This is a genomic window from Rhizobium sp. UGM030330-04 (genome assembly GCF_003208455.1).
Taxonomy (GTDB): Bacteria; Pseudomonadota; Alphaproteobacteria; order Rhizobiales; family Rhizobiaceae; genus Agrobacterium; species Agrobacterium rhizogenes_A.
On sequence record NZ_QKML01000013.1, the window covers coordinates 114961 to 171847 of the forward strand.

Annotated in this window: 55 protein-coding genes (2 of these 55 running past the window's edge); 16 read left to right on the forward strand and 39 right to left on the reverse strand. The window is 61.3% G+C overall.

Translation table 11 applies throughout. The features are described 5' to 3' along the window. Window positions 1-939: the 3' portion of a 2-hydroxyacid dehydrogenase gene (locus N434_RS19635; protein WP_110760020.1), read on the forward strand. Its footprint begins 24 nt before the window's first position; only the last 939 of its 963 coding nucleotides appear in the window; the start codon falls outside the window, past its left edge; it ends in the stop codon at window positions 937-939. 231 nt (window positions 940-1170) lie between these two features. On the opposite strand, the gene N434_RS19640 is transcribed toward N434_RS19635, so the two are convergent. From N434_RS19640 to N434_RS19695, 11 genes are all read right to left on the reverse strand, one after another. After that, on the reverse strand, window positions 1171-2298 hold the full coding sequence (locus N434_RS19640) for a Gfo/Idh/MocA family protein (protein ID WP_110759962.1): 1128 nt from the start codon (window positions 2296-2298) through the stop codon (window positions 1171-1173). A 216-nt stretch (window positions 2299-2514) separates the two neighbouring features. Next, window positions 2515-3327, reverse strand: coding sequence for a 5-deoxy-glucuronate isomerase (gene iolB, locus N434_RS19645; RefSeq protein WP_110759963.1), 813 nt, complete (start codon window positions 3325-3327; stop codon window positions 2515-2517). A gap of 191 nt (window positions 3328-3518) precedes the next feature. Further along, window positions 3519-4427: a myo-inosose-2 dehydratase gene (gene iolE, locus N434_RS19650; protein WP_110759964.1), complete on the reverse strand. Its 909-nt coding sequence runs from the start codon at window positions 4425-4427 to the stop codon at window positions 3519-3521. 1 nt (window position 4428) lies between these two features. Continuing rightward, window positions 4429-6255 (reverse strand): 3D-(3,5/4)-trihydroxycyclohexane-1,2-dione acylhydrolase (decyclizing), encoded by a 1827-nt coding sequence (iolD, locus tag N434_RS19655; protein WP_110759965.1) that lies wholly within the window; start codon window positions 6253-6255, stop codon window positions 4429-4431. After that, complete coding sequence (locus N434_RS19660; RefSeq protein ID WP_110759966.1) at window positions 6252-8168, reverse strand: bifunctional 5-dehydro-2-deoxygluconokinase/5-dehydro-2-deoxyphosphogluconate aldolase; 1917 nt, start codon at window positions 8166-8168, stop codon at window positions 6252-6254. The genes iolD and N434_RS19660 overlap by 4 nt, the downstream gene beginning before the upstream one ends. 206 nt (window positions 8169-8374) lie before the next feature. Next, window positions 8375-9190: a MurR/RpiR family transcriptional regulator gene (locus N434_RS19665; RefSeq protein WP_065116991.1), complete on the reverse strand. Its 816-nt coding sequence runs from the start codon at window positions 9188-9190 to the stop codon at window positions 8375-8377. A 273-nt stretch (window positions 9191-9463) separates the two neighbouring features. Beyond that, window positions 9464-10180, reverse strand: a complete 717-nt coding sequence (locus N434_RS19675) for an ABC transporter ATP-binding protein (RefSeq protein WP_110759967.1) — start codon at window positions 10178-10180, stop codon at window positions 9464-9466. Further along, window positions 10161-10925 (reverse strand): ABC transporter ATP-binding protein, encoded by a 765-nt coding sequence (locus N434_RS19680; protein WP_110759968.1) that lies wholly within the window; start codon window positions 10923-10925, stop codon window positions 10161-10163. The genes N434_RS19675 and N434_RS19680 overlap by 20 nt, the downstream gene beginning before the upstream one ends. Next, window positions 10922-11929 carry a branched-chain amino acid ABC transporter permease gene (locus N434_RS19685; protein WP_110759969.1) on the reverse strand — a complete coding sequence of 336 codons (1008 nt, stop codon included), beginning with the start codon at window positions 11927-11929 and terminating at the stop codon, window positions 10922-10924. Before N434_RS19685 ends, N434_RS19680 begins: the two co-directional genes overlap by 4 nt. 1 nt (window position 11930) lies before the next feature. Then, the gene (locus N434_RS19690; protein WP_065117122.1) at window positions 11931-12794 is read right to left on the reverse strand and encodes a branched-chain amino acid ABC transporter permease; all 864 of its coding nucleotides are present in this window, start codon (window positions 12792-12794) and stop codon (window positions 11931-11933) included. 118 nt (window positions 12795-12912) lie between these two features. Further along, window positions 12913-14085: an ABC transporter substrate-binding protein gene (locus tag N434_RS19695; protein WP_065117121.1), complete on the reverse strand. Its 1173-nt coding sequence runs from the start codon at window positions 14083-14085 to the stop codon at window positions 12913-12915. Between the two features lie 343 nt (window positions 14086-14428). Between N434_RS19695 and N434_RS19700 the strand changes: the two genes are divergently transcribed. Further along, window positions 14429-14803, forward strand: a complete 375-nt coding sequence (locus tag N434_RS19700; RefSeq protein WP_065116987.1) for a hypothetical protein — start codon at window positions 14429-14431, stop codon at window positions 14801-14803. Window positions 14804-14882: 79 nt separating this feature from the next. Here N434_RS19700 and N434_RS19705 read toward each other — a convergent pair whose 3' ends face one another. From N434_RS19705 to N434_RS25830, 7 genes are all read right to left on the reverse strand, one after another. Continuing rightward, window positions 14883-15707, reverse strand: coding sequence for an AraC family transcriptional regulator (locus tag N434_RS19705; RefSeq protein ID WP_110759970.1), 825 nt, complete (start codon window positions 15705-15707; stop codon window positions 14883-14885). A 204-nt stretch (window positions 15708-15911) separates the two neighbouring features. Beyond that, entirely contained in the window at window positions 15912-17645 is a 1734-nt protein-coding gene (locus tag N434_RS19710) for a M14 family metallopeptidase (protein WP_110759971.1), read from the reverse strand. A gap of 5 nt (window positions 17646-17650) precedes the next feature. Next, on the reverse strand, window positions 17651-18499 hold the full coding sequence (locus tag N434_RS19715; protein WP_020811984.1) for an ABC transporter permease: 849 nt from the start codon (window positions 18497-18499) through the stop codon (window positions 17651-17653). Window positions 18500-18505: 6 nt separating this feature from the next. Further along, window positions 18506-19429: an ABC transporter permease gene (locus N434_RS19720; RefSeq protein ID WP_037092271.1), complete on the reverse strand. Its 924-nt coding sequence runs from the start codon at window positions 19427-19429 to the stop codon at window positions 18506-18508. Window positions 19430-19505: 76 nt separating this feature from the next. Next, window positions 19506-21041 (reverse strand): ABC transporter substrate-binding protein, encoded by a 1536-nt coding sequence (locus N434_RS19725; protein ID WP_110759972.1) that lies wholly within the window; start codon window positions 21039-21041, stop codon window positions 19506-19508. Between the two features lie 41 nt (window positions 21042-21082). Beyond that, the gene (locus tag N434_RS19730) at window positions 21083-22903 is read right to left on the reverse strand and encodes an ABC transporter ATP-binding protein (protein ID WP_110759973.1); all 1821 of its coding nucleotides are present in this window, start codon (window positions 22901-22903) and stop codon (window positions 21083-21085) included. A 139-nt stretch (window positions 22904-23042) separates the two neighbouring features. Continuing rightward, window positions 23043-23180 (reverse strand): hypothetical protein, encoded by a 138-nt coding sequence (locus N434_RS25830; protein ID WP_181424025.1) that lies wholly within the window; start codon window positions 23178-23180, stop codon window positions 23043-23045. A gap of 403 nt (window positions 23181-23583) precedes the next feature. Here N434_RS25830 and N434_RS19735 point away from each other — a divergent pair, with 403 nt between their 5' ends. Beyond that, a complete protein-coding gene (locus N434_RS19735; protein ID WP_110759974.1) occupies window positions 23584-23877 on the forward strand; it encodes a putative quinol monooxygenase in 294 nt (97 codons plus the stop codon). 60 nt (window positions 23878-23937) lie between these two features. On the opposite strand, the gene N434_RS19740 is transcribed toward N434_RS19735, so the two are convergent. After that, on the reverse strand, window positions 23938-25839 hold the full coding sequence (locus tag N434_RS19740; protein ID WP_110759975.1) for a bifunctional sugar phosphate isomerase/epimerase/4-hydroxyphenylpyruvate dioxygenase family protein: 1902 nt from the start codon (window positions 25837-25839) through the stop codon (window positions 23938-23940). Window positions 25840-25961: 122 nt separating this feature from the next. On the opposite strand from N434_RS19740, the gene N434_RS19745 reads away from it, so the two are divergent. Further along, on the forward strand, window positions 25962-26654 hold the full coding sequence (locus N434_RS19745) for a TetR/AcrR family transcriptional regulator (protein WP_065117118.1): 693 nt from the start codon (window positions 25962-25964) through the stop codon (window positions 26652-26654). Here N434_RS19745 and aroQ read toward each other — a convergent pair. The 12 genes from aroQ to pcaD form a co-directional block, all read right to left on the reverse strand. After that, window positions 26629-27072, reverse strand: a complete 444-nt coding sequence (gene aroQ / locus N434_RS19750) for a type II 3-dehydroquinate dehydratase (RefSeq protein ID WP_065116982.1) — start codon at window positions 27070-27072, stop codon at window positions 26629-26631. The genes N434_RS19745 and aroQ overlap by 26 nt on opposite strands. Then, on the reverse strand, window positions 27069-27938 hold the full coding sequence (locus tag N434_RS19755) for a shikimate dehydrogenase (protein WP_110759976.1): 870 nt from the start codon (window positions 27936-27938) through the stop codon (window positions 27069-27071). The genes aroQ and N434_RS19755 overlap by 4 nt, the downstream gene beginning before the upstream one ends. Before the next feature lie 70 nt (window positions 27939-28008). Further along, window positions 28009-28767, reverse strand: coding sequence for an amino acid ABC transporter ATP-binding protein (locus N434_RS19760; protein WP_065117116.1), 759 nt, complete (start codon window positions 28765-28767; stop codon window positions 28009-28011). Between the two features lie 29 nt (window positions 28768-28796). After that, window positions 28797-29633 carry a transporter substrate-binding domain-containing protein gene (locus N434_RS19765; RefSeq protein ID WP_110759977.1) on the reverse strand — a complete coding sequence of 279 codons (837 nt, stop codon included), beginning with the start codon at window positions 29631-29633 and terminating at the stop codon, window positions 28797-28799. Between the two features lie 35 nt (window positions 29634-29668). Further along, complete coding sequence (locus N434_RS19770) at window positions 29669-30508, reverse strand: transporter substrate-binding domain-containing protein (RefSeq protein ID WP_065116980.1); 840 nt, start codon at window positions 30506-30508, stop codon at window positions 29669-29671. A 39-nt stretch (window positions 30509-30547) separates the two neighbouring features. After that, on the reverse strand, window positions 30548-31198 hold the full coding sequence (locus tag N434_RS19775; protein ID WP_065116979.1) for an amino acid ABC transporter permease: 651 nt from the start codon (window positions 31196-31198) through the stop codon (window positions 30548-30550). 10 nt (window positions 31199-31208) lie between these two features. Further along, window positions 31209-31877, reverse strand: coding sequence for an amino acid ABC transporter permease (locus tag N434_RS19780; protein WP_110759978.1), 669 nt, complete (start codon window positions 31875-31877; stop codon window positions 31209-31211). 370 nt (window positions 31878-32247) lie between these two features. Further along, entirely contained in the window at window positions 32248-33309 is a 1062-nt protein-coding gene (locus N434_RS19785; RefSeq protein WP_110759979.1) for a 3-carboxy-cis,cis-muconate cycloisomerase, read from the reverse strand. 13 nt (window positions 33310-33322) lie between these two features. Then, window positions 33323-33943, reverse strand: coding sequence for a protocatechuate 3,4-dioxygenase subunit alpha (gene pcaG, locus N434_RS19790; protein ID WP_110759980.1), 621 nt, complete (start codon window positions 33941-33943; stop codon window positions 33323-33325). 2 nt (window positions 33944-33945) lie between these two features. Beyond that, the gene (gene pcaH / locus N434_RS19795) at window positions 33946-34686 is read right to left on the reverse strand and encodes a protocatechuate 3,4-dioxygenase subunit beta (RefSeq protein ID WP_077984025.1); all 741 of its coding nucleotides are present in this window, start codon (window positions 34684-34686) and stop codon (window positions 33946-33948) included. Further along, entirely contained in the window at window positions 34683-35117 is a 435-nt protein-coding gene (gene pcaC, locus N434_RS19800; RefSeq protein WP_065116975.1) for a 4-carboxymuconolactone decarboxylase, read from the reverse strand. The genes pcaH and pcaC overlap by 4 nt, the downstream gene beginning before the upstream one ends. 3 nt (window positions 35118-35120) lie before the next feature. After that, window positions 35121-35918, reverse strand: coding sequence for a 3-oxoadipate enol-lactonase (gene pcaD, locus N434_RS19805; protein ID WP_110759981.1), 798 nt, complete (start codon window positions 35916-35918; stop codon window positions 35121-35123). Window positions 35919-36012: 94 nt separating this feature from the next. Here pcaD and pcaQ point away from each other — a divergent pair, with 94 nt between their 5' ends. Further along, window positions 36013-36954, forward strand: a complete 942-nt coding sequence (gene pcaQ / locus N434_RS19810) for a pca operon transcription factor PcaQ (RefSeq protein ID WP_065116973.1) — start codon at window positions 36013-36015, stop codon at window positions 36952-36954. Between the two features lie 214 nt (window positions 36955-37168). On the opposite strand, the gene pobA is transcribed toward pcaQ, so the two are convergent. Continuing rightward, window positions 37169-38341, reverse strand: coding sequence for a 4-hydroxybenzoate 3-monooxygenase (gene pobA / locus N434_RS19815; protein WP_110759982.1), 1173 nt, complete (start codon window positions 38339-38341; stop codon window positions 37169-37171). Between the two features lie 117 nt (window positions 38342-38458). On the opposite strand from pobA, the gene N434_RS19820 reads away from it, so the two are divergent. After that, window positions 38459-39388 (forward strand): helix-turn-helix domain-containing protein, encoded by a 930-nt coding sequence (locus tag N434_RS19820; protein WP_110759983.1) that lies wholly within the window; start codon window positions 38459-38461, stop codon window positions 39386-39388. Here N434_RS19820 and N434_RS19825 read toward each other — a convergent pair. Then, entirely contained in the window at window positions 39358-40119 is a 762-nt protein-coding gene (locus tag N434_RS19825) for an IclR family transcriptional regulator (RefSeq protein WP_110759984.1), read from the reverse strand. The genes N434_RS19820 and N434_RS19825 overlap by 31 nt on opposite strands. A gap of 139 nt (window positions 40120-40258) precedes the next feature. Here N434_RS19825 and N434_RS19830 point away from each other — a divergent pair, with 139 nt between their 5' ends. From N434_RS19830 to N434_RS19880, 10 genes are all read left to right on the forward strand, one after another. Further along, a complete protein-coding gene (locus N434_RS19830) occupies window positions 40259-40966 on the forward strand; it encodes a 3-oxoacid CoA-transferase subunit A (protein ID WP_110759985.1) in 708 nt (235 codons plus the stop codon). Continuing rightward, complete coding sequence (locus N434_RS19835; protein WP_065116968.1) at window positions 40963-41658, forward strand: CoA transferase subunit B; 696 nt, start codon at window positions 40963-40965, stop codon at window positions 41656-41658. The genes N434_RS19830 and N434_RS19835 overlap by 4 nt, the downstream gene beginning before the upstream one ends. A 127-nt stretch (window positions 41659-41785) precedes the next feature. Continuing rightward, window positions 41786-42991: a 3-oxoadipyl-CoA thiolase gene (gene pcaF, locus N434_RS19840; RefSeq protein ID WP_110759986.1), complete on the forward strand. Its 1206-nt coding sequence runs from the start codon at window positions 41786-41788 to the stop codon at window positions 42989-42991. A 501-nt stretch (window positions 42992-43492) separates the two neighbouring features. Continuing rightward, a complete protein-coding gene (locus N434_RS19850; protein WP_110760022.1) occupies window positions 43493-44521 on the forward strand; it encodes a LacI family DNA-binding transcriptional regulator in 1029 nt (342 codons plus the stop codon). 282 nt (window positions 44522-44803) lie between these two features. Beyond that, complete coding sequence (locus tag N434_RS19855; RefSeq protein WP_110760023.1) at window positions 44804-45745, forward strand: sugar ABC transporter substrate-binding protein; 942 nt, start codon at window positions 44804-44806, stop codon at window positions 45743-45745. A gap of 137 nt (window positions 45746-45882) precedes the next feature. Continuing rightward, complete coding sequence (locus tag N434_RS19860; RefSeq protein WP_110759988.1) at window positions 45883-46806, forward strand: substrate-binding domain-containing protein; 924 nt, start codon at window positions 45883-45885, stop codon at window positions 46804-46806. 46 nt (window positions 46807-46852) lie between these two features. Beyond that, on the forward strand, window positions 46853-47749 hold the full coding sequence (locus N434_RS19865) for a sugar phosphate isomerase/epimerase family protein (RefSeq protein ID WP_110759989.1): 897 nt from the start codon (window positions 46853-46855) through the stop codon (window positions 47747-47749). Window positions 47750-47759: 10 nt separating this feature from the next. Next, window positions 47760-48770 (forward strand): Gfo/Idh/MocA family protein, encoded by a 1011-nt coding sequence (locus tag N434_RS19870; RefSeq protein ID WP_110759990.1) that lies wholly within the window; start codon window positions 47760-47762, stop codon window positions 48768-48770. Window positions 48771-48778: 8 nt separating this feature from the next. Next, on the forward strand, window positions 48779-49564 hold the full coding sequence (locus N434_RS19875) for a TIM barrel protein (RefSeq protein WP_110759991.1): 786 nt from the start codon (window positions 48779-48781) through the stop codon (window positions 49562-49564). A gap of 206 nt (window positions 49565-49770) precedes the next feature. After that, entirely contained in the window at window positions 49771-50817 is a 1047-nt protein-coding gene (locus tag N434_RS19880) for a LacI family DNA-binding transcriptional regulator (protein WP_174029815.1), read from the forward strand. Between the two features lie 249 nt (window positions 50818-51066). Here the strand turns inward: N434_RS19880 and N434_RS19885 are convergent, their stop codons facing one another. The 6 genes in view from N434_RS19885 to N434_RS19910 are tightly spaced (at most 13 nt apart) and all read right to left on the reverse strand, a layout consistent with a single transcriptional unit that may run on beyond the window. After that, a complete protein-coding gene (locus N434_RS19885) occupies window positions 51067-52116 on the reverse strand; it encodes a carbohydrate ABC transporter permease (protein ID WP_110759992.1) in 1050 nt (349 codons plus the stop codon). A gap of 2 nt (window positions 52117-52118) precedes the next feature. Further along, the gene (locus tag N434_RS19890) at window positions 52119-53114 is read right to left on the reverse strand and encodes a carbohydrate ABC transporter permease (protein ID WP_110759993.1); all 996 of its coding nucleotides are present in this window, start codon (window positions 53112-53114) and stop codon (window positions 52119-52121) included. Window position 53115: 1 nt separating this feature from the next. Further along, the gene (locus N434_RS19895; protein WP_110759994.1) at window positions 53116-54231 is read right to left on the reverse strand and encodes an ABC transporter ATP-binding protein; all 1116 of its coding nucleotides are present in this window, start codon (window positions 54229-54231) and stop codon (window positions 53116-53118) included. Further along, complete coding sequence (pglB, locus tag N434_RS19900; protein WP_110759995.1) at window positions 54231-55583, reverse strand: polygalacturonase PglB; 1353 nt, start codon at window positions 55581-55583, stop codon at window positions 54231-54233. Before pglB ends, N434_RS19895 begins: the two co-directional genes overlap by 1 nt. Beyond that, complete coding sequence (bglB, locus tag N434_RS19905) at window positions 55580-56674, reverse strand: beta-galactosidase BglB (RefSeq protein WP_110759996.1); 1095 nt, start codon at window positions 56672-56674, stop codon at window positions 55580-55582. The genes pglB and bglB overlap by 4 nt, the downstream gene beginning before the upstream one ends. Window positions 56675-56687: 13 nt before the next feature. Next, on the reverse strand, window positions 56688-56887 hold the final stretch of the coding sequence (locus N434_RS19910) for a hypothetical protein (RefSeq protein ID WP_110759997.1). It continues 2323 nt past the right edge of the window; 200 of the gene's 2523 nt are visible here — the last part of the coding sequence; the start codon falls outside the window, past its right edge; it ends in the stop codon at window positions 56688-56690.

Consider the following 56887-nt stretch of genomic DNA (forward strand, 5'->3'; position numbering starts at 1 on the left):
CTCGTTCCCGGCAAGATAAACCCGCGCGTTCTCGAACGCCTCGAAGGCAAGGTCGAGATCGTGGCCGTGCCTGCCGGTGCCGAGCCGGTTCTGCCTGATGGTGCGGCGGAGCGCGTCAATGCCATCGCCGTTTCCGGCGTCGTCAACGCAAAGTGGATCGATGCGCTGCCGAAGCTTGAGATCATCGCCAATTTCGGCGTGGGTTATGATGGCGTCGATGCCAAACATGCCGCCACGCGCAACATCGTGGTGACGAATACGCCCGATGTGCTGAACGACGAGGTGGCGGATACGACGATTGCGCTTTTGATCAACACCGTGCGCCGTCTTTATCAGGCCGAGACCTGGCTGCGTGACGGAAAATGGGTTGGCGAAGGCCCGTTCGCGCTCTCGCCGTTTTCGCTGCGCGGCCGCAAGGTGGGTCTCTTCGGCATGGGCCGAATCGGCCAGGAAATCGCCAAGCGGCTGGAGCCTTTCAAGGTGGAAATCGGATACCACACCCGCAGCAAGCGGGATGGCCTCTCCTACACCTATTACGGCTCGCTGAAGGAGATGGCGGAAGCGGTCGATGTCCTGATCTGCATCGTGCCCGGCACGCCGGAAACGCATAAGGCGATCAATGCCGAAATCCTGACGGCGCTTGGACCTGACGGCGTGTTCATCAATGTCGGGCGCGGTTCCAGCGTCGATGAGGATGCGCTGCTTGAGACGCTCAAGAGCGGCGCCCTGGGTGCTGCCGGTCTGGATGTGTTCTATGCCGAGCCGAAGGTGCCGGAAGCCTTCCTGTCGCTGCCGAACGTCTCCCTGCTGCCGCATGTCGCCTCCGCCTCGGTTCCGACGCGCAACGCCATGGCCGATCTGGTGGCCGACAATATTCTCGGCTGGTTCAGGGACGGCAAGGTGCTGACGCCGGTGCCGGAAACGCCGGTCAAGGGGTAGGGCTAGGAGATACTCTGCGGGGGGCCGTGAAGGCAGCCTTTCGAGATATCTAAAAAGGCTCTGACCTCTCCTCCGTCATCCTCGGGCTTGGCCCGAGGATCCACAAGCAGTTGCAGTCGATGGATCCTCGGGGCAAGCCCGAGGATGACGTCGAGTGCGAAGGCTCGGTTGTCATGCCCGAGAACGGAGAGACGGCTTAGCACCAGTTATGGTGCTTTCGCGTTCAACCTTTTATTCCGCAATCTCCGAGCTTCCCACCCAACGCCCTTCGGCGAACGACCGGGCCATGGCGTGGATGCTGCGCTCGATCTTCAGGCCTTCCTCGAAATCGATGATATGCGCCTTTTTCCCCTCGATTGCCGCGATCAGTTCGCGGCATTCGATCACCTTCAGGTCGTTGAAGCCGAGGCCGTGGCCCGGGGCGGGGATGAAGCGGTCATAGGGCTTGTGGTGAGGGGCGGTGAGGACTGTTCTGAAACCCTGTTCTTCCGGGCGTCCATCCGTGGTGTAGAGCTGGAATTCGTTCATCCGCTCCTGATCGAAGAGGATCGAGCCCGTGGAGCCATAAATCTGGATGGCGATGCGGCCCTTGCGGCCCCAGGCGGAACGGTTGGCGATGAGCACGGCGGAAATGCCGCCTTCGAGTTTCAGGAGAACGCTGGCAAGATCGTGCGTCTCGACGGCGCGCTCGCCGCCGCCAGCAAGCGGGCGGGTTTCGTAAGGTTTCACCATGTCGGTGATGGCGCTTTCGGCATGACCGAACAGGGCAAAGAGCAGCGACAGCGGATGCACGGCGAAATCATCCAGCGCGCCGTAACCGGAAGACGCCTCGCTCTTCCAGTAGAAGGGCTGGGTGGCATCGGCCATGAAGTCCTCGTCCATTTCGGCGCGGACGTGATAGACCCTGCCGATCGCGCCTTCGTCGATCAGGCGGCGGATATGGCGGATGACGGGGTTCTGGATGTAATTATACCCCATCGCCGCGGCCTTGCCGGACCGGCGGGCGGCATCGCGCATCTTCACCGCGTCAGTAAAGGCGGGCGCCATCGGCTTTTCACACCAGACATGTTTGCCGGCCTCAAGGGCGGCAATCGCCATTTCCGGGTGGAAGGCGTTGGGCGTGGTGACCGAGATGACGTCAATCTCGGGATCGGAAAGCAGGTCGCGCCAGTTGCCCGTCGAGCGGGCAAAACCGAACTCGGCGGCTTTCTTCGCGGCAAGCTCGGGATTGACTTCCGCGAGCGTCACGAGGCGGGGGCGTTCCACATCGCCGAAGACGCTGGTGACGTTGTTCCACGCCAGCGCGTGGCATTTGCCCATGTAACCGGTGCCGATAAGGCCCACGCCAAGAGCGGCCATGCTATTCTCCTCCCGAGAGTTTTAGAATGAAATCAACGTATTGAGCGTTTATTGAAATGTGGCAGGCGAAACAAAGCCCCCTCTGTCCTCATCCCTGTGCTTGTCACAGGGATCCAGCCAGCCCAAGTCCTTGGGCTGGGAAGACTCTCCCCGTCGCGCAGACGCGCGCCGGCTGGATTCCTGTGACAAGCACAGGAATGAGGGACGTCGTGCGTCTCAGGGATTATCCCGCTTGAAAATCCAGTCATGATCGGGATGGTTCTTGAAGCGCCATTTGCGCATCGGCCCGGCCATCACGTTCAGATAGTACATCTCATAACCATAGGGCGCGCCGCAGGGGTGGTGGCCCTTGGGAACCAGCACGACATCGCCGTCCGACACCGCCATGGTCTCATCCAGCGATCCGTCTTCGGTAAAGACGCGCTGGAAACCGAAACCCTGTGCCGGGTTGAGACGATGATAATAGGTCTCTTCCAGATAGGTCATGTCGGGGTAGTTATCCTCGTCATGCCGGTGTGGCGGATAGGACGACCAGTTGCCCGACGGCGTGAAGACTTCCGTCACCAGCAGGCTGTCGGCCACGTCGCGCTCTTCCATGGCGATGGGGAAGATATAACGCGTATTGGCGCCCTTGCCGCGTTCGGTCAGCTGTACGCCATTGGGGCCTATCTGCTGCGCCTCGCGGCTGCCTTTTTCGCCGGGCGCGGTGCAGACACCAACGGTGCAATCGGTCGTGGCGGTCAGCGACCATTCGGAACCTGCGGGGACATAGACGCAATGCGGCGGCTTGCGTTCGAACACATTCATGCGGTCGCCGAGTTCACCGAAGTCCTTATTCCCTGCGGAGATCGTCGCCTTGCCTTCGACCAGCACGAGGATGACTTCCGTATCGCCGGTGTTTTCCGCCGCCGTCTCGCCGGGCTTCAGGCGGTAGAGGCCGAAACCGACATAACCCCAATCCGCGCTTTGGGGCGTGATATCGTGCACCTTGCCGCTGGTCGCGACCGGCTTGCGCAGAAGTGAGGTCATGGTGGTGTTCCTTTTTGTGAGCAGTTCGATAATTCATGCCATCTCGTCATTCCGGCCTTGAGCCGGAATCCAGCCGACGCGCGTCCGCGCGGCGGGAAGACTCTTTTCAGCCCAAAGACTTGGGCTGGCTGGATTCCGGCTCAAGGCCGGAATGACGGATGGGGTAGGCCGCCCGCCTTCCTTTGCTCAGCTCAAGCAGCCTCGGCCTTATCCAGCCCCGCCTCGCGCGCAAAAGCCTTCAGCGATTTCAGCCCGAGGCTCTGATATTCGAACGGGTTGCGCACGTCAGGGTCCTGTTCGGCCTCGATCACCAGCCAGCCGCTGTAGCCATGCTCGGCCGCCACCTTCAGCACCGGCGGAAAGTTCACGCCGCCTTCGCTGTCGCCGGGAACAGTGAATACGCCACGGCGAACGCCTTCGAGGAAGGAGAGCCGCTCACCGCGAACCTGATCGGCAATGGCAGGGCGCACGTTCTTGGCATGGATATGGCCGACGCGGCCCATATATTTCTGCGCGACGCGCACGGGATCGCCGCCGCCGAACAGGCAATGGCCGGTATCGAGCAGCAGATGCGTCTTCGGACCGGTGTGCTTCATCAGGAGATCGATCTCGTCTTCGCTCTCGACCACCGTTCCCATGTGGTGGTGATAAACGAGGGTGATGCCCTGTTCTGCGGCAAAGGCGGCCAGCGCCTCGACGCCCGCGCCGAATTTGGCCCAGTCCTCGGCTGCAAGGCGCGGACGGTCGACCAGCGCCTTGTTGTCATCGCCATGGATGGCGTTGGAGGTCTCGCAGACGATGATGACCTTCGAGCCCATGGCCTTCAGGAGATCAAGCGCCGGCTGCATCGCCTTCTTTTCGGATTCGATGTCGTCGGTCAGAAGGTTCAGCGAATGCCAGCCGGAGACGAAGGAGAGGCCGCGCGGCGAAAGCACGCCCTTCAGGCCTTCCGGCTCCGTCGGGAACTTGTGGCCTTTTTCGATGCCGTCGAAACCGATCTTCGCGGTCTCATCAAGGCATTGTTCGAGGCTGATATGCGCGCCCAGCGTGCGGTCGTCGTCGTTGGACCAGGCAATCGGGTTGGTACCGTAACGGATCATCTTACTGTCTTTCCTTGACATGGTTTTCATAACGGGCGCGGGCCGGGCCGATTTCGGCGCGGTCGGAAACTTCAGGCACCGCGACATCCCACCAGTGACCGCCGGCCTGCGGCGTCGGGTAAGGGTCGGTATCGATGACGATGACAGTCGTGTGGCTGGAGGCGCGGGCCGCGGCAAGCGCCTCTTCCAGCTCGGTTATAGTGGAAACCTTGCGGGCATCCGCACCCATCGACCCGGCATGAGCCACGAAATCGATGGCAATCGGGTTGACGTTGGTGTGGGCGTAGAGGTTGTTGAACTCCGCGCCGCCGGTTTCCATCTGCAGGCGGTTGATGCAGCCGTAACCCCTGTTGTCGGTGATGACGAGCGTGATCTTCACGCCCATGGCAACCGAGGTCGCAAGCTCGGAATTCATCATCATGTAGGAGCCGTCGCCGACCATGACGATTACGTCCCGGTCCGGTTCCGCCATCTTGATGCCGAGGCCGCCGGCCACTTCATAGCCCATGCAGGAGAAGCCGTATTCCATGTGATAGGAGAGCGGCAGCCTGGATTTCCACAGCTGGTGAAGCTCGCCCGGCATGGTGCCTGCGGCACACATGACGACGGTATTGTCACGCGACTGGCGCTGCACCGCGCCGATGACCTGCATGTCGGTGGGCAGGCTGTTGGCGTTGTCCTCGCCCGGCGCCGCCGTATCGGCATCGGCTTTCTTAAACCATGCAGCCTTGAGACCGGCATCCGGGGCCGCAAAACGGTGGCTGCCAAGCGCTGCGGAGAGCTTTTCAAGCCCGATCTTCGCATCCGCCGTCAGGCTGATCGCATCGTGCTTGGCGCTGTCATAGGGCTGAACGTTGAGCGCCAGAATTTTGCGGTTCGGGTTCTTGAACAATGCCCATGAACCTGTCGTGAAATCCTGAAAACGTGTGCCGACGCCGAAGACCAGATCGGCCTTCTCGCTGATGATATTGGCGCTTTCCGCACCGGTGACGCCGACGGGGCCGAAATTCAGATCATGATCCCAGGCGAGCGCCGATTTGCCGGCCTGCGTTTCGACGACGGGAATGGAGTGGGTTTCGGCAAAGCGCTTCAGCGTCTCGGTTGCGCCGGCAAAATGCACGCCGCCGCCGGCAACGATGATCGGGTGCTTCGCCGCTTTAAGTGCGGCGACCGCTTCTTCGAACTCCACGACATCCGGCTCAGGACGACGCTGACGCCAGACACGCTTTTCGAAGAAGCTGACAGGGTAATCATAGGCTTCCGCCTGCACATCCTGGCAGAAGGCGAGCGTGACGGGGCCGCAATCGGCGGGGTCCGTCATGGTGCGCATGGCACGGGGAAGGGCTGTCAGCAATTGTTCCGGCCGCATGATGCGGTCGAAATAACGGCTGACAGGGCGGAAGCAGTCATTGACCGTCATGGTGCCGTCGCCGAAATCTTCGAGCTGCTGCAGCACCGGGTCCGGGCCGCGATTGGCGAACACATCGCCGGGGATCAGCAGAACCGGCAGGCGGTTGACATGCGCCAGCGCTGCCGCCGTCACCATGTTTGCCGCACCCGGGCCGATGGAGGAGGTGACCGCCATCGCGCGTCTGCGGCGCAGCTGCTTCGAATAGGCAATAGCCGCATGGGCCATGGATTGCTCGTTCTGGCCGCGATAGGTCGGCAGTTCGTCGCGGATGCCGTAAAGCGCCTCGCCGATGCCGGCGACATTGCCATGGCCGAAAATGGCCCACATGCCGGCAATATAGGTTTCGCCGTGTTCATTCATCTGCGCTGCCAGGTAACGAACCATGGCCTGCGCAGCCGTCATTCTGATTGTCTTCACGCTGCCTCTCCCTTTTTGGCGCGCGCCTCATCCCAAATGCGGCACAGGCTGGTATAACGCTGCGCCATATCCTTTATCGCTTCCTCATCGGTCATCCTGCCACCGAGCCAGTTGCGGGCGGCATCCGCGAAAATCGTGCGGCCAACGGCGAAACCTTTGACCAGATCGAAACCGGCGGCAAGGCGGAAGCTCTCTTCCAGTTCGCTTTGCGGCGCGTCGAGACCGAGAACGACGATGCCGCGCACATAAGGATCGTTGCGATGCACCGCGTCGCAGGCGTTTTTCCACGCGGCACGGGTCTTCATCGGCTCCAGCTTCCACCAGTCGGGATAGACCCCGATCTCGTAAAAACGTTCGACGATGCGGGCGGCGGTCAAATCGTCGGTCGGGCCGACCTTGGAGGGAATGACCTCCAGCAGCATTTCCAGCCGGTTGCGGCGTGTCGCCTGGAACAGACGCATGACCGTCTCTTCCTGCGTAGCACGCATCTCATCCGTATCGTCGGGATGATAAAAACACAGAACCTTGACGACATTTTCAAGCGGCCATTCGGAAAGTCCGCCAAAATCCTTGCCGAGATCGGGTTCCAGCGTCAGCGGGCGCGAACCCGGCCATTCCACCGGGCGGCCGATCCACAGGCCCGAGCCGCTGGCGGCAAACAGGGCGTCACGGCCAAGGCGGCCGTCGCAGAGAATGCCGTAACCCGGCCTGTCACCGGCAACCTCCTGCGCGGCCTGAAGGCAGAGTTTCTTGAAAGCGCCGATCTGCTCGTGCTTGACGCCAAGCTCGTCGGCGATGGCCTCCAGCTGCATGCGATGATCGAAGGCGAAAACGCGCATCGTGTCCCAGTCGCCCTTGCGGTTGGTGGACCAATGCACCTGCTCCAGCGCCTCGTCCTTGCGCAGCGCCCTGTTGCGAATGCCGGCCTTGAAGAAATATTGCAGCTCTTCCCAGCTCGGATAGGCCGGTGTGCAGCCATGGCGGGAGACGGCGAAAGCACCGCAGGCATTAGCGTATTTCAGCGTCGTCGGCCAGTCTTCGCCGCGCAGCCAGCCGCGGAACAGCCCGGCCATGAAGCCATCGCCGGCACCCAGAACGTTGAAGACCTCGATCGGAAAACCTTCGCCCGTCTCGCCATCGTCGAGGCTGGCAGGAATATCGCCGGCGAAAACCGAAGCACCCATCGGCCCGCGCTTGCACACCAGCGTCGCGTTCGAAACCTTGCGCACGGCCTTCAACGCGGTCAGCGTATCGGTGGAGCCACCGGCAATGTGGAATTCCTCTTCCGTGCCGACGATCAGGTCGAACAGATGCAGGGTGGATTGCAGCTTGGCGGTGACCTTCTGCGATTCGACAAAACGGCTCTCGCCATCGCCATGGCCGGCCACACCCCAGAGGTTGGGCCGGTAATCGATATCGAGCGCGGTCTTCGCGCCATTTTCGCGGGCGAGTTTCAGCGCCTTCAGCACCGCCGCTTCGGTCTTCGGATGCGACAGATGCGTGCCGGTGGCGCAGATGCAGCCTGCCTCGGCAATGAAGGCGGGATCGATATCGTCTTCGCTGAGCGCCATGTCGGCACAGTTTTCGCGATAGAAAATCAGCGGGAACTGGTTCTGGTCACGAATGCCGAGCAGCACCAGCGCGGTCAGTCGCTCCGGATCGGTTTTTACGCCGCGCACGTCAACGCCTTCGCGTACCAGCTGCTCGCGGATGAAGCGGCCCATATGCTCATCGCCAACGCGGGTGATGACGGCGCTGTTGAGCCCAAGGCGTGCGGCACCGGCTGCGATGTTGGTGGGAGAGCCGCCGATATATTTGGCAAAGGAGGCCATGTCCTCCAGACGGCCGCCGACCTGCGAACCGTACAGGTCGACAGACGAGCGCCCGATCGTGATAAGATCAAGTTTTTTCAAAAGGTTCCTCCTTCGGGCCGCCTGTCGCGGCGGCCTGCCTCACATGTTTGGAGCGACACCGGGCGAAGCCGCCCGCATCTTTCGCCATCCCGCTCCGGTGAGCCTCCTCCGCCCACTGTCATCCGTCACGAGACGGACGACGATGGAATGTCCGTTTCATGGATTTGGATCATAAATTCTATTTTTCCCGTTTTCAATAAAAATATTCAGGCTGTCTTGCGAGTTCCCACAGCCACGGCCAGCGTGATGGCCAGACAGAGTGTGGCGGAAAGCGAGCGGAACGCGCCGAAATCGATCTCGGTGACGGTCAGCAGCGTCGCGCCGGATTTGCGGAGCGGATTGACGGCGGAATCGGAGAGCGCCACGACCGGAATGCCGTTGGCGCGGGCGTTTTCCGCCAGTTCCAGCGTCTCGGCGGAATAGGGGGAAAAGGTGATCGCGATCAGCGCGTCGTCGCGGGAAATGGCGCTGATATTGCCGAGTCCGCCGACCGCACTGTGCAGAACCGCCGGCACCTTCATCTTCTCGAAGGCATAGGCAAGGTAGCTGGCAATCGGGAAAGACCGTCGCAATCCGACAATATGCACGGTGCGCGCACCGGCGAGAGCCGAAACCGCCTCGTCAAGCTGGCGTGTATCGACCGATTTCAGCAGCATTTCCAGCGAGGACCGGCCGGCCTCCACGAATTCGGCAAGCAGGCCGGATGCGCTTTCATCGCCCTTTTCACGCAGATGGTCGAGCCGCGTGGCATAATCCGGCCAGCCGCCAACATAGGAATCACGGAACAGCCGCTGCATTTCCGAAAAGCCGGAAAAGCCCATGATCTGGCAAAACCGCATGAAGGCAGAAGGCTGCACACCAGCCCCTTCCGCCATTTCGGCGACGGTGGAAACGGCGATGCGATCCTGATTGGAGGCGACATAATCGGCGCATTGCCGCAATCGTTTCGGCAAACCCTCCGCGACCTGGAGCAGCCGCTCCTCAAAAGCCTTTACGGATTCTGGCGCCTCGATTGCCGTCATTGTCGTTCCTTTGTGCAGACTGAAATCGTGTGCACTTTAACTGCAGTGGAATTTTTATTCCATTGGGTTTTTTGAGGAAGGGCAAATGAGACGGCGGGGGCTTTGTGTGATCGGTCGCCCTCCGTCATTGCGGCCTTTAGCCGAAATCCAGTCGGCGCGCGTCTGCGCGGCGCGAAGAGTCTTTTCACCCCAGGACTTGGGGTGGCTGGATACCGGCTCAAGGCCGGTATGACGGAGATCATATATATGAACGCGCAACGGCGATGCGTTGGCTCAGTGCAGCCCGCCAACCCCAAGATGCGTATCGATAATATCCGGGTTCTCCGCAAGATCGCTGGACGGCCCTTCCCAGACGATGCGGCCGCGTTCCATGATGATGGCGTGGTCGGCGAAGTCGATGGCCATCTGGATGCGCTGTTCGACGAGGAGGATGGTCATTTCGCCCGATTGCGCCAGTTTGGAAAAGGCGGCCATCAGCTCCTCGCAGATGACGGGGGCGAGGCCTTCGAGCGGTTCGTCGAGCAGCAGCACGCGCGGCTGGCCGAGAATGGTGCGGGCGGTGGAGAGCATCTGCTGTTCGCCGCCGGAAAGTTGCGAGCCGAGATTGCGGCGGCGCTCCTTCAGGCGCGGAAACAGCGTATAGGCTTCTTCGATCGCGGATTTCGGTCGACCCTTGAGGCCGACGAACAGGTTCTCCTCGACGGTCAGCGTCGGGAAAACATCCCGCGTCTGCGGCACGTAACCGAGGCCGGCTTTGGCACGGGCGGCACTCGGCAAGGCGGCAATGTCCTCTCCGCCGAGGCGGATATCGCCGGCGAAACGTTTCGTCTGGCCGGCCAGCGTGGCGAAGAGGCTGGTCTTGCCGACGCCGTTGCGGCCGAGAACGGCAAAACGCGAACCTGATGGCACCGAAAGCGACAGGCCTTCGATGACGCGGGTCGGGCCGTAACCGGCGGTCAGGTTGACGATTTCAAGCGGCGCTGCGGGCATCGGCGTAACTTCCCAGATAGGCTTGGCGGACTTCCGCATTGCTGGTGACATCATCAGGCGAACCGTCGAAGATGACCGCGCCTGCGGCGAGCACCACGACACGTTTGGCAAAACGAAAGACCAGATCCATGTCGTGCTCGATCATCAATATGGCGAGATCGGCGGGCAGCCGGTCGAGCGCCTGCTCGATGCGCGCCGTTTCCGTGGAAGGCACGCCGGCGGCCGGCTCGTCCAGCAGCAGGATTTTCGGGCGAAGCGCCATGGCAAGCGCGATCTCGATCAGCCGCTGCTGGCCATAGGCGATTTCACGCACCCGCGTTTCGGCAAGCGCGAGAAGGCCGAGCGTGCCGAGAATATCGCGTGCTTCGCTCATCACCGCGGGCATGGCGCGGTAACGGCCGAAAATCCGGCCGGTCTTGCCTTCGCGCTGGAGAATGGCGAGCGCCACATGCTCCTCAGGCGTCATGTCCTGAAACAGCCGTGTGACCTGAAACGAGCGGACGAGGCCGCGTTTCACCCGCTGGCTGGCGCTGAGGCCTGTCACATCCTCGCCGGCAATGCGCACCGTGCCGGCCGAAGGTTTGATGTTGCCGGTGACGAGATTGACGAAGGTCGTCTTGCCGGCGCCATTGGGGCCGATCAGCACCGTGCGGTCTCCCGGCGATAGCGACAGCGAGACGTTGTTGGTGACGACGAGGCCACCGAAATTCTTCTGCAGGCCGGATACTTCAAAAATGGCGCTCATTTGCGATCTCCCCGCAGGCGCGCAATGATCTGCTCACCCGCGCCGTAAAGCCCGCGTGGTGCAAAGAGCACGACGGCAATCAGCAGCAGGCCGACGATCGTCAGCCAATGGAACGGATTGGCGGCTGAAACGACATCTTCGAACCACATGAAAGTGACGGTGCCGATCAGCGCACCATAAAGCGAACCCGCGCCGCCAAGCACCAGCATGACCAGTGCTTCGGCCGAAAGCGTGAAGCTGAGGCTGTCGAGGCCGACGACCTGGGTGGAAATGGCGTTGAGCGCACCGCCAATGCCGGCGACGACGCCTGATATGACGAACATCTTCAAAATAGTACCGTTGACGGAGCCGCCCATGGCCTGAATGCGGATGCTGTCCTGCTTGACGCCGCGGCACAACATGCCGAAGGGCGAATTGACCACGACCCTGAGGGCGAGGAAGACGACGAGCAGCAGACAGACGCCGTAAATATAGGCGGTGCGGCCGAAAAGATCGAATTCGAAGGTGCCGAACAGCGCGTCCGGGGAAACGCCGGCAAGCCCGTCGCTGCCACCCGTCCAGCCCGATGCCTTGTTGGCAGCCTCATGGAACAGGTGGATGACGGCGATGGAGAGAACGAGCTGCGGCAGGCCATGGGCGCGCAGGAGAACCGTGCCGGAGACCAGACCGGCCACGCCGCCCGCGCCCGCGCCGATCACGGTCATCAAAAGCGGATCGGTGATCTCGAAATGGGCGGCGGCGATGCCGGCGGCATAGGCGCCCGCGCCGAAGAGCGCGGCATGGCCAAGCGTGGCGACGCCGCAATAGCCGGTGACGAGATCGATCGACAGCACCAAGAGAGCAATGGCGATGATGCGGGTCAGAAGCGCCAGATTATCCGGAAACAGGTAATAACCGGCAATGGCGGCGATAATGATGAGGAGCGGTCCCGCAAGCGTGCGCAGCGGCGAGCGCGCCTTCGGGATTTCTGCCGTTTCAGTCACGTCATTCATGAGCACCGCCATCTCATTTCGCCCTTCCGAGAAGGCCGCGCGGGAACAAGGTGATGATCACGATGACCGCCAGGTAAAAGAAGAATTCGCCATATTCGGGCGCAAGATACCGCCCGGTCGTATCGATGGCGCCGAGCAGCAGACAGGCGATCAGCGCGCCGGGAATGGAGCCCGCGCCGCCGACCGAGACCACCACGAGGAAGGTAACCATATAACGCAGCGCATAATAGGGTTCGACCGGCAGCAGTTCCGCGCCGATGACGCCGCCCATGGCGGCAAGGCCGACGGCGATGGCGAAGCTGACGGCATAGATAACCTCGGTGCGCACGCCGAGCGCGGCGGCCATGGCGGCATTATCGACAGCAGCGCGCAGCTTGATGCCGAAGGCGGTCTTCTCGAAGGTGAACCACAATGCGCCGGCCACGGCCAGACCGCAGGCAATGGCGAAGATGCGGTGGGTGGCGATGGTGCGGAAGCCGAGATCGGTGGGGCCGGCCAGCTGCTGCGGCAAGGGAATGGTTTTGAGTGTCGGCCCGAAGACGAAATTGGCAATACCGATGATGCAGAACGTGATGCCGATGGTCATCAGCACTTGCGTCAGCTCCGGCGCGCCATAGATGCGGCGATAGAGAAAACGCTCAAGCGGAATGGCAATGACAATGGTGCCGACGATGGCGACGAGGATCGCCACGGCGTAACCGAGGCCGAGGCCATGGGCGGCATAGGAGGCGAGATAACCGCCGATCATGGCGAAGGCGCCGTGCGCCAGATTGACCACCCGCATCAGCCCCATCGTCACCGATAGGCCGATGGAAATGATGAACAGGACCATGCCATAGGCAAGCGCATCGATGAGGATGCTGAAGACCGTCTGCATGCTGAAAAGCTCCTCCCGGTGCTGCAACGCCCGTCCGGGCCGGAACCGAACCGCCATAGGGGCGGTTCGACCGTTTCAAGAATGGCCGCCATTGTCGCGGCGAGGCCCGTATCGCCGGTTATTTCGCGGCGGCGAGGCCCGGATCGCCCTGTTTTTCGAAGGTCTGGACTTCCTTGTTGTAATAGCTGCCGTCATCGGCCTTGGCCACTTCGCGCAGATAGATGTTCTGCGTGATGTGGCGGCTTTCCGGATCGATGCTGACAGGGCCGCGTGGGCTTGTCCAGGAAAGACCCTTCACCGCGTCCACCGCCTTTTCCGCATCCTGTTTGCCGCCGGTCGCCTCGATCATCTTGCTGATGACATACATGCCGTCAAAGGCGCCGACTGCGGGGAAGGACAGCTCCTTGGGATTGCCGATCGCCTTGGCGGCGGCTTCCACGAAGGTCTTGTTCTCAGGGGAATCATGCGAGACGGCGTAATGGAAGGTCGTCTGCATGCCGAGTGCGGCTTCGCCAAGCGCCGGCAGGTCGGATTCCTGTGTCAGATCGCCCGGTGCGAAGAGCTTGACGCCTGCGGATTTCAGGCCGTTATCGTTGAAGGCCTTGACGAAGCCGAGCGTGGTGGGGCCTGACGGCAGGAAGGCGAAGACGCCTTGCGCGCCGGAATCCTTCACGCGCTGCATGATCGGGCTGAAATCATTGGTGGAAAGCGGCATGCGGATGGTTTCCACCACCTCGCCACCGGCGGCGGTAAAGGCCGCCTTGAAGGCGTTCTCGGCATCGACGCCCGGGCCGTAATCGCTGACCAGCGAAATGACCTTCTTCACGCCGCCATCAAACGCCACCTTGGCGATGGGGGTGGAGGTCTGCCAGGTGGTGAAAGAGGTGCGCACCACATAGGGGCTTTTCGTCACGATGGCCGAGGTGGCGGCATTCATGATGACCATCGGCACATTGCCCTGCTTCAGCAAAGGCGTGACGGCCATGGCATCAGGGGTGAAATAGAAGCCGGCGAGATATTGCACGCCTTCCTTCACTACCAGCTCCTGCGCCAGCGCCTTGGACTGCGCCGGATCGGCCTGCGGCACATCGCGATAGACGACCTCGACCGTGTCATCGCCGATCTTGTTGCCGTGAAGGGCGAACCAGGCATCGATGCCGGCCTTGAAGTTCTTGCCCTGTAGCGCAAACGGGCCGGAGAACGGACCGACCACGCCCACCTTGATCGTCTCGGCATAAGCGGCAGTACTGAAGCAGATGGCCGCGATTGCGGCGGTGATCCGTAGTTTCATGATTTCCTCCCAGTTGATCCGTGGCTCCCATCCACCGATCCAGGCTGCCAGATTGATGAGTGCCGTGGCCAAAGTAAAATGAAATAAGGGGGGTAATAAATAACCTGACGGTTATCAATACCCTGCCATTCCGCTCTGCCCCCATACCGGATCGGACATTAAGCGCCGCCCGGCGATTCTCAAACCGGCGACCGCCGGCGATGGCGTGAGGTGAAGACAGCTTCGGGCAAACCCGGTGCGGAATAGTGCTTGCAGGGAGGCGAAAACCCGGGACTTTAACCAGTTCGAAGGGGATTTTTCGTAGTCTCTCGAAGCATATTTTTGAACTTTACTTGGTGTCTTGATGGGCGAATATCAGAATAAAGCTGTTGAGCTGATGCGAAATCGCATTGGAGAAAATATGCTCAACAACAGGATCGAGCGTCGTGAGGCATTCCTGCGCAAGGCGCTCACGCTCTATCATGCCATGGGCGGAACGGCGGAAGATATTCAGGCGGCGTTGAAGGATGCCGCATCCACACCGGCTCCAGCCATCGATCTGGCCGTCGGCGACGTCATGTACAAGCTCGCGGCGATCGGCCACGTTGCCGATATCGATATCATTCAGGCGGGTTACAACAAGCTCGACGCAGCCAATCTGCATATTCTCAGCAAGGGAAAGAAGCTGCTGCAGAAGCAGCGGGATCAGAAGCTCGCCGCCGCCACGACGACGAAATAGGCTCACCGCATTTTCGCAGCGGGGTTGCAGTGCATGCTCCAAGGCGAGGCTGGAGCATGCATGGTCACAAGCTTGTGCCTCAGGTTATGATCGGAACCCAGATCTCCACGGTTCCACGCCCTGTTTGTGGATCGAAGCGCCGGTCATAAAGCTCGAAATCGGGAGAGGGGGCGGTCTTCAATCCGGCATCGGGCAGCGCCTTGTTCCAGATCGTATAGACCGTTCCGGGAAGATCCGAGACGTGGCCGTTATGGACAAAAACCGCATAGGATTGTGCGGGCAACTCGACATGATCCATGCCCGGCGTTTTCTTCAGCGCCCTGACGCCGGCGAGATATGTGCAGTTTCCGGCTTCATCGGCAACGCTGCAGACGCCGTAAGCGGCCCCGGCCACCGCCTCCTCGACGTCGCTTTCGCGCATGTTGAAGGCCTGCCACAGTGCCGGAATGGCGCCGTTGTTTTCCAGCGAGCAGGTGGTGCTGAGGCCGACCACCATAAAGGCGTCGCGCCGGCGTATTTCCGGCGGCTGGACGTCGACGAACATGTCTTTCTTCATTTTGAATGGCTCCATGAGATCAAGGGACGAGGTTGATCGGGCCTTGCGAACAATGCTTGGTAATGTGTTGAAATAATTCGCAAAGGCTCGTGTGAACGCCTCATGGGACCCGTATCCCGCACCGAGCGCGACGGTGAGGATGTCAGCATCGCACCCTGCGATGGTTCTGGCCGCCTCGGATAGTCGGCGCGCGCGGACATAGGACATGATCGACAGACCGGTGGAAAGCTGAAACAACCGGCACATATGATGCGTGCTGATGGCGCAGCGGTCGGACAGGACCGTCAATGTCAGGTTTTTATGCAGATCGGTTTCGATCTGCCAGATAAGCTTGTCCAGAGCGGGCATGGGGTCTCCTGTGGTTCACACCCGCACCATGCAAAACCGTTCCGCTTCATGCTTGATCGGGTTTGACTTGTTGTCGCGCATAAGGCCGACAATACAGGAGACATCCGAACATTGTCGGCCTTATGCGCCGCCTCTCGCAAATTAACGGGTTGCCAGCGCGCCCCGGAGGTGAACACGCTGGCATGGCCGTTCCGTCTGGCGGCGTCAGGCGATTTGCGGCGACACAATCTCCTGCCATGCCTCATAGGCGGAGAGGACCGTTTCCATCTGCGCGGTATGGCCGGTGATGAAATCGTCGCCATAGATGGTTTCATCGGGATATTCGGTGATCAGCGTCATCGGCACGGTGTGGCGGTCGTCGATGGAGGACAGGCACGGGAAGCCGTTGATGATGCGGAAACCGGTTTCGCCGGCGTGGATTTCATAAAGCGCGATCTGGCGGTTGTTGTAGTCCAGAAGGCCGGGTATGGCGCCCAGATGGCGGGTTACCTTGTCGAGCAGGGCTTCCGCCTGACTTTCCCAGTCCGCGTGGTGGCGGATGATGAGGAAGAAGCCTTTCGGCAGCGTCCACATGGCGAAATTGCGCGGCACATAACCGGATAGAGGCCGGGTCCACTCGTGTGAGGGATAACCGTGCAGGTTCACATGCAGGCGCGCGCCACTCATCTCCTGCGCCTTGAAGCGGATTTCCTTCTCGTTGAGATGCGCCCCCGAATTTTCCGGGGTGCGATATTCGAGATCGTCGCCAAGAGCGGTGTAACGCGCGGCATGATGCATGTGGCGCGGATTGTCGACGCGCAGGCGCTGGTGCAGGGCGTAGCCGTCGGGGTTTTCCAGCGGCGAGATGGTGAAATGCGCGCCCTTGCGCTCCGCGAGTTTGCGGGCGGCGCGGATGGCGCCGACGATGCCTGTCGTCTCGTTGGGGTGCTGGCCACCGCTCACCATCACGGCGGCATCGCTGCCGGCCACGTAACGGGCGGCAAGGACGCGACCCGAGCGCGAGCGGGCGTCGAAGGTCTCGCCGCCGATCTCTTCAAGCAGCTTTACGAGCTGGCCTGCCGCGACCGGTTCGCGGGCCGTATCGATCGGCTGCTCGCCGCCATCGAGGAAGGTGGTGCTGAGCGCGCGGGTCTCGATGCGCAGCGAGATTCCGCCTTCGCTTTTGACAATCTCCGGCACGATCTGGCCGGGCTTCAGGCCCCGGTCACCCAGCGGGCGGCCGGATTTCTTCTGGAAGAACTCCAGGAGCGAGAAATAGAAATCCTCGTGCAGCGCTTCACGCAGGCTGACGACCTCATCGCCGACGGAAAGCGGTAGGTCTTCGGCCGGATGCGCGACGCGGATGTTCAGTTCCTCGAAATAGGGCTCCTCATCGCCCCAGCCGTGGTTGGCGACGGCATGGATCGCCGCTTCGAAAAGCCGCTCGTAATCCGTCTCCAGCAGCTCGCCCGCAGCCTCGCCGGCGGGCCGGAACCAGCCGGTTGGCGAGACATTGGTTTCGCCGACGATATCGGTATGAACCCGGTTTGGGGCCAGAACCTTCAGGGTTTCCTTCCTGCCATTACGGCTCAGCGTAACGTCATAATGGAAGGCGTCGTCGTCGCGGGCGATAAAATCGATCTTCGCATCGCCCACCAGAGCCGCCAGCGGGTAGGCCTCCAGCCGGAAACGGTTGGCGGGGGCGTTGGCGTGCACGGGGTAACGCACCTCGATGGTGTCGACGCCATCCAGATTGATCTCTTCCAGAAAGGTGAAGAGAAGCGGTTTGTAGGCGCTGCGGATGCGGGCGCTGACGCCTTTTTTCTTCAGCCTCTCTTCGGCCTCGCGGCGGCTTTTGGCGTCGTCGAAGGTCCAGGCCTCGAAGGACTGGCCGGGTGTCGCGCGGGCGACGAGGGTATCCAGAGTACGCTCGAAGGTCTGGTCGAAAATCTGGCTCATCTGGATTACCTCGAGGTTCTGCCTGTTGGGTCAAGGCTGTCGCGCAGCCAGTCGCCGAGAAGGTTGAGGCCAAGCACAGTCAGCAGGATGGCAAGGCCGGGGAAGACGCTGACCCACCATGCGGTCTGCAGATAGGTGCGGCCATCCGCCAGCATGCCGCCCCAGCTCGGTATGGTCGGATCAACGCCGAGGCCGAGGAAGGTAAGGCTGCTTTCCAAGAGGATGTTGTTGGCGACATTCAGCGTCATCAGGACGATGACCGGGCCGATGAGGTTCGGCAGCAGGTGCTGGAGGATGATACGCCAGTCCTTCACGCCGATGGCGCGGGCAGACAGGATGAATTCCCGCTCCCGAAGCGTCAGCACCGAGCCGCGCACGAGGCGGGCATATTGCACCCATTGAGACACGATCAGCAGGATGATGGTGTTGGTGAGGCTGCCGCCGACAATGGCGATGAAGGTGATGGCCAAGAGAATGAAGGGCATGGCGAGCTGGATATCGGCAAAGCGCATGACCAGCATGTCCCAGAAGCCGCGATAATAACCGGCGACCAGGCCGACCGCGACACCGAAGATGACCGCACCGATGACCGAGGTGAAACCGACCAGCAGCGAAATCTTGCCGCCGGCGACGACACGGGCGAGCACGTCACGACCGAGCGGATCGGTGCCGAGCGGATGGGCGGCATTGGCGAAGGGCTTGGCAAGGCGGGCCATCAGGTCGATCTTGTCAGCCCCGCCCGGAAACAGCACGTCGGAAAAGACGACGGCAAGGCAGATGACTGTCGTGAGGAACGCGCCGAGGACGAATTCGAGATTGGTGAAGCGCGCGAGACGCGAGGTTTTGGCAGCCATCGTCACTTACTCCGTGCGGATGCGCGGATCGACAAGCCCATAGGCGATATCGACCAGAAGGTTGATGCCGACGATCATCAGCGACAGCACGGTGATGACGGCCTGAAGCACGGGATAGTCACGCGCGCCGACCGCATCGAAGGCAAGCGTGCCGAGGCCCGGCCAGTTGAAGACCCGCTCGATGACGACGATACCGCCGAGCAATCCGCCGAATTGCAGGCCGAAATAGGTGATGAGCGGAATGGCGCAGTTGCGCAGCGCGTGTTTGTAGAGAACCTTGCTTTCGCTGAGACCCTTGGCGCGCGCCACCATGACATATTGCGAGCGCAGCGTATCGAGCATGGCCGTGCGCACGAGGCGGACATTGGTGGCCGTCAGGATGACGCCCATGGTGACGGCGGGCATGATGTAGCTTGCAAAACCGCCCATGCCGCTTGGAGGCAGCCAGCCGAGCGTGATGGAGAACAAGAGCACCAGCATGGTGGCGAGCCAGAAGTTCGGGAAGGAAAGGCCGATGAGCGAGAAGATGCGGATCACCTGATCGGCCGTCTTGCCGCGCGAGGTCGCCGCCTTGATGCCGAGCGGGATGGAAAGCGCGATCGACACCGCCATGGAGATGAAGGCGAGCAAAAGCGTGGCGGGCAGGGCATCGGCGATGAGGCGCGAGACCGGCGTGCTGCCGGTGAAGCTGCGGCCGAAATCGAGCGTCACGAGGCCCTTCAGGAAGCTGAAATATTGCACGAAGAACGGCCGGTCGGTACCGAGCGCCGCGCGAATGCGCGCCAGATCGTCTTCCGTCATGCTGCCGCCGCCCTGGAACATGGTGACAGCCGGATCGCCGGTGAGGCGGATGGCGAAAGAAACGAGAAGGGTGATGGCGATGACGACAAAAATCGCCTGCAGCAATCGCTTGATGAGGAAACCGGCCACGTTTTTTACCTTGAAGAGAGACCCGGCCTTGCCCGCGTTGCGGCGGGCAAGGTGTGTTGATCAGAAAACAGCCTGATTATTCGACGGTGACGTCGGTCAGCTTCAGGCGGTTATCCGGCGGTGCGACGAAACCCTTGACCCGCTTGTTGATGCCGTAAATGGCATTGGTGTTGTAAAGCGGGATTTCCAGCGCGCGTTCGGCGGTATAGCTGCCGATTTCCTTGAGGATCTTTTCGCGCTCGGCACGGTCGGTCAGCGGACGCTGGGATTCAAGCAGCTTGTCCAGCTTTTCGTCCTTGTCGTAAGGGTTCCACTTTTCACCCGAGTGATACATGGAATAGGCCGTGTTGTCGTAATCGAAGGTCCAGCCGCCCCATTTCTGCTGGAACATCGCGCCGGTCTTGCCCTGCGGGATGATGTCGTTCAAGAGAACGTTTGTTTCGTAAGGCTTGATGGTGGCGGTGATGCCGACCATGGAGAGGTAGCTGGAAATAACCTGCGCCACCTCGTTCATCGTCGCGTCATTGCCGCGGATATCGATCTGCAGCGCCGCGCCTGCCTTGACGCCGGCTTCCGCGAGCAGCTTTTTCGCGCCTTCCGGATCGTAAGGCAGCGGCTTCAGTGCCGGGTCGTAACCGAAGGACAGCGCGCTCTGGAAGCTTGCGATTTCCGATGCCTGGCCGGCGAGGATCGACTTGACGATGGTGCCGCGATCGACGGCCATGATGATCGCCTTGCGCACCTTCGGATCGGCGGTGATGCCGTCACGGGTGTTGAAACGCAGCGCATCGACCGTCGGGCCGGGAACGCTGACGATCTCAAGCTTGGAATCGCCTTCGATGACCGGGATCATGCCGATCGGGATGGTGGGCGGAATGACGAGATCGACACGGCCGGCCTGCAATTCGGCAACGGCGGTCGCCGGCTCGGCGATGAAGCGATATTCAAGCTCGGAAAGTTTCGGCGCACCGCCCCAGTAATCGGGGTTGGCTTCCAGCTTGATATTGGTCTTCGGCGCGTAGGAAACGAATTTGAATGCGCCGGTGCCGACTGGGTTGAGGTTGAAATTGTCCTCGCCCTTTTCCGTGATGTAGGCAGGCGGAACGATCATGCCACCATAACCGGCAAGCTTGGTCAGCAGCACCGGATCGGGCGCCTTCAGCTTCATGTCGACGGTGTAATCGTCGATGACATCGACGCTTTCGATGGCGACATAGTTGGAGCGCTGCGGTCCCTTGGCACCCTGTTCGCCGAGAAGGCGCTCGAAGGTGAACTTGACGGCGGCGGCGTTGAAGGGTTCGCCATTGTGGAACTTGACGTTCTGGCGCAGCTTGAAGCGGATGCGCTTGCCCTCATCCAGCTCTTCCCAGGATTCGGCAAGGCCGGGCACAACCTTCAGGTCCGGGCCGCGATAGGTGAGGCCATCGAAGATGTTGGTGGCCACAGCCGCCCACTGCACGAGGAAGGTGTCGATCGGGTCCCAGCTGCCCGGGTCCTGCGGGCTGGAAATGGTCATCTTGCCGGCGGCAAGAGCCGGTGCGGCGGTAAAGGCCGTGGCGGCCATGGCAAGCGCGACGAACGTTGTCGTCATCCCCTTTTTGATCATTGTCATCTACCTGTTCCTCTTCAGATGGTTGCGGTTCTGGTTGTTATTCAGGCGCTCTTCGCGATGAAGTGGCCCGGATTGATTTCCTCATGGGCGAGAATGGCCGGCTCGTCGCCGACACGGCGCACGGGATTGGGTATTTCGCCCTCGATCATGGCGATGCGGCGCTCGATGGTCGGATCGGCGACCGGCACGGCGGAAAGCAGGCGGCGGGTATAATCATGCGTCGGCGTTTCGAACACCTGCCGGCGGCTGCCCATTTCCATGATCTGGCCAAGATAAAGCACGGCGACGCGGTGGCTCATCTTTTCCACGACAGCCATGTCATGGCTGATGAAGAGATAAGCGAGGCCACGCTCGGCCTGCAAATCCATGAACAGATTGATGATCTGCGCCTGAATGGAGACATCGAGCGCCGAGAGCGCCTCGTCTGCGATGATCAGCTTCGGATCGGAAGCCAGCGCGCGGGCAATGCAGACGCGCTGGCGCTGGCCGCCGGAAAACTCGTGCGGATAACGCGCGGCATGTTCGGAGCTGAGGCCCACACGCTCCAGCAATTCATCCACCCGCCGGCGTACCGCCTTCTGATCATTGATCAAACCGTGGGTGTTGATCGGCTCGGCAATCGAGAACCCAACCGTCTTGCGCGGATCGAGCGAGGCGAAGGGGTCCTGGAAGATATATTGCACTTCCTGGCGCATGCGGAAGCGCTCCGCCGCCGACATTTCAGAATAGCTGCGTCCGTTGAAGGCGATCTCGCCTGATATTGCGGTCTGCAATTGCTGAATGGTGCGGCCGATGGTGGATTTGCCGGAACCGGACTCGCCCACCAGCGCCAGCGTCTCGCCGGCGTGAATATCGAAGCTCACCTTCTGCACGGCGCTGCAACGGTGCGTCGCCTTGCCGAACAGGTTCTTGCGAATATCGAAACGCACGAACAGGTCCTTGACCGACAAAAGCGGCTTGGCGTCATATTTCGCGGTGTTCTGCACACGCTCCTCGCCGACCACCACCGGCTGGCCGTCCTGCAGCACGGTAAGCGGCAGGCGCTTGGGAAATTCTTCGCCTTCCATGCTGCCGAGGCGCGGCACGGCGGAAAGCAGGGCACGCGTGTAAGGGTGTTGCGGATTGGCGAAGATATCCTTCACCGGGCCTTCCTCGACCTTCTTGCCCTTCCACATGACAACGACGTCATCGGCCATTTCCGCCACCACGCCCATATCATGGGTGATGAAGACCATGCCCATGCCGAGCTTTTTCTGCAGGTCGCGCATGATGTTGAGAATCTGCGCCTGAATGGTCACGTCAAGCGCCGTCGTCGGCTCGTCGGCGATCAAAAGCTTCGGCCGGCAGGCGAGCGCCATGGCGATCATCACCCGCTGGCGCATGCCGCCGGAAAGCTGGTGCGGATAACGCTTCAGAAGCTCGGCCGCATCGGGCAGGCGCACCATTTCGAGCAGCGTCTGTGCTTGCGCCAGCGCCGCCTGCTTGCCCATCTTTTCATGCAGCACAAGCACTTCGCAGATCTGGTCGCCGATGGTGAAGACGGGGTTGAGCGAGGTCATCGGCTCCTGGAAGATCATGGCGATCTCCTTGCCGCGGATCGCGCGCATCTCCTTTTGCGACGCCTTCAGCAGGTCCCTGCCTTCAAACAGGATCTTGCCGGTGGGGTAGGTCGCGCCCATCATGTCGGCAAGGCGCATGGTGGACAGCGAGGTGACCGATTTTCCCGATCCGGACTCGCCGACAATCGCCACGGTCCGGCCGGGCTCCACGCTGAAAGAGATATCGTCCACGACGCGGCTATTACCGAACTCGACGCTCAGGCCTTCGACCGAGAGGAGGGCGTTGCGGTTTGCGGCAGTCATGTCAGCGTCTCCGGCTTGGCGTGCGCGGCAATTCTGGCGCGGCCATCTGAATTATGGAAGGGCAAAGGGTGTGGAATAAGGGCTCGGTATGCAGGGATGTGCGGGAGGCGGTGAATGTCGCGGAAAAGCGCATGGTGTCTCACGCCACCTTGAGGGTGCGATGCACATCGGATGCGGCTGGCGGACGCGGATATTGCGATCTTTTTCCGGCCCTGAAAGCAACCGCGTCGGTGCCGGCAGAACGCGCGGCATCGGCCCCGGAATCGATGATGTGCATGAAATTGTATTCCCCACCCTTGTTTTACAAAAAAGCTAACAAAACCGGACAATCATGTCCAGAGTGTTGAACAATTTTTGTGTACTGCTCTACAAATGCGCAGGTGCATTTATTTTGGGCGCGAAGCGAGGGCGAGATGAACGTCAGCGTGTTTCCGGGCGGGCGCCGCCGGTTGGCCCACCGGGCATATGGATGTACGCAATCTCGCCATACACGAAATCATCCTCGTGTTTTTCTCGAGACTCCATTGATTTCAACGGTTGCAGATCCCCCGGATCAGGCCCCCGAGCGGACTGCGGAGGGATTGGCGGGCGAATTTTGTCTTGATGTCCGCAAGCGTAGATGATTGTGCTGCTTCTCGTCGTAGAAGGCGGATATGGATCATCGAAAAAGGATAGAGAATATGACGAATGGAACGGGTGCGGTCAGACTGTCCGGCTTCCTGCGCTGCACATCGGTGGAGGATATCCGGCTTGTGGAAACCCATCTTCCCGAACATCTTCGTCTGAAAAGAGCGGAGCCCGGCTGCATTTCCTTCGACGTCACCCGGACCGACGATCCTCTGGTCTGGCGGGTGGAGGAGCTTTTTGCCGATCGCGCCGCCTTTGATTTCCATCAGCAGCGGACGCGGGCATCGGAGTGGTTCACGGCCACCGTCGCCATTCCACGGGATTATGAGATAACGACGCTGGCTTGAATACGGGTTGGCCGCAGCGACATTCCTGCCGGCTGCGGCCTGATCGTATCGTGACGATACCTATTCCCTCGGCATGCCGACCGGCGGGGCAAGGCGTCGCTGCGCGGCAATTCGGAAGGGTGCGTTCATCGCGCCATAACCACCGTAAGCGCCGCGCCTTTCGATGATCTCGAAAAAGAAACCTTCCCCGAAGGTGCGGCTGTAGATCTGGAAATATTCGCCATTGTCGTCGCGGTCATAAAGAATGCTGGCGGCCCTCAGCGCATCGGAAAATTCCGGCTCCAGCCCGAAACGGGCTTCCAGATCGTCGTAATAATTGCGCGAGATCGGCAGGGCGTGAAAACCGCGCGCCTGCAAGGCTTTTGCGGTGGCGAAGATATCGTCGGTGGCAAAGGCGATGTGCTGGATGCTGGTGCCGAAACCCTCGGCCAGAAATTTGCCGGCGAAGGTCTTGCGGTTATCCGCACCGTTCATGGTCAGGCGGAAATGCGGCGCCGGCACGCTTTCAATCGCCTGGCTGCGCACCAGCCCGCCGGGATCGACCACATCGACCATCGGCGTGCGGCGGGTGGAAAACAGCGAGGTGTAAAACAGAAGCCAGGTCAGCATTTCATCGTAATGCGTTGTTTGCGCAAGATGATCGATCCGCATCAACCCGGCAGCGCCCTGTGCCTTCGGACTGCCTGTGGAGACGAATTCCTTGTCCCAGATGGAGGCGAGCGCCGGCGAGGCATCGAGGAAATAGATGACGCCGTTGCCCACGCCCTGAATGGCGGGAACGGTGACTTCGCCTGATTTGCGCGGTTCGGCAAAGGTCGGTGCGCCGAGCGCTTCCGCCCGGGCAAGGGCTGCCCCGGCATCATCGACCTTCAGGCCGAAGGCATAGGCATTGGTGCCGTGGATGGAATAGGACGCACCGGCGAAACTGTCGCCGTCATCGCTGGTATTGATGACAATGCGGATATCGCCCTGCGTATAAAGATCGACATTGCGATTGCGATGCCTTGCGGTTTTTTCAAAACCGAGCGTGGCGAGCAGGGTCTCCAGATGGGCCTTTTCCTCCGGCGCGGTGGTGAATTCGACGAATTCCACCCCTTGCGTCTCAACCCGTTCCGGCATGGCGGGCACGTCGATGCGAATATCGGGTTCGAGGCGGCGCACCTGATCCATGAGGTTGACGAGCGAACGGTGCCCGTCTTCGGCGAGCAGCCGGGCCGAGCCGCCGCGGAACTGATCGTTGAAGATTTCCAGCGATAGCGGGCCGCTATAGCCGGTGGCGGCGACGGCGCGCATGAAATCCACGACAGGCAGATCGCCTTCGCCCGGCATGTTGCGGAAATGGCGGCTCCAGTAGAGCAGGTCCATGTCGATCAGCGGCGCATCGGCCAGCTGCACGATGAAAATCTTGTCGCCGGGAATGGAGCGGATCGAATTGGGATCGATCTTGCGCGACAGCGTGTGGAAACTGTCGAGAATGATACCGACATTGGCGTGGTCGGCGCGGCGCACCACCTCCCAGGCATCGCGGTGATCGCTGATATGGCGGCCCCAGGCCAGCGCCTCGTAACCGACGCGCACGCCATGTCTGGCCGCAAGCTCGCCCAGTTGATGGAAATCGGCCGCCGCGCGGTCGATGCCGCCAAGCGAGACCGGCGAGACATTGGAGCAGATCAGCATCAGATCGGTGCCGAGCTCGCCCATGATATCGAATTTTCGCTGCGCGCGCTCAAAGGCGCGGGTGCGGTGCGGTTCCGGCATGCCCTCGAAATCGCGGAACGGCTGGAACAGGGTGATATCCAGACCGTGATCGGCGGCCAGCGCCTTCACCTCGCGCGGCGAGGCGTCATAGGTCAGGAAATCGTTTTCGAAAATCTCCACGCCGGAAAAGCCCGCCTTGGCGATGGCCGCCAGTTTTTCGGGGAATTCGCCGCTGATCGATACGGTTGCAATGGATGTGCGCATTGGCATGCCGTGTCTTATCGTGTCATAGCTCGCCATATTGCCTTCCTTTTCAGCCTTATGTACTGATTGGTTAATAATCAGGGCGTGACCGGAAGCCGGCCGCCCCACCGATGGAATGGATGATGACCAAAAGCGCGACTTCGAACGGAACCCGAGGCAGCCGGCAGGCGAAGCGCGATCCGGAGGGGGTTCGCCGCGACATTCTTTCGGTGGCCATGGAGGAGTTTTCGCAGAACGGCCTTTCCGGCGCCCGCATCGATGAAATCGCGGCGCGCACGCGCACGTCCAAGCGCATGATCTATTATTATTTCGGCGACAAGGAAGGCCTTTACAAACGCGTCCTGGAAGAGGCCTATGCGCAGGTGCGTGGCGGCGAAGGCAGTCTTGAGCTGGATGATCTCGAGCCGGTCGCCGCGCTTGAGAAGCTCTGTCGGTTTACCTTCGAGCACCATCGCCGCAACCCCGCTTTCGTGCGGATGGTGATGACGGAAAACATTCACCACGGCAGGCATATCAGGGTTTCCGAAGCGATCCGCGACGTCAACCGGCCAGCCATTGAAATCATGCGCCGAATATTGAAGCGCGGGCAGGATGCCGGCCTGTTCCGGCCCGGACTGGACGCTCTTGAACTGCATTGGCAGATCAGCGCCCTGTCTTTTTATAACGTCTCGAATACCGAGACCTTTTCGTTCAATTTTGGCAACACGCTTTTTAGCGAGGCCGGCCAGGAAGCGCTGTCCGCGCATGTGGCGGAGATGTTGCTGCGCTATGTCTTGAGGCCCGAGCATATTACGCGGATCGGGAAAGGCGATTGATGAGGTGGCGCAGCGCCACCTCATAACCTTCGATGCCAAGGCCGGCGATGACGCCTTCGGCGCGGGTCGAGACATAGGAATGGTGCCGGAAAACCTCGCGTTTGTGGATGTTGGAAATATGCACTTCGATGACAGGTGCTTCGAAGGCGTTCAGCGCATCGAGGATCGCCACCGACGTATGGGTGAAGGCGCCGGGATTGATGACGATGCCCGATGATTTGCCGCGCGCCTCGTGAATCCAGTCGATCAGCTCGTATTCGCGATTGCTCTGGGCGAAAAACAGCGCATGACCGGCGGCTTCCGTGACGGTGCGGCAGTTGGTCTCGATATCGGCCAAGGTCTCATAGCCATAGATTTCCGGCTGGCGCTGGCCGAGCAGGTTGAGATTGGGTCCGTTCAAAACGGTGAAAAGGCTCATGCCACGCCCTCGGCCATGCAAAGTTCGGTGAAATGCGCCGTCATGCGCTCTGCATCGGGCTCGCGGCCGCAGAAGAGGCGGAATGCGCCGACGGCCTGAAACACGGTCATGCCGCCGCCGGGCAGGGTGCGACAGCCCTTTTTCGCCGCCGCCGCCAGCAATTCGGTGACGAGCGGCATATAGACGATATCGGCCACCCAATGCCGCTGCTCGATGAGAGCGGCCGCAACCGGCATGCCGGGATGGGCGGGCATGCCCATGGGCGTTGCATGGATCAGACCATCGGCGAAGGGCAGGGAGGCCGCCGGGTCTGTTACGGCAAAGGCGCGGCCCTTGCCGAAACGGGCGTTCAGTTCGCCGGCCAGCTGCCGCGCACGCGCAAGGTCACGGTCGAAAATATCGAGATGGGCTATATCGAGCTTCAGCGCCGCATGGGCCACGGCCACGCCAGCCCCGCCCGCGCCGACCAGCAGCGCCCGGTCACGCCTCGCATCCGGCAGGCCGCGCACGAAGCTTTCGTAAAAACCGTACCAGTCGGTATTGTGGCCGATGCGGCGGCCATGCCTGAAGACCACGGTGTTGACGGCGCCCAGCATACGGGCATCGTCGGACAGCTCATCGAGGTGGGCGATAACCGCCTGCTTGAACGGATGGGTGATGTTGGTGCCGGCAAAACCGCGCGCCTCCAGCTCGTCGAGCAGGTCGGGAAGCGCGCTCGGCGGCAGCCTGCGGGCGGAGACATCCACCAGTTCGTAGGAATAGTCGAGGCCGTGGGCGGCGCCCTCGCGCATATGCAGCGCCGGCGATTTGGAAAGCTGGATATCGGCGCCAATCAGGCCGACCTTGAATGCGGTTTTCTCTGTCATGATCACGGGTCGCTCATCGGACGGGGTGGGAGAGGCGGGACAATCCCGCCTGTCTGCGAGCGCGCGAACCTCAATGGTGGGCGAGAATTTCGCCGAGGAACGTGCGGGTACGCTGGTGCTTGGGGTCGCGGAAGAATTCTTCCGGCGGACCTTCCTCGATGATCTCGCCTTCCGACATGAAGACCACGCGGTCGGCCACCTGCCGGGCAAAACCCATTTCATGGGTCACGCAGATCATCGTCATGCCGTCGCGGGCAAGGCCGATCATGGTGTCGAGCACTTCCTTCACCATTTCCGGATCGAGCGCCGAGGTCGGCTCGTCGAACAGCATGGCTTTCGGCTCCATGCACAGCGCCCGGGCAATCGCCGCGCGTTGCTGCTGGCCGCCGGAAAGCTGGGCGGGGTACTTGTCCGCCTGATTGAGAATGCGCACGCGCTCCAGATATTTGCGCGCCGTCGCCTCCGCGTCGGCTTTGGAGACGCCCTTCACCCGCATGGGGGCGAGCGTGCAGTTTTCCATGATGGTCTTGTGCGGAAAGAGATTGAAGCTCTGGAACACCATGCCCACCTCGCGGCGCACCGCATCGATGGCGCGGCTGGAATCCGAAAGCGTGGTTCCCTCGACCGTGATCTTGCCCTCCTGGATTTCCTCCAGATGATTGATGCAGCGGATGAGGGTGGATTTTCCCGAACCCGACGGCCCGCAAAGAACGATCTTCTCGCCCTTGCGAACGGTCATGTTGACATTTTTGAGCGCATGGAAGGCTCCATACCACTTTCCAACCCCTTCAAGGGCGATCAGCGGAGCCTGAGCGGCGGATTGCGGCATGGAACTTTCCTTCATGCTTGGCAGCGGTTTCAGTTGACGGTGTAGGGGATGTCAGGAAGCGAGGCCGGGAATTGCGGCACCGGGCGCTTCATCCATTTGGCATAGACTTTTTCGAGGTCGCCATTGGCCTTGATCCTGTCCAGATAGGCGTTCAGCGCTTCGTTCCAGTCCTTTTCGCCGGGACGCGTGGCGGCGCTGTTGTAAAGGGTCACGAGATCGAACTTTACCTCGTAGTCCTTGCCGCCGGCCGCCGCGAGACGATCGCCGTAGAACTGGTTGCCGCCGATCGCCTCGATCTGCCCCGACAGGATCGCCTGAATGGTGGCGGCGTCGTCATCGAAGCGAAGGATATTCGCCTTGCTGCCCGCACCGGCGGTCAGGGCCGTATCCATCGGGCTGGATTTCGGCGCGCCGACGGTCATCCCCGTCAGGTCGTCGAAATTGGCGATTTTCCTGTCCCTGGTGGCATAGACCGACATGACATTATGCGCGTAAGGCTGCGCATACTGGACATTTTTCGCGCGTTCCGGCGTCATTCCCATCGATGCGAACAGTGCGTCGACCTTGCCGGTGCGAAGCGAAGGAATGCGGTTGGCGACCGCAAGCGGCACGAACTCCACCTTCACTCCGAGATAATCCGCAAACCCCCTTGCCAGATCGGCATCGTAGCCCTCCTGGACACCGGTGGAGTTTATGAAGCCCCAGGGCGCATTGTCGCCCTGGATGCCGATAATCACCTTGCCGCTGGATTTTGCCTCTTCCAGCGTTCTGGCATCCGCGCCTGCGGGTGTCAGGATTGGCAGCAGCGCTGCCAATCCGACTGCAAGGGCTGTCCGCCAACCTGTCCGGTTGTTGAAAATTCCCATCGGTTGCTCCTCCCGATATCAGCCTCGCCTGATGCTCACTTCACGGTGAACGGAATGTCGGGCAGGCTGTCCGGGAAGGCCGGCACTTCGCGCTTCATCCACTTGTCATAGATTTTGGCCAGCTGGCCATCCGAGTTGATCTTGTCGAGGAAGGTGTTGATGGTCTCGTTCCAGTCCTTTTCACCCGGACGGGTGCCGGCGCCGTTATAAAGCGTCGTCAGATCGAATTTCGGCTCATATTTGCCTTCGGCCGCCGTGTTCAGGCGGTCGCCATAAAACTGGTTGCCGCCGACCACTTCGACCTGACCGGAAATCAGCGCCTGAATATTGGCGGCGTCATCGTCGAAACGCAGGATGTTGGCCTTGGAACCGGCGCCGGCGGTGATCGCCGTATCCATGGCGCTGGACTTCGGCACGCCGACGGCGATGCCGGTCAGATCGTCATAGCCGGCGATCTTCTTGTCCTTGGGGCCATAAACGGAAAGGACGTTGCCGGCATAGGGCTTGGAATACTGGATTGTCTTGGCGCGTTCGGCCGTCATGCCCATGGTGGCAAAAAGCACGTCGACCTTGCCGGTCAAAAGCGCCGGGATACGGTTTGCCACGGCGAGCGGCACGAACTCGACCTTGACGCCGAGATAGTCGGCAAAGGCCTTGCCGATATCGGCATCGAGACCGTCCTGCACGCCGCTCGAATTGACGAAGCCCCAGGGCGAGTTGTCGCCCTGAATGCCGATGACGACCTTGCCCTTGGCCTTGGCTTCCTCCACCGTGCCGGCGAAAGCGTCGGCCGGTGCGACGAAGGGCAGCGCAACCGCTGCCGCGGCAAGCGCCATGAGGGTGCGACGTGAAAATTTCATGCTGGTGGTTTTCATCTTTTGCTCCTCCTTACAAAGCTGATGAGATGATTTTGACTAGCGGGACGCGGCCTGCAGCCGCTTTTCGACGCCGGCGCCCCACAGGGAGAGCGGCCAGCAGATCAGGAAATAGATGATGCCGACGAGGGCAAAGACGGTGAGCGGGCGGAACGTCTGGTTGGAGACGATCTGGCCCGCCCGCGACAGCTCGACGAAACCGACGATTGCCGCAAGCGAGGTGCCCTTGATGAGCTGCACGAGGAAGCCGATGGTGGCCGGCAGCGAAATCTTGAAGGCCTGCGGCAGGACCACGTCCTTCATGCGCGACAGGTAATGCAGGCCGAGGGCGTTGGCGGCTTCCGTCTGGCCCTTCGGCACCGCCTGGATGCCGCCGCGCCAGATTTCGCCGAGGAAGGCGCTGGCGTGCAGGGTAAAGGCGATGGCGACCGCAATCCAGGCATCGACATTGAGGCCCGCGAGCGCCACGCCGTAATAGACCACGAAAAGCTGCATCAGGAGCGGCGTGCCCTGAAAGACGGCGATGTATCCGGTGCTGGCCCGCTGGATCGCCACGTTATCGGCAACGCGGGCAAGCGCCACGCACAGGCCGAAGACGCCGCCGCCGATGAAACCGATCAGGGTCAGGGCAAGCGTCCATTTCAGGCCTTGCAGCAGGAAGAAGAGTTCGTTGGGACCGATGGAAGCCATTGTCTTTTCCTCACTTGACCGGATAGCTGAACGATGCGCGGGAGATGAGCGAGAAGATGCCCATCATCAGCGAGGAAATGACCAGATAGAGCAGGGTGATCGAGAAATAGACCTCAAACGACCGGAAGGTGTCCGCCTCGATCTTCTGCGCCACCGAGGTAAGCTCGTAGGCGGCGATGGAGGTGCAGACGGAAGTGGTCAGCGTCAGCATGATGAACTGGCTGGTGAGCGAGGGATAGACCGCCCGCAGCGCCGGTTTCAGGATGATGTGGCGGAAGATCTGGGCGCGGTGCAGGCCGAGCGCCAGTCCCGCCTCCACCTGGCCTTTTGGAATGGAATCGACGCCGCCGCGAATGATTTCAATGGCATAGGCGCCGCCGTTGAGAGCCAGCGCGATGATGGCGGTAACCGTGGGGTTGAGCCTTATACCGATCTGCGGCAGGGCGAAGAAGATGAAGAATATCTGCACCAGAAACGGCGTGTTGCGGATGACTTCCACAAAACCGATGACGAGACCGCGCAGCAGCCGGAACCGTGAACGGCGGGCGATGACACCGAATACCCCGATGACGGTTGCCAGCGACATGCCGGCAATGGCAAGGCCGATCGTTGCCAGACAGGCCAAAAGCAACTCTGGCAGCTGGTCGAGGACCGCTGAAAAATCGAGACTGTAAGACATTCTTCCTCCCAACCCGTGCGGGTCCGGACAGGCGTTCCGCCTTGTCCGCATCGCCCTGGAAGCCTTTCGGCGCCAAAGCCCTCCATTCGCCTGGCCTTGCCCCGAGGGTTCTTTCTCCTCGCTCGCGGCATGGCGTCGACAAGATTGTTTGTACCAGTTAGTTCATTTTTGTGTCAAGCGCTTCAGCCGGTTAAAAAGCAGCTGAAAAGCTGTTTTTTATGCATCTGTCATTTTTGAGAAAGTCTTGTGTTATCAACGGCTAATGCGCGGATGCGCAAGCGTTTTCAAGGCACGGTGACGCCGCCGCCGAAGAGGTGGCGGGAGGCGTCCGGGATGCCGATTCCAGAGCGAAAACCGTCAGGCTTTCCGGCTAGTCTTCGCCCGCACCCAGCCTGTCCATCTGTCCGGCGAGGCGTTCGGCGATCAGCAGGCAAGCGCCCGTCGCCGTCACCATTTGCGGCAGTGTCATCCATTCCAGCATCCAGCCCGCGCCCGACCTTTCCTGTTCATGGACAAGCGACTGGTGCAGCGCGGAGATCTGCACGGCATTGAAGCGTGCCAGTGTCACCAGCGTTTCGGCATTCACCGGATTCTGCTTGTGCGGCATGGCCGAGGAACCGCCGCCGCCGGAGAGGCGGATTTCGGCGCCGAGTTCCGCCATCAGCGCAATATCCTGGCCGAACTTGCCGAGCGTGCCGGTGATGAGGGAGAGAATATTGCCGAATTCGGCAATGCCGTCGCGCTGGCTCTGCCATTGCGGCCTGTCGGCAAGGCCGAGGCGCTTTGCAAGATCGGTGCGCACGGCAGCGGCATGGTCGCCAAGTTTCTCCAGCGTGCCGGCCGCGCCGCCGAATTGCAGGGCAAAGCCGTTCCGGGAAAAGGTTTCAAGCCTCAATAGGTGGCGCTCCAGCGGCGCGATCCAGCTCGCCGCCCGGTCGGCGACGGTGATGCCGATGGCGGCCTGCATGCGGGTATAGCCCGTCAACGGGTTATGGCCGTCGCGAGAGGAGATGTCTCCGAGCGCATCGATGAGGTGGCCAAGCCGGGTGGCAATGATTTCCGCCGCCGCCTTCAACCGCAGCATCAGGCTGGTATCGATGACATCCTGGCTGGTCGCGCCGAAGTGCACCTTCTCCGCCGCTGGAGAGGTGACCGCCGCCCGCATCTGCCGCACCAGTTCCGGCACCACCACGCCATCCTTTGCGACGCCGTGGCGAAGCGCCGTCATATCGGCGGCGAAGTCGGCAAGCCCCGAAACGATCGTTTCCGCCACATCTTCCGGGATGAGGCCTGCCCCTGCTTCCGCCTCGGCCAATGCCCGCTCGAAACGGACCATGGCGTCGATATCCGCTCTCGCTGAAAACAGCTCGACAATCTCGCTGTCGCCGAACAGGCCGGACAGGAACGGATGTTCGAAAGGGGAAAGGCTCATTCTTCCGTCTCGCTCAGATATCGAAAAACACGGTTTCGCCTTCGCCCTGAAGGCGGATATCGAAACGATAGACGTTGCCTTCCTCCTTTTGGGCGACAAGCGTGGCGATGCGGCTCTTCTGTTCGACGCGGGCCAGAACCGGGTCGGCCGCATTGGCCTTCTGTTCTTCCGGAAAATACATGCGGGTCTGCAGGCCGATATTGATGCCGCGCGCGACGATCCAGAAGGTGATGTGCGGCGCCATCGGCCGACCGTCGCGGAACGGCACGGTGCCCGGCTTGATGGTTTCGAAGACGAATTCACCCGTATCCATGTCGCCCGGCGAACGGCCCCAGCCGATGAAATTCGGATCGGCCTTGCCGCGTGTTTCGCTCGGGCTGTTGTAATAACCGTCCGTGTCGGCCTGCCAGATTTCGATCAGGGCGTCCTTCAGCGGCATTCCCGCGCCGTCATAAACCGTGCCGCGCACACTGATGCGCTCGCCGCGAGCCTTGTCGTTATAAAGCGGACCGGACCCCAGATCCTTTTCGAACACGCCTTCGATGCCGACGAAATTGGGCGTGCAGCCGATATGCACATAGGGGCCGGCCGTCTGCGAGGCGGTTTCCTTGAAATAGTTGAGCGGCTGAACCATGGTCAGTTGCCCTCCATGCGGTTTTCGAAAAGGGTCGAGCGGCGACCGCGCAGGACGATATCGAACTTATAGGCCAGCATGTCCATCGGCAGCGTTGCATTCATGTCCAGCGGCGCGATCAGCCGCTTGATGGCATCCTCGTCCGGAATGGTCTTGACGATGGGACATTTCCAGATCAGCGGATCGCCCTCGAAATACATCTGGGTGATCAGCCGCTGGGCAAAGCCGTGGCCGAAGACCGAGAAATGGATATGGGCCGGCCGCCAGTCATTGACCCCGTTCGGCCAGGGGTAAGCACCCGGCTGGATGGTCTTGAACCAGTAATAACCATTCTCATCGGTGATCGTGCGGCCAACGCCGCCGAAATTCGGATCGATGGCGGCGAGATAACTTTCCTTCTTGTGGCGGTAGCGGCCGCCGGCATTGGCCTGCCAGAATTCCACCAGCGCGCCATCCACACCGCGGCCGCGCTCATCCAGCACCCGGCCATGCACCAGAATGCGCGGGCCAACCGGCATTTCGCCGGGGCGGGCATAGTTGAGGATGAGGTCGTTATCCAGCGGGTTCAGCATGCCATGGCCGAAGACGGGGCCGGTGATCTCGCTTTTCGTGCCTTCCAGCGAAATCAGCGCACGCTGCGGCGAGCGCAGGATCGAGGTCTTGTAGCCGGGCGCATAGGCGAGCGGATGAATATCGCGGTTGCGTGCGAAGAACGGCCCGGTTTCGGGCGGCTGGTTGCTCATTTCGTCTCCTCCCCATCGCCAGAATTATCAAGGGAACTATCGGCCTTCATGCTGGCCAGGGCAAGCTTGGCGATCTTGAAAGCATGGTTGGCGGCGGGCACGCCGGCATAGATCGCCACATGCAGCAGTGCCTCGCGGATATCCGCCTCGGTGGCGCCGGTATTGGCGGTGGCGCGCACATGCATGGCCAGCTCCTCATCCTGCCCCAGCGCGGCAAGCAGGGCGATAGTCACCATCGAGCGCTCGCGCTTCGTCCAGTGATTGCCGGACCACACCGTGCCCCAGGCGGCTTCGGTGATGAGCTGCTGGAAGGGCTGGTCGAAGCCGGACGTCATGGTCTGCGCCCGGTTGACATGGGCATCGCCCAGCACCGAGCGGCGGGTCTTCATGCCCTGTTCGAAACGTTCATTCTTGTCGATATGGTCCGCCATCGGTCAATGCTCCGGCAAGGTCTTCAGAAAAATGGAGGCCGCCTGTGTGTAGGCAAGCGGCTGTTCAAGGCAGGGGATGTGTCCGCAGCCGGCGATGGTGACGAAACGGCTTGCCGGGATAAGATCGGCTAGCGACCGCACCAGTTCCGGCGGTGTCGAGCCGTCCTGATCACCCGCGACGCAGAGTGTGGGCACGGCGATGCGGCCCGCTTCATCGGTAAAGTCGGCATCGCGGATGGCGGCGCAGGTGCCGCTGTAGCCGGCCTCCGGCTGCTGCGAAAGCATGTTGCGCGCACCGGCATAGGCGGCATTGTCAGGCTGGCGAAACGCTGGCGTGAACCAGCGCTCCATGACGGGATCGACCAGCGAGGCGAGGCCATCGGCGGCGATCTTGTCGATACGGGCGTTCCACATCTCGGCCGTGCCGATCCTGTGGGCGGTGTTGCTGAGCAGGAGTGCGCGCACCAGATCAGGACGGCGGGCATAAAGCCCCTGCGCAATCAGTCCGCCGACCGACAGGCCCCAGATGATTGCGCCTTTGACGCCGAGATGATCGAGAAGCGCGATCAGATCACCGGCATGATCGTCGATGGAATAGGGAGCGCCTCCGACATCGGAAAGCCCGTGGCCGCGCTTGTCGTGCAGGACATAGGCATAATCATCGCCAAGTGCTTCGGTGACCGCATCCCAGATGCGGAAATCGGTGCCGAGCGAATTGATGAAGGCGATGACCGGCTTGCCGCTGTCCAATCCCTTGACGCGATAATGGATCACGGTCTCGCCGCGGCGCAGAAAATGCATGATGTGCTCCTCCTGCCGGGGATATTGCAAGCCGGTTCCGGTTAAGTAAAATGACATTATCGATGAAAATCATAACCTGTGGATTATACAAGCGATGGTCGACCAGCGTATCAAGTTCCGCCACCTGCAGACTTTCGTGGAGGTGGCGCGGCAGAAAAGCGTCATCCGCGCCGCCGAAATTCTGCATGTCAGCCAACCGGCGGTGACAAAGACTATCCGTGAACTGGAAGAGATTCTCGGCGTGTCATTGTTCGACCGGGAGGGGCGCGGCATCCGCATCAGCCGTTATGGCGAGGTCTTTCTGCGTCATGCCGGCGCGACGATGACGGCGCTGCGACAGGCGGTCGATTCGGTCTCGCAGGAGGCGGCGCGGGCCGGTCCGCCGGTGCGGGTCGGCGCTCTGCCCACGGTTTCGGTGCGGATCATGCCGCAGGCAATGGCCGGTTTTCTGGCGGAAAAGACCGGCAGCCCGGTGAAGATCGTGACGGGCGAAAACGCCGTGCTTCTGGAGCAGCTGCGCGTCGGCGATCTTGACCTCGTCGTTGGCCGTCTTGCCGCGCCGCAGAAAATGGCGGGTTTTTCCTTCGAACATCTTTATTCTGAAAAGGTGCGCTTCGTGGTGCGCGCCGGCCACCCATTGCTGTCACCCGGCCTTTCGGTGTTCGATCACCTGCATGAATATCCGGTACTGATGCCGACGCGGCAATCCGTGATCGGCCCTGTCGTCGAGCAGTTTCTGATCGCCAATGGCGTGCCGGCCCTGCCGATCCGCATCGAAACCGTGTCCGACGCCTTTGGCCGCGCCTTCCTGCGCACCAGCGATGCGATCTGGATCATCTCCGAAGGCGTGGTGGCGGCGGATGTGACGGACGGTATTCTGGCGATCCTGCCGGTTGAAACCGGCGATACCAGCGGGCCGGTGGGGCTGACGGTCCGGGCCGATACGCAGCCCTCGCTGCCGCTGTCGCTGTTGATGCAGGCTATTCGCGAGGCGGCGGGCGAGTTGCTGGATGGGAGGGCGGAGGCTGGCTCTTGAGATGAGGGTGAGGGTCGGAAAAGTCTGAGAAGCTCTCCTCCGTCATTCCGGCCTTGAGCCGGAATCCAGCCACGGCGCGTCTGCGCCGTGAGAAAGGAGTCTTTTGCGATCAAGGACTTGATCGCGCTGGACCCCGGATCGGGTCCGGGGTGACGGACGTGAAACTGGTGCGGATGAACACGCCGCTTGTCTCGTGCTATTTGTCCCGGTGCCCCTAATATGGAAGTCCGACATAATTCTCCGCAAGCGCGGTGGAAGCGGCGCGCGATTGCACGAGGTAATCCAGTTCCGCTTCCTGAATGCGCTGGCCGAAATCCCCCGTATCGGGAAAACGATGCATCATCGTCGTCATCCACCAGGAAAAGCGCACGGCCTTCCAGACGCGGGAAAGCGCTTTCTGCGAATAGGCATCGATGCCGGCTTCAGATTTTTCGCGATAAAACTCGACCAGCGCCTCGCTCAGATAATGCACATCGCTGGCGGCAAGGTTCAGGCCCTTGGCGCCGGTCGGCGGCACGATATGGGCGGCGTCGCCGGCCAGAAACAGCCGTCCGAACCGCATGGGTTCACTGACGAAGGACCGGAGCGGTGCGATGGATTTTTCGAAGGACGCGCCGGTGACCATCACATCCGCATGGTTTTCCGGCAGGCGGCGGCGAATTTCGTCCCAGAAGCGCTCGTCGCTCCAGTCCTCGAGCCGGTCCTCCAGCGAACATTGGATGTAATAACGGCTGCGTGTGTTTGAGCGCATGGAACAGAGGGCAAAACCGCGCGGGTGGTTGGCATAGATGAGTTCGTGGTTGACCGGCGGCACATCGGCGAGAATGCCGAGCCAGCCGAAGGGATAGACCTTCTCGAATTCCTTGATCGCGCCTTGAGGCACGGATTTGCGGCTGATGCCGTGGAAGCCGTCGCAGCCGGCGATGAAATCGCAATCGATCCGGTGGCTTACGCCGTCTTTCTGATAGGTGACATAGGGGCTTGCGCCATCGAAATCATGCGGCTCGACATTTCCGGCGTCGTAGATGGTGACGAGGCCCGCCGCCTCGCGCACATCCATAAGATCATGCGTCACTTCGGTCTGGCCATAGACCATAACGCGTTTGCCGCCCGTCAGATCGAACAGATCGATGCGGTGGTCTCGGCCGTCGAAGGTCAGCGAAAAACCGTCATGCGGCAGGCCCTCGCGGTGCAGGCGCTTGTCCGCACCGACCTTTTCCATCAGCTGCACGGTGCCTTCTTCCAGCACGCCGGCGCGAACGCGGCCGAGGATATAATCCTTGCTGACCCGGTCGAGAATGACGGTCTCGACACCGGCTCCCGCCAGAAGCTGGCCAAGCAGCAGCCCCGAGGGGCCGGAGCCGATGATGACGACCTGTGTGCGCATTGTTTCCTCCCGAACTTGTCTCCGGTCAAGAAATTGACCAAGGCGGGTCACAAGCTCAATGGACTTTCCGGTCCGTAAATTGCATAATCCGACCATCAGGCGCAGGAGTGGGGTGAGATGCGGGTGACTGCCAATGAAGGGCTTTATGGCGAGGAAGCCTTGCAAGGCACCGATTTTCGCTTTCATTGCGAGACGCTTTTTTCGCGAAGCAGCCTGCACCGCTTTGAAATCGGCCTGCACCGTCATGTCGCCTTTCTGCAAATCTTGTACATTTTTGGCGGGGAGGGCGATGCATTGCTGGATGGCCGCATCGAGCCTATCCGCCCGCCAGTCGCCATCATCGTACCGCCGGGCTTCGAACATGGCTTCCGCTTCTCACGCGATATTGGCGGGGTGATTGTCACCATGCTGCCGGGGTCGCTGCCGGCATCCGTGCAGGCGTTGTTGTTGCGGAATTTCCAGCAGCCGGTGCTTTTGCCCTTGCAGGATTTTGCTGAGAAAGACTGTCTGCGCAGCGGTTTTGAACGGATTTCCGCGGAATATGAGGCACGCGAGATCGGTCGCGATGCGATGATCGAAGGCCAGCTCGCCACCGTGGTTGCGCTTCTTTCACGGGCGGCGCGACCGCTTTTGGAAATCAGCGGTGAGGGCCTTGCCGAGCAGCGTTTCGAACGGTTGCTGTCGCTGATCGCCCGCCATATCCGCGAGCCGCAAAAAGCCGGGTTTTACGCAGGGAAACTCGGCCTTTCAGAAACCCATCTCAACCGGCTCGTCCGTTCGGTTTCCGGCCTCAGCCTGCAGCGGCTGATCGCTAAGCGTCAGATCGAGATCGCCCAGCAGGAACTGGTCTTCACGGTTTCCAGCGTGCAGATGATCGCGGAAGGGCTTGGTTTTGCCGATCCCGCTTATTTCAACCGCTTCTTCAGGCGCGAGACCGGCATGACGCCGCGCGCCTGGCGGCTGGAGGAGCAGCGCAAAATGGGCGACATGGGCGCGCGGCTGACACCGTCTCAGTCTCAGACCAGCATTCGCGCCAGTTCCCGCTGAACGGAAAGAAGCGCCGGCAGATAACGCTCCACCAGTTCCTCCATTGAGGCGACTGAAGCGGCAAGCCCGACATTGAGCGCGGCAACCGTCTGGCCGCGCATGGTTTTCAGCGGCACGGCGATGGAGCGAAGACCAATCTCCACTTCCTGATCGATCAGCGCATAACCGCGATGGCCGGTCACCTCAATTTCGGCGAGCAGGGCCTGAATATCGGTGATCGTGTTTTCCGTGCGGGCAACCAGCCGGGAAGCTCCGAGAATGTCGCGCTGCCGCTCGGGTGTTTGTGCGGAAAGCAGAACGCGACCCATGGAGGTGCAATAGGCGGGCAGGCGCGAGCCCGGCATCAGCGCAATGGACATGACCCGCTGTTGCGCGGCGCGGGCGACATAAACGATTTCGGTCTCGTCCAGAATGGAAACCGACGTGCTCTGGCCGATCTCCTCTGAGAGACGGTCGATGAGCGGCTGGACGATCTTCGGCAGCGGCATGGTGGCGAGGCAGCCGGTGCCAAGCCGCAGCACTTTCGGCGTGACGGTGAAGAACTTGCCGTCATAGGCGGCATAACCAAGCTCCGAAAGGGTCAGCAGACAGCGGCGTGTGGTGGCGCGGTCCAGCCCGGCGATCTCGGCAGCGTCGGAGATGGACAGGCGCGGGCGCTCGGCGCTGAAAGCCTCGATCACCCGCAATCCCTTGGCGAGACCGCCCATCATGTCTCTTTCGCTGACGGCCATGTTACGCCTCCATTTGTGCGATATACGAACAAAAATCATATAACGCACAAAACCCTTGCCGTCGAGGCAATTTCGGCCTTACCTCATGGCCAAGCAGCCTTGCCGGTTCCATCCGCCTGGCTGGATGGAGGTTTTGAGAATGGACAAGACAATCAAGAGCGCGGAAGAGGCGCTTTCCGGCATCGGTGACGGTGCGACGATCATGATCGGCGGTTTCGGCGGCTCCGGCGCACCCATCGAGCTGATCCACGCGCTGATCGACAGGGGACCAAAGAACCTGACCGTCATCAACAACAATGCCGGCAATGGCCGTATCGGCATCGCCGCGATGATCGATGCGGGCATGGTCAGGAAGATGATCTGCTCCTTCCCGCGCTCTTCCGATCCGCGCGCCTTTACAGACCGCTATCTGGCCGGTGAAATCGAGCTGGAACTGGTGCCGCAGGGCACGCTCGCCGAGCGCATCCGCGCCGGTGGTGCGGGTATTCCGGCTTTCTACACCCCGACCGGCTTCGGCACGGAACTGGCTGAAGGCAAGGTGATCGCGGAATTCGACGGCCGCTCTTACGTTCAGGAACGCTGGCTGAAGGCGGATTTCGCCATCGTGAAAGCCGAGCTTGGCGATACCTATGGCAACCTTACCTACAACAAGGCGGGGCGCAATTTTAACCCGCTGATGTGCATGGCCGCGAAGACCACCATCGCGCAGGTCTCGAAGATCGTCGCCGCCGGCGAGATCGACCCGGAGCATGTCGTGACGCCCGGCATTTTCGTGAACGGCGTCGTGGAAATTCCCGATCCGCAACAGGAAGAAGTCCTCATTCGTGCGGGAGTAGCCTACGCATGACCCAGACCATCGACACCCGCGAAGACATCAAGCTTTCCAACGCCCAGATCGCATGGCGTGCGGCGCAGGACATCGAAGACGGTGCTTACGTCAATCTCGGCATCGGCTTTCCGGAAATGGTGGCGCGCTACCAGCCGCCCGGTCGACAGGCGATTTTCCATACCGAAAACGGTATTCTCAATTTTGGCGAAGCGCCGCCGGAAGGTGAAGAGGACTGGAACCTCATCAATGCCGGCAAGAAGGCCGTCACATTGAAGCCGGGTGCCGCCTTTTTCCACCATGCCGACAGTTTCGCCATGGTGCGCGGCGGGCATCTGGATGTGGCGATCCTCGGCGCCTATCAGGTGGCGCAGAATGGCGATCTCGCCAATTGGCGCGTCGGCTCCAAGGGCGTGCCGGCAGTGGGTGGCGCCATGGATCTGGTGCATGGCGCCAAGCAGGTCTTCGTCATCACCGAACATGTGACCAAGAAGGGCGAACCGAAGCTGGTGGAAAAATGCAGCTTTCCGCTGACCGGCGTTGGCTGCATCACCCGCATCTATACCAGCCATGCTGTCATCGATGTGGTGGATGGCCGTTTCGTGCTGCGTGAAAAACTGCCGGCGATGACGTTTGAGGAATTGCAGGCCATGACCGGTGCGCCGCTCAGTGTGGATGGCGAGGTAACCGATCTCGTCGCGCCGGAACTTTAAGGCCGGAGCTCTAGATCGGTTTGGCTTTTCTTCGAGAAGCCAAACCGATCTATCTCTTTGATTTTACGTGTTGTCCGGACGTAAAAGCGTTACCGCTTTTGACTCGAAACGCTCTAAGGAAAGACCGATGACCGAAGCCTATATCTGCGATTATATCCGCACGCCCATCGGCCGCTTCGGCGGCGCGCTCTCCTCGGTTCGCGCTGACGATCTCGGCGCGGTGCCGCTGAAGGCGCTGATGGAGCGCAATCCTTCCGTCGACTGGGAGGCTGTCGAGGACGTGATCTTCGGCTGCGCCAACCAGGCGGGCGAGGATAACCGCAATGTGGCACGCATGTCGCTGCTGCTCGCCGGCCTGCCGGTTTCGGTGACCGGAACGACGATCAACCGGCTTTGCGGCTCGGGCATGGATGCCGTCATCGCGGCCGCCCGTGCCGTCAAATCGGGCGAGGCGGAACTGATGATCGCCGGCGGCGTGGAAAGCATGAGCCGCGCGCCCTTCGTTCTGCCGAAGGCGGAGAGCGCCTTTTCGCGCAATGCCGAAATCTATGACACCACCATCGGCTGGCGTTTCGTCAACCCGCTGATGAAGGCGCAATATGGCGTCGATTCCATGCCGGAAACGGGTGACAATGTCGCGGTCGATTATCAGGTCTCGCGGGAGGATCAGGATGCTTTCGCCGTGCGCAGCCAGCAGAAGGCGGCGGATGCGCAGGCCAATGGCCGTCTCGACAAGGAAATCGTCTCGGTGACGATCCCGCAGCGCAAGGGCGATCCGCTTTTCGTCTCCAGAGACGAACATCCGCGTGCGACCAGTCTCGAAGCACTGGCAAAGCTGAAGCCGGTGAACAGGCGCGATGGCGCGACGGTGACGGCGGGCAATGCGTCCGGTGTTAATGACGGTGCCGCCGCGCTCATCATCGCTTCGGCGGAAGCGGCGAAGAAATACGGTCTGACGCCGATTGCCCGCATTCTTGGCGGTGCCGCCGCGGGCGTGCCGCCGCGCGTCATGGGCATAGGCCCGGCCCCTGCCTCGGCCAAGCTTTTGGCACGGCTCGGGTTGAAACAGGAACAGCTTGACGTGATCGAGCTGAACGAGGCCTTTGCCAGCCAGGGCCTTGCGACGTTGCGCCAGCTTGGCATTGCCGATGACGATGCGCGGGTCAACGCAAACGGCGGCGCGATCGCCCTTGGTCATCCGCTCGGCATGTCGGGTGCCCGCATTGCCGGCACGGCGGCGCTTGAACTTGCGCTGACCGGTAAGCGGCTTGCGTTCGCCACCATGTGCATCGGCGTCGGGCAGGGAATTGCCGTGGCACTGGAGCGGGTCTGACGGGACAAGCGGCTTCCGTATCGGGATACAGGCGAGTGCCGTTACGATATGGTGCGGATGCTGCTGTAAAACGGTGCGAATGCCCCCTTAAATGGGTATGAATGTCGCTGCCGCGGTTTCATGACGGTGGTTGGGCCGTTCAGGCCGCTGGCCGACGATTTGCTTGCGTTGGCCCATACCACCCAGCCCACCTACTCCCCCTCATTCCTGTGCTTGTCACAGGAATCCAGCCGACGCGCGTCTGCGCGGCGGAGAGTCTCCTTCAGCCCAAGGACTTGGGCTGGCTGGATCCCTGTGACAAGCACAGGGAGGAGGCGTGATAGACTAGTCGCAGTGGTTAGTCGTGATGGACTGGCAAAGCTGGAACTGTTCAAGCGGCGGCGGGTCGGAATTTTTCCCATGACGCTCCCAGCCATATCCCTTCGCCATATTGGATTCCATCATCATCCGTGACATGTTTTGCGAGATATGACGGAAATCTTTCCGCCTGCGGGAGCCAGCATGAAGCGTCCAACCATCACCGATGTCGCAAAAGCCGCCGGCGTCAGCGTTGCCACCGTCGACCGGGTGCTGAACGGCCGCCTGCCGGTGCGGGAGGAGACCGCGCGGCGGGTGTTCGAGGCGGCGGAGAAGATCGGTTTCCACGCCACCAACATCATCCGCCAGCGTATGCTGGCCGATATGCCGTCCTACAGTCTCGGCATCATACTGCGTAAAGAACGGCACGCCTTTTATCAGACCTTCGCCGATGAGCTGGAGCTTGCGGCGCGCAACATCCGCGATCGCCACCTCAACCTGCGCATCGAATTCGCGCAGTCCGGCGAACCGGGCGAGCTTGCGGCGCTGCTGACCGGAATGAAGGGCCGTGTGCAGGCGGTTGCCGCCACGGGGCCGGACCATCACGATGTCACGGCCGCTGTCGAGGCGCTGAAGGCCAAGGGTATACCGACCTTTTCGCTGCTGTCCGATTTTGCTCAGGGCGTGCGGGAGGCCTATCTCGGCGCCAACAATATGAAGGTTGGGCGCACGGCAGCCTGGATGATTTCGCAGCTGGCGCGCAGCAGGGGCAAGGTACTTCTGCTGCTGGGCGGGCACCGGTTCCACGGCCATTCGCTGCGCGAAACCGGCTTTCGCAGCTACATGCGGGAATATGCGTCGGAATTTGAGGTGATGGATGCCCTCATCACGCTGGAAACGCGTCGCCTGACCTATGAGCTTGTGATGGACACCATCGCCAAGCACGGCGATCTCGTCGGCATCTATTGCATCGGCGGTGGCATGGAAGGGGTGATCGAGGCGCTGCAGCAGGAAAACCGGCACGAAAACATCGTCTGCCTCGTGAATGAACTGACGCCCGAATCCCGTCAGGCGCTGCTGGAAAGGCGCATCAGCGGCGTTTTCCAGACACCATTACGCGAGCTGTGCGCCGACCTTCTGGCCACCATGGTTCACACCATCGAACACGGCATGGCGGAAACGCCGGGACAGCGTTTTGTGCCTGCGCATCTGTGGGTTCCTGAGAGCCTTTGATGGTTTGATGGATTCCATCATAATTCCGGTGTCCGTTTCTATCAGGCTTGATGGTTTCGGCGGTCTCTGACGCGTTGACGCCGGGGCCGGACTAGGAAATCTTGGCCTGCGTGCGGAACGGGCAGGAGGCCGGACCCACGCGACATTAGATTATTTCAAGGCTGTTTGACGCTGCGGGTTTCCTTCGTGGCGAAGGCCAGCTTTTGCCGGAAGGCGGTGGCGGCGCGATGCGCTCAGGCCGGCTCGACCGGTTCTTTTCAAAGGGGTTTGGAGGAGAACGACATGAAAAGACATTTCGCAATTGCAGCTTTCGCCACGATGCTGGCAACGGGCGCATCGGCGCAGACCGTCGGGGTTTCGATGGCCCTGTTCGACGATAATTTCCTGACCGTGCTGCGCAACGGCATGATTGATTATTCCAAGGGCATGAGCGGCGTGTCGCTGCAGGTCGAGGATGCGCAGAACGATGTCGGCAAGCAGCTGAGCCAGGTACAGAATTTCGTCGCCGCCGGCGTTGATGCCATCATCGTCAATCCTGTCGATACGGACGCGACCGTGGCGCTTTCGCAGGCCGCTGCCGCCGCCGGCATTCCGCTCGTTTACGTCAACCGCCAGCCGGTCAATCTCGACAGCCTGCCGGACAAACAGGCCTTCGTCGCCTCCGATGAAAAACAGTCGGGCACGCTGCAGACGCAGGAAGTCTGCCGGCTTTTGAAGGAAGCGGGCAAGACGGAAGCCAAGGCGGTGGTGATGATGGGCGAGCTTTCCAACCAGGCGGCGCGCATGCGCACGCAGGATATCAAGGATGTCGTCGCCACGCCCGAATGCAGCTTCATCAAGCTTGTCGAGGAACAATCCGCCAACTGGTCGCGCACGCAGGGCTCGGACCTGATGACCAACTGGCTTTCAGCCGGCGTTGAGTTCGATGCCGTCATTTCCAACAATGACGAGATGGCCATCGGCGCCATCCAGTCGCTGAAGGCGGCAGGCCGGTCGATGGACAGTGTCATCATCGCCGGCATCGACGCCACGCAGGATGCGCTGGCCGCCATGGCGGCGGGCGATCTGGATGTGAGCGTTTTCCAGAACGCCGCAGGCCAGGGCAAGGGGGCGCTGGATGCGGCGCTGAAACTCGCCAAAGGCGATGCGGTGGACAAGAAGGTCTTCGTGCCCTTCGAACTCGTCACGCCTGACAACCTCAAGAACTATCAGGCCAAGAACTGAGCCATGGTCTTGCCCAGGCGGCTTCTCCGCTCCCGGGGAGTGCCGCCGGGCAGGCCGAACGCGCCGGAGCCGGCAGGATGGCCGGCTCCGGCGACACGACATGAAGCAACCAGCAGCGATTTCCGTGGGAGGAAACCTTGAAGAAACTATTGATGGCGACGGCACTCTGCATCTTCGCGACACCGGCCCTTGCCGAGACCCGTATCGCAGTCTCGATGACGTCTTTCGACAATCCGTTTCTGACGATCCTGCTCAACGGTATCAGGGCCGAGGCCGGACGCGATAAAAACATCGAGCTTCTGGTCGAGGATGCCCAGCTTGATCCGTCGAAGCAGCTTAATCAGGTGCAGAATTTCATCGCCAATGGTGTCGATGCGATCATCGTCAATGCCGTGGATGGCGACGCCACCGCCGCAATCACCAAGGCCGCATCAGCCGCCAAAATTCCGCTGGTGTATGTCAACCATCCGCCGGCCGAACTGGAAACCGGGCTGCCTGACGGCACGGCCTTTGTCGGTTCCAACGAACTCGATTCCGGCACCATGGAAGCTGAAGCCGCCTGCAAGCTGATGGGCGGCAAGGGCAAGGCCGTCATCCTGATGGGACCATTGGAAAACCACGCGGCACTGGTGCGCACCAAGGATGTCGAAACGGTATTTTCCAAACCGGATTGCAAGATCGAAATCCTCGAAAAGCAGACAGCGAACTGGAGCCGCACGCAGGCGCAGGACCTTGTCTCCTCCTGGCTGACGGCGGGCATCCAGTTCGATGCCGTCATCGCCAATAATGATGAAATGGCGATCGGCGCCGCGCAGGCCCTCAAGGCAGCGGGCGTTGCCATGAAGGATGTCGTCATCGCCGGCATCGACGCCACGCCGGACGGTCTTGCCGCCATGCAGGCCGGCGATCTCGATATCACCGTTTACCAGAATGCGACGAAGCAGGGCGAGGTCTCGGTTCAGACGGCGGTGAAGGCCGCCGCCGGGCAAGGCACTGAGAAGACGCTCTGGGTGCCCTTCGAACTCGTCACCCCGGAAAACATGTCCGCCTACGCCAAATAGCCGGGGCTTCTGCCCCGGTCCATCTATCACTCCACTGGAAACAGCCATGAAACATACGCTCGATCCCCACATGTTCCGGCACCTCTCCCTGGCCGAAACCTGCCGCAAGGTCGCAGACCTCGGTTATGAATACGTCGAACTTTCGCCGCGTCCGGATTTTCTCTCCTGGTGGACGAGGCCGAAGGTCTATCCCGAACGGGTCGCCGAATTCAAAAAGGCGCTGAAGGACCATGGTGTCGGCCTCGCCACGCTGCAGCCGATGTATCGCTGGGCAAGCCCTTACCCGGACGAATGGGAGGTGGCGGTCGACAACTGGAAACGCGCCATCGAGATTGCCGTCGAGATGGAATGCCCGATGTTCGTTTCGGAATTCGGCCGTGGCGGCTCGCCGGAGCGCAGCCTTAACGACCGTTCCGGTCTCCACCGCCCGGAGACCTGCGAGGCGCAGTTCTTCCGCGCCATGGATATTCTGGTGCCGATCCTCGAGCGGGAAGGGCTGGTGTTGTCGCTGGAGGCGCATCCCGAAGACTGGCTCGAGGAAATCGCCCCGGCCATCGACATCATCAAGACCATCAATTCCAAGGCGGTAAAGGCCTCCTTCATCGCGCCGCATACGTTCTTTTACGGGCCGGACATGGTGGCGAACCTGCGCGCGACCGAGGGCCATCTGGTGCATGTGCGCCTTGCCGATACCTATGACCACAACAAGTCGTCGCAGCTGCGTTATATCGTCAATCCGCCCGGCTCGAAGGTCCGAGTGCATCAGCATACCGATTTCGGCCAGGGCGAAATCGACTGGGAAACCTTCTTTGCGACGCTTGCCGACATGAAATTCGATGGCGTGCTGTCGAACTGCGTCTTTGCCTGGGAAGACCGCGTCGATGAAAGCGCGCGGTTCATGCTCAGCGAAACCCGGCGATACGTCGCCAAATACTGGAAATGAGGTTTTTCAGATGACTGTGAGAATTGGTGTCGTCGGCACCGGCGCAATCGGGCGTGATCACGCCCGCCGTATCAATCAAGTTCTGGGCGGCGCGAAGATCGTTGCGCTGAGCGACGTCAACCGCGCCTCGGCCGAGGCGGTCAAAAACGACATCGCCCCGGATGCCGTCGTGTTCGCCACCGGCGAAGAGCTGATCGCATCGCCGGACGTGGATGCCGTGCTCGTCACGTCATGGGGCGCAACCCATGAACAATATGTGCTGGCGGCCATTGCCGCCGGCAAGCCGTGCTTCTGTGAAAAGCCGCTGGCGACAACGGCCGAAGGCGCAAGACGCATCGTCGACGCCGAAGTGGCGCATGGCAAACGGCTGGTTCAGGTGGGCTTCATGCGCCGTTATGATGCCGGTTACGTGGCGCTGAAACAGGCCGTGGATAACAGGATCGGCGCGCCGATCATGGTGCATGCCGCCCACCGCAACCCGACGGTCCCGGAGCAATATGTCACGCCCATGGCGATCCACGACACGATGATCCACGAGATCGACGTGCTGCGCTGGTTGCTTGACGATGACTATGTTTCGGCCCGCGTTCTCTTTCCCCGCTCCGCCGCCCGCAGCCATGCCAAACTGAAGGATCCGCAGATCGTCATTCTGGAAACCGCCAAGGGCACGATCATCGACGTCGAAATCTTCGTCAATTGCCACTACGGCTACGATATCCAGTGCCAGGTGGTGGGCGAAGACGGTATTGCCAGCCTGCCGGAGCCGATGTCGGTGCAGACGCGCCTCGGCGCCAAGCTGCAGAACGATATCCTCACCGACTGGAAGGATCGCTTCATCGCCAGCTACGATGTCGAATTGCAGGATTTCATCCACGCGGCGGCAAAGGGCACGGCTTCGGGACCGAATTCCTGGGACGGCTACGTGGCCGCCATCACCTCCGACGCCTGCGTGGCCGCGCAGGAAAAGGACGGGGCGGCTGTTGAAATCAAGCTTCCCATCCGTCCCGCCCTTTATCAGTGAGGTCTTTCATGCGTTTTGCCATCAACCACATCACCGCGCCGAAGCTTTCCCTTGAGGCGTTCTTCGCAACCGCCCGCGAACTCGGCCTTACCGAAGTCGAAATCCGCAACGACCTGCCTGATATCGTCGGCACGGTGGAGCCGGCCGCGGTAAAGGCGGCGGCCGAAAAGGCGGGTGTGACGATCATCTCGATCAATGCGCTTTACCCCTTCAACGTCTGGTCGGGCGACCTGCCTGCGCGGGCCGTCGCGATGGCCGATTATGCGGCGGCAAGCGGCGCGAAAGCGCTGGTCATGTGCCCGCTCAATGACGGCACGGCAGTGTCTTTTGACGATCTCGTCACGGCGCTGAAGGCCATGAAGCCGATCCTTAGGGAACGCGGCCTGATCGGTTTCGTCGAGCCGCTCGGTTTCCCGATCTCTTCGCTGCGCACCAAGGCCGAAGCGATCAGGGCCATCGATGCGGCCGGTGGCGGCGATGTCTACAGGCTGGTGCACGACACCTTCCACCACCATCTCGCAGGCGAGACCGAGTTTTTCCCGGAGCGAACGGGACTGGTCCACATTTCCGGCGTGATCGATCCCGCCGTCTCCGTCGCCGACATGCTCGACGCCCACCGCGTTCTGGTGGATGGCGACGACCGGCTGGAGAATATCGCCCAGATCAGGACACTTGAGGCGGTCGGTTACAGGGGGCCTTACAGCTTCGAACCCTTCGCGACGGAAGTGCACGACCTGAAAGACCCCGCCGCTGCCGTAAAGAGCAGCATCGACCATATCTCCCAGGCGCTCTGACCGCCTTGCCGCCCGCGGTTCGCCGCGGGCGGCGTTTCTTGCGGGGGATTAAAAACCCAAAGAAATCAATTCCGCATTTACGGATGATGCTGTAGTCTTCCGCAGATTAGAGAGCAGCAAACGGGCACGGGTATTCTTCAGATCGACTGCGTGAGGCAGGCTTTCTGCCCGCACCGTCCGAAGAAGAGTGGTTGAATTTCCCCTTTATGAAAATAGACAGGAAAACGACGCTTAAGGACGTGGCGCGGGAGGCGAATGTTTCGCTGAGTACCGCTTCGCATGCCCTCAATGGCACCGCACCCTTGACAGCACAGGTTCGCGAGCGGGTGCTGGAGGCGGCCCGCACGCTTGGTTACCTTGAAAACCGCCGGCAGAAGGCGACTATCGCCACCCTGCGCGTGGTGCTGCTCGCCATGACCAATGATGCCGCGCCGCAGAGCGACCTCAACATGGTCAGCTGGACGATGCTGAACGGCTTCCGTCGCGAATGCGAGCGGCGCGGCATTCGTATCGTTCCCTATGTCAGCGCGACGAGCCGGCTTGATCCGGTCGCTGTGGCGGAGGCTGCCGATGCCGACAATGTCGATGGTATCGTGGTCTTGAATGATGACAGGTCGCAGCTGGTCGAGGCGCTGTCCGCGCTTTCCAGGCCGGTGGTGCTGATCAATGGCGAAGATCCGGCCATGATCGTCGATACGGTGACGGCCGAAAACCGTTTTGGCGCACGGCTCGGTATCGAGCATCTGCTGTCGCTCGGGCACCGCAATATCCTGCATATCACCTGGAAGGGGCGCACGACGATCCGCCGCCGTTATGATGGTTATAGCGACGCCTTTCTGGCGGCTGGCCTGACAGTTCCGGCCGATATGGTCATCGAGGTGGAGAGTTATGAGCCGGAATGGGGCGAGATCGCCATTCGCCGCCTGCTGGCCGAGGAATACCCGCTCAGAAACGCCACCGCCATTTTCTGCGCCGCCGACAATCTGGCGCTCGGCTGTCTGAAGGCGCTGACGGAAGCCGGTATCCGGGTTCCCGATGATGTCTCGGTGCTGGGTTTCGACGATATCATGCCGGCCGCCTTCAGCGCGCCGCCGCTCAGCACCATCCAGCTGCCGGCCGACCGGCTGGGCGGGGCGGCGCTTTCGCTGCTGGAGCAGCGGCTTGTGGCGGCCGATCCGACGCGTCCGGCGCACCGGCTGGAACTTGGCTGTCGGCTGGTTTTAAGGGGCAGCATCGCGCCGCCACCGAAGTAGGGTGATCCAACGCCTCCGGGGCTCGTGGCCATATGTCTTTAGGGCGATTAGCTCTCCTCCCGTCATTCCGGCCTTGAGCCGGAATCCAGCCGACGCGCGTCCGCGCGACGGGAAGACTCCTTTCAGCCCAAAGACTTGGGCTGGCTGGATCCCGGCTCAGGGCCGGGATGACGGGGTGAAAGGAGCACCTGTGACATCACCAAGCCAACGGTGAAGTCAGGGTTTCAACGCGAGTGTCCATAATCCCCTTTACTTCATCCCCGTGCCGGCAATTCCCGTCGTGATGTAGCGCTGCAGGAACAGGAAGACGACGGTGACAGGTGCCAGGCTGAGGAAGGTCATGGCGAGAATATAGTGCCATTGCACCGAGAACTCGCCCTGGAAGGCGTTCAGCCCCACCTGCAGCGTGAAGTTTTCGCGGCTGCTGAGAACGATTAGCGGCCAGAGGAAGTCGTTCCAGCGCCAGAGAACCGAGAAGATGGCGAGAACCGCAAGTGCCGGCGCCGTCAGCGGCAGGATGATGCGCCAGAAGATGCGAAATTCGCTGGCGGCATCGACGCGGGCCGCCTCGATCAGCTCATCGGGAATGGTCAGCATATATTGCCTGAGCAGGAACACGCCGGTTGGTGTGGCCACGGTAGGGATGATGACGCCCCAGAGATTGTCGACGAGGCCGACACCGACGATGACGAGATATGCCGGCACCATGACGACGGTGAGCGGGATCATCAGGGTGGAGATGATCAGCACGAAGATCGCCTTCTCGCCGCGGAAGCGGTATTTCGACAGCGCAAAGGCTGCCATGGCATTGACGATCAGCGTCAGGATAGTCGCCACGAAAGTGACGAAGACCGAGTTCTTGAGGAAGGTCAAAAAGCTGAACCGGGTGAGCGGATCGGTGAAGTTTTCCGTTGCAATGGTCAGTTTCTGGACGGGCGTTATTTCCCGTGTATCGACGCTGACCGGCGGGCCGGGATTGGCCGGATCGACCATCTGGGCCTTGAGGCCAACGCGGCGGACCATGGCCATTTCCCGCTCCACACCATCGATGGTGGCTTTCCACAGGCTGAGCTGTTTGTCGTAACCTGGCACCTCCACCTGCACGGCGGCGCGCGGCAGAAGGCTTGGCGGAAACCGGGTGATTTCGGCTTCCGGTTTCAGCGATGACATGGCGGCCCAGACGACCGGGATGAGGACGGCGAGCGTGCCGCCGATGAGCCAGACCCACGACAGGATATCGGTAAGGCCGATCCGGCCGGGGCGGCGGGTGCGCGTGAGGAAGGAGACGGCGTTGGACATGGTCAGGACTCCATCTTTTTGCCGAGGCGCAGCTGCACGAGGGTGAGTGCGAGAAGCACAAGACCCATCAGAACCGATGCGGCAGACGCAAGGCCGAACAGCCTGAGATCGCTGCCGAAGGCCATCTGGTAGATATATTGAACGACGAATGTATTGGCTGTGCCCGGTCCGCCGCCGTTGGTAAGAACCCAAGCTTCATCAAAGATTTGCACCGATCTGATCATCAGCAAGATGAACACGACGAGCAGGTTTGGGCCGAGAAGCGGCAGGGTGATGCGGAAAAGCGTGCGCCGGGGTGAGGCGGCGTCGATGGCGGCGGCTTCATAAAGGTCCTTCGGGATGGCCTGAAGGCCGGCCAGCAGGATCAGCGTATAAAAGCCCATATGGAACCAGACCGAGACCACCACGACGAAGAAACGCGACCAGCCGACATCCAGCAGGAAGATTTCCGGCGGTACGCCGAGCATCTGGAAAAAGGCGTTCAGCAGGCCGTTGCGGTCGAGGAACCATTTCCAGATGAGGCCGATGACGACGGGCGACAGCAGGACGGGATAAAAGAACATGGCGCGGAAGAAACCGCGCGCGGCAATCGCCCGGTTGAGGATGAGGGCGGTGATGAGCGCAACCAGCAGCGTGGCGACGACATTGAAGCCGACGAACCACAGCGTGTTCCAGATCGCCGTCCAGAACAGCGATTCCCGGCAGCTTCCGGGGTCCATGTAACTCTGGCAATCCAGCAGCTTACCGAAATTCTCCAGCCCGACGAAGGGACGGTCGGTGATGAGAAGTTCGGTGCCGCCGGTAAAGGCGTAACCGACGGCAATCGCAATCGGCAGGAAGGTGAAGATGCCGAAGAGAACGAGGTTCGGCATCAGGAAAATATAGGGCATGCGCCTTTTGCCGATCAGCCGCTCGATGAAGTTGAGCGGCACTTCGGCAATCGCCATCACGGCATCGAGCGCACGGTCGGACAGTCTCGCAAGCGTCGGATTGGCCATGCTAACCTCTCCCTTCGCTGCCGAGGCGCGGCAGCGCCAGTTCCGTTACGGGATCGAAGACATGCACCTTTTCCCGCGACGGCATGATCTTCAGCACAGAGCCGGAAGCGGGGGCGAAATGGCCGGCCTGATGCACGATGATCTGCTCTTTCTCGCCCTGGAGGTTGCCGTAGAGATAGGTCTCGGTGCCGAGGCTTTCGTGATACTGCACCTCGAAGGGCAGGCCGGCATTGTCGGTGATGGTGAAATGCGAAGGGCGGATGCCCGCCAGAACCGCCTGTCCGGGGCTGACGGTTGCCGGGTCGACAAGGCAGGGCAGGGAGACGCCATAACCGGCGTCGATGGCGATGCTGCCGTCGCTGCCGTCGCTGCCCTTGGTGATGGTGCCCTTCAGCATGTTCATGCGCGGCGAGCCGAGGAAGCCGGCAACAAAGAGGTTGCGCGGATTGTCGAAAAGCTGAAGCGGGCTGCCCACCTGCTCGATGCATCCGGCACGCAGCACCACGATCTTGTCGGCCATGGTCATGGCTTCCACCTGATCGTGGGTGACATAGATCATCGTCGTCTTGATATCGCGGTGCAGGCGGGTGATTTCGGCGCGTGTCTGCACGCGCAGCGCCGCATCGAGGTTCGACAGCGGCTCATCAAACAGGAAGATGTCAGGCTCGCGCACGATGGCGCGGCCGATGGCGACGCGCTGGCGCTGGCCGCCGGAAAGCTGTTTCGGCTTGCGGTCGAGATAGGGCTCGATGGCGAGCATCCGCGCCGCCTCGTTGATGCGGCTTTCGATTTCCGCCCGCTTGAAACGCAGGTTTTCCAGACCGAAGGCAAGGTTCTTGCGCACGCTCATATGCGGATAAAGCGCGTAGGACTGGAACACCATGGCGATCTTGCGCTCGGCGGGAGACAGCGCGCTGACATCGCGCCCGCCAATGCCGATGGTGCCTGACGTGACATCCTCAAGGCCAGCGATGATGCGCAGCAGCGTCGACTTTCCGCAGCCCGAGGGGCCGACGAAAACGACGAACTCGCCGTCTTCAATATCGAGGTCGATGTCATGCAGCACATGAACGGCGCCGAAGGCCTTGTTGAGGTTTTCCAGTTTCAGACTTCCCATTACCTGCTCCCTTCGGACAAGTTCGTCGTCGCGACGATCTCTTGGCTGTTCCAGCCCTCGGGCAAGGGCGTCGTTCTTTTAATGGCGACATCATGCGCCGCAAATCCTTCCACGCCGGCAAGATAGACCGCCGGCATTCCACCGGGGTAATCCTGAAGACCGACGATCCTGCCTTCGGCATCCCGCGTCCAGGCATTGGCGCGGCCGGCGGCATCCGGGCTTGGCGCGATATCCGCGTTGGTGGGGCGCAGATCATATTGCAGGCCGGTACCGAGCTTGCCGGGCCGCTGCGCCAGCGTGATGCGCTCCAGCCTGACATTGTGGATGCCGGCCTTCGACGTGGCGACGAGATTGATTGCGCCTTCCATGGAGCCGCTCAGATCTTCCACGATCAGATTGTCGACGCTGCCGGCCTGACGCTCGGGGCGGCGGTCGACGACCGTGACGGTCACGGCCTCGCCGGAGCCCCAGAAGCCGCCCGGCGTTTCGTGGCACTCGGCCTCGATCCGTGAAAAGCGGATGTTGCGCATGGCGCCGCCATCGCGGGAGAAAAGGCCGATGCCGCGATTGGACTCGACGATCTTGCAATCCTCGAACACCACATTGGTGAAATTGCCGAAGGATTCCGTGCCGAGCTTCAGGGCGCAGCTGACGCTGGAAACAGTGCAGCGGCGAACCGTGATATCATCGCAGACACCGACCGCCTTGCCGTCCGGCCCGGCGCTGGTCTTCAGGCAGATGCCGTCATCGGCAGTCGAGATAAAGCAATCCTCGATCAGCGCGCGCCGGCAGGCATCCAGCACGATGCCATCCGTATTGGGCAGGCGGCGGTCGTTTTCGATGCGGAGGTTGCGGAAATTGAGAACGTCGCAATCGACCATATGCAGCGTCCACATGGGCGAGCCACTGACGAAGAGGTTTTCAAGGCGCACGTTGCGGCAGGCTTCCAGCACCATCACGCGTGGACGCCGTGCCGCCGGGATATAGGTTCCCATCGCCTCGTCATCGCCGGTGATGAAGTTCTTGCCGCCGGCCTCGATCCGGCCGGGGCCGGTGACGGCGATGTCGCTTGCGCCCCGGGCAATGATCATGCCGCGATTGGATTCCTCGGCGATCACCGAAACCGTTGTATGGGCATAGGCCTCATAGTCTGAAATGGGGGTAAGCACCGCATCTTCGGCAAGGTGCAGTTCCACGCCGCTCTTGAGCTGGAGGCCGCCGCTGACATGGCGACCGGCCAGAAGCGACACGCGACCGCCGCCCGCTGCCGAAACCGTATCGATCGCCCGCTGGATGTCGGCCGTGGCGTCATGGCCGCCGGCCGTGATGGTGATGTCAGGCTGAACACTCATGATACCTGCGGCCTCTTCAGAAATACGTCGATCAAAAGCAGCATCGTCAGTGCCTGCCCGTAGGGCGTCGGCAGATTGGGAATGCGGCGGTAAAATTCGAGATCATGGCCCATGGGCGTGCCGTCGGAGACGCCGTGAACGACACCTTCGTCGTCAATATTGCCAAGCACTGCCTTCAGCGCGCGGTCGGCATGCGGCCGGTTCTCCTCGCCGAGAATGCCGGCCTCGATGCCGCGCAGAATGCCATAGGCTATACCCGCCGTTGCCGATGTCTCGACCGGCGAGGTCGGGTCATCGAGAAGTGTGTGGAACATGCCGTCCTCGCGCTGATATTGCCTGAGCGACCGCACCTGGCTTGCCAGCACATTGGCGAGGAAACGTTTGTCCTTTTCGCCGAGCGTCGGCACCAGTTCGAAGAGTTCGGGAATGGCAACCGTGATCCAGGAATTGCCGCGCGCCCAGAAGGCATGAGCGAAATTGTGACGGCCGTTGAAGGTCCAGCCGTGATACCAGAGCCCGGTGACGGGATCCGACAGATAACGCGTATGGACCATGAACTGGTAGACCGCCTCGTCGATCCAGTCCTGGCGTTTGCAGACGACGCCGGCGCGGGCGAGGAACAGACATGCCATGAACAGCGTGTCGTCCCATAATTCGCCCTCATTCAGCCGCTCCTTGACGACATGCTGGAAGCCGCCATCTTCGGTTTTCGGCAATTGATGCACCAGCCAGTCGGCCCAGTCTTCCACCAGCGCCCGGAAATCCGGCCGGTCGACATGTTCGGTCAGGATGACGAGCGGCAGCATCGGTGCGGAGCTGTTGATCTGGCGCGGCGGCAGGCCGCGTTCGATCTGCCAGCCATACCATGTCACGAGGTCGTCAAGCGCCTTCCGGTCGTTGGCGGCGAGCGCCCGGCGCAGGAAGCCGTAAAGGCCCACACCCACTTCCCAGTCCCACTCGTCGAACTGGATCTTGCCATCGGAGCTGCCGCTGACCAGACCTTCCTGAATGCCCTTAAGGCGGCTGAAGGCGGCGGCGACATTGTCGATCGTCGTCCTGAGAGTGTCTTTTTCCATGCTTGGCTGGTTCATCTGTCAATTCCGCTTAGGAGTAGAATGGTCGTGCCGCGCCGCCCGATGCGGGGTCGGCACTGTCGAAGGTGATTTCGGGCTGGGGCTGGTCGTGGTCGAAGGCCATGGCCTGTCCGCCGATGGTGAATGCGCCGTCCCAGGTGAGGGTGATATCGGGTCCGCCCGGCGGCGTGACGGAGAGCAGCCGGCTTTCGGCATCGAAGGCGACCCGCG

Excerpts from the sequence above, each read along its gene's own strand:
- N434_RS19640 (WP_110759962.1), bottom strand. The coding sequence starts at position 2,298 with ATGGCCGCTCTTGGCGTGGGCCTTATCGGCACCGGTTACATGGGCAAA.
- iolB (WP_110759963.1), bottom strand. The coding sequence starts at position 3,327 with ATGACCTCACTTCTGCGCAAGCCGGTCGCGACCAGCGGCAAGGTGCAC.
- iolE (WP_110759964.1), bottom strand. The coding sequence starts at position 4,427 with ATGATCCGTTACGGTACCAACCCGATTGCCTGGTCCAACGACGACGAC.
- N434_RS19665 (WP_065116991.1), bottom strand. The coding sequence starts at position 9,190 with ATGACGGCAATCGAGGCGCCAGAATCCGTAAAGGCTTTTGAGGAGCGG.
- N434_RS19675 (WP_110759967.1), bottom strand. The coding sequence starts at position 10,180 with ATGCCCGCAGCGCCGCTTGAAATCGTCAACCTGACCGCCGGTTACGGC.
- N434_RS19680 (WP_110759968.1), bottom strand. The coding sequence starts at position 10,925 with ATGAGCGCCATTTTTGAAGTATCCGGCCTGCAGAAGAATTTCGGTGGC.
- N434_RS19685 (WP_110759969.1), bottom strand. The coding sequence starts at position 11,929 with ATGGCGGTGCTCATGAATGACGTGACTGAAACGGCAGAAATCCCGAAG.
- N434_RS19690 (WP_065117122.1), bottom strand. The coding sequence starts at position 12,794 with ATGCAGACGGTCTTCAGCATCCTCATCGATGCGCTTGCCTATGGCATG.
- N434_RS19695 (WP_065117121.1), bottom strand. The coding sequence starts at position 14,085 with ATGAAACTACGGATCACCGCCGCAATCGCGGCCATCTGCTTCAGTACT.
- N434_RS19700 (WP_065116987.1), top strand. The coding sequence starts at position 14,429 with ATGGGCGAATATCAGAATAAAGCTGTTGAGCTGATGCGAAATCGCATT.
- N434_RS19705 (WP_110759970.1), bottom strand. The coding sequence starts at position 15,707 with ATGCCCGCTCTGGACAAGCTTATCTGGCAGATCGAAACCGATCTGCAT.
- N434_RS19710 (WP_110759971.1), bottom strand. The coding sequence starts at position 17,645 with ATGAGCCAGATTTTCGACCAGACCTTCGAGCGTACTCTGGATACCCTC.
- N434_RS19715 (WP_020811984.1), bottom strand. The coding sequence starts at position 18,499 with ATGGCTGCCAAAACCTCGCGTCTCGCGCGCTTCACCAATCTCGAATTC.
- N434_RS19725 (WP_110759972.1), bottom strand. The coding sequence starts at position 21,041 with ATGACAATGATCAAAAAGGGGATGACGACAACGTTCGTCGCGCTTGCC.
- N434_RS19730 (WP_110759973.1), bottom strand. The coding sequence starts at position 22,903 with ATGACTGCCGCAAACCGCAACGCCCTCCTCTCGGTCGAAGGCCTGAGC.
- N434_RS25830 (WP_181424025.1), bottom strand. The coding sequence starts at position 23,180 with ATGCACATCATCGATTCCGGGGCCGATGCCGCGCGTTCTGCCGGCACC.
- N434_RS19735 (WP_110759974.1), top strand. The coding sequence starts at position 23,584 with ATGACGAATGGAACGGGTGCGGTCAGACTGTCCGGCTTCCTGCGCTGC.
- N434_RS19740 (WP_110759975.1), bottom strand. The coding sequence starts at position 25,839 with ATGCGCACATCCATTGCAACCGTATCGATCAGCGGCGAATTCCCCGAA.
- N434_RS19745 (WP_065117118.1), top strand. The coding sequence starts at position 25,962 with ATGACCAAAAGCGCGACTTCGAACGGAACCCGAGGCAGCCGGCAGGCG.
- aroQ (WP_065116982.1), bottom strand. The coding sequence starts at position 27,072 with ATGAGCCTTTTCACCGTTTTGAACGGACCCAATCTCAACCTGCTCGGC.
- N434_RS19755 (WP_110759976.1), bottom strand. The coding sequence starts at position 27,938 with ATGACAGAGAAAACCGCATTCAAGGTCGGCCTGATTGGCGCCGATATC.
- N434_RS19760 (WP_065117116.1), bottom strand. The coding sequence starts at position 28,767 with ATGCCGCAATCCGCCGCTCAGGCTCCGCTGATCGCCCTTGAAGGGGTT.
- N434_RS19765 (WP_110759977.1), bottom strand. The coding sequence starts at position 29,633 with ATGGGAATTTTCAACAACCGGACAGGTTGGCGGACAGCCCTTGCAGTC.
- N434_RS19770 (WP_065116980.1), bottom strand. The coding sequence starts at position 30,508 with ATGAAAACCACCAGCATGAAATTTTCACGTCGCACCCTCATGGCGCTT.
- N434_RS19775 (WP_065116979.1), bottom strand. The coding sequence starts at position 31,198 with ATGGCTTCCATCGGTCCCAACGAACTCTTCTTCCTGCTGCAAGGCCTG.
- N434_RS19780 (WP_110759978.1), bottom strand. The coding sequence starts at position 31,877 with ATGTCTTACAGTCTCGATTTTTCAGCGGTCCTCGACCAGCTGCCAGAG.
- N434_RS19785 (WP_110759979.1), bottom strand. The coding sequence starts at position 33,309 with ATGAGCCTTTCCCCTTTCGAACATCCGTTCCTGTCCGGCCTGTTCGGC.
- pcaG (WP_110759980.1), bottom strand. The coding sequence starts at position 33,943 with ATGGTTCAGCCGCTCAACTATTTCAAGGAAACCGCCTCGCAGACGGCC.
- pcaH (WP_077984025.1), bottom strand. The coding sequence starts at position 34,686 with ATGAGCAACCAGCCGCCCGAAACCGGGCCGTTCTTCGCACGCAACCGC.
- pcaC (WP_065116975.1), bottom strand. The coding sequence starts at position 35,117 with ATGGCGGACCATATCGACAAGAATGAACGTTTCGAACAGGGCATGAAG.
- pcaD (WP_110759981.1), bottom strand. The coding sequence starts at position 35,918 with ATGCATTTTCTGCGCCGCGGCGAGACCGTGATCCATTATCGCGTCAAG.
- pcaQ (WP_065116973.1), top strand. The coding sequence starts at position 36,013 with ATGGTCGACCAGCGTATCAAGTTCCGCCACCTGCAGACTTTCGTGGAG.
- pobA (WP_110759982.1), bottom strand. The coding sequence starts at position 38,341 with ATGCGCACACAGGTCGTCATCATCGGCTCCGGCCCCTCGGGGCTGCTG.
- N434_RS19820 (WP_110759983.1), top strand. The coding sequence starts at position 38,459 with ATGCGGGTGACTGCCAATGAAGGGCTTTATGGCGAGGAAGCCTTGCAA.
- N434_RS19825 (WP_110759984.1), bottom strand. The coding sequence starts at position 40,119 with ATGGCCGTCAGCGAAAGAGACATGATGGGCGGTCTCGCCAAGGGATTG.
- N434_RS19830 (WP_110759985.1), top strand. The coding sequence starts at position 40,259 with ATGGACAAGACAATCAAGAGCGCGGAAGAGGCGCTTTCCGGCATCGGT.
- N434_RS19835 (WP_065116968.1), top strand. The coding sequence starts at position 40,963 with ATGACCCAGACCATCGACACCCGCGAAGACATCAAGCTTTCCAACGCC.
- pcaF (WP_110759986.1), top strand. The coding sequence starts at position 41,786 with ATGACCGAAGCCTATATCTGCGATTATATCCGCACGCCCATCGGCCGC.
- N434_RS19850 (WP_110760022.1), top strand. The coding sequence starts at position 43,493 with ATGAAGCGTCCAACCATCACCGATGTCGCAAAAGCCGCCGGCGTCAGC.
- N434_RS19855 (WP_110760023.1), top strand. The coding sequence starts at position 44,804 with ATGAAAAGACATTTCGCAATTGCAGCTTTCGCCACGATGCTGGCAACG.
- N434_RS19865 (WP_110759989.1), top strand. The coding sequence starts at position 46,853 with ATGAAACATACGCTCGATCCCCACATGTTCCGGCACCTCTCCCTGGCC.
- N434_RS19870 (WP_110759990.1), top strand. The coding sequence starts at position 47,760 with ATGACTGTGAGAATTGGTGTCGTCGGCACCGGCGCAATCGGGCGTGAT.
- N434_RS19875 (WP_110759991.1), top strand. The coding sequence starts at position 48,779 with ATGCGTTTTGCCATCAACCACATCACCGCGCCGAAGCTTTCCCTTGAG.
- N434_RS19880 (WP_174029815.1), top strand. The coding sequence starts at position 49,771 with ATGAAAATAGACAGGAAAACGACGCTTAAGGACGTGGCGCGGGAGGCG.
- N434_RS19885 (WP_110759992.1), bottom strand. The coding sequence starts at position 52,116 with ATGTCCAACGCCGTCTCCTTCCTCACGCGCACCCGCCGCCCCGGCCGG.
- N434_RS19890 (WP_110759993.1), bottom strand. The coding sequence starts at position 53,114 with ATGGCCAATCCGACGCTTGCGAGACTGTCCGACCGTGCGCTCGATGCC.
- N434_RS19895 (WP_110759994.1), bottom strand. The coding sequence starts at position 54,231 with ATGGGAAGTCTGAAACTGGAAAACCTCAACAAGGCCTTCGGCGCCGTT.
- pglB (WP_110759995.1), bottom strand. The coding sequence starts at position 55,583 with ATGAGTGTTCAGCCTGACATCACCATCACGGCCGGCGGCCATGACGCC.
- bglB (WP_110759996.1), bottom strand. The coding sequence starts at position 56,674 with ATGAACCAGCCAAGCATGGAAAAAGACACTCTCAGGACGACGATCGAC.